At 73.2% G+C, this 56131-nt stretch carries 50 protein-coding genes (1 of these 50 cut by a window edge); 19 read left to right on the top strand and 31 right to left on the bottom strand.

Translation table 11 applies throughout. The annotated features are described in order from the left end of the window. Window positions 1–2210, top strand: partial view of a hypothetical protein gene (locus ACFYZ4_RS26010; protein ID WP_390784935.1) — the 3' portion only. Its footprint begins 1141 nt before the window's first position; the window shows 2210 of its 3351 coding nt (coding positions 1142–3351); its start codon lies off the left edge, out of view; its stop codon occupies window positions 2208–2210. A gap of 1 nt (window position 2211) precedes the next feature. Beyond that, complete coding sequence (locus ACFYZ4_RS26005; protein WP_390784934.1) at window positions 2212–6204, top strand: hypothetical protein; 3993 nt, start codon at window positions 2212–2214, stop codon at window positions 6202–6204. Here ACFYZ4_RS26005 and ACFYZ4_RS26000 read toward each other — a convergent pair. The 3 genes from ACFYZ4_RS26000 to ACFYZ4_RS25990 form a co-directional block, all read right to left on the bottom strand. Continuing rightward, on the bottom strand, window positions 6180–6665 hold the full coding sequence (locus ACFYZ4_RS26000) for an NADAR family protein (RefSeq protein ID WP_390784933.1): 486 nt from the start codon (window positions 6663–6665) through the stop codon (window positions 6180–6182). The genes ACFYZ4_RS26005 and ACFYZ4_RS26000 overlap by 25 nt on opposite strands. A gap of 114 nt (window positions 6666–6779) precedes the next feature. Beyond that, window positions 6780–9446, bottom strand: a complete 2667-nt coding sequence (locus ACFYZ4_RS25995; RefSeq protein WP_390784932.1) for a LuxR C-terminal-related transcriptional regulator — start codon at window positions 9444–9446, stop codon at window positions 6780–6782. A gap of 348 nt (window positions 9447–9794) precedes the next feature. After that, on the bottom strand, window positions 9795–10634 hold the full coding sequence (locus ACFYZ4_RS25990) for a hypothetical protein (RefSeq protein WP_390784931.1): 840 nt from the start codon (window positions 10632–10634) through the stop codon (window positions 9795–9797). 12 nt (window positions 10635–10646) lie between these two features. Here ACFYZ4_RS25990 and ACFYZ4_RS25985 point away from each other — a divergent pair, with 12 nt between their 5' ends. The 4 genes from ACFYZ4_RS25985 (at window position 10647) to ACFYZ4_RS25970 (ending at window position 14471) form a co-directional block, all read left to right on the top strand. Further along, window positions 10647–10952, top strand: a complete 306-nt coding sequence (locus tag ACFYZ4_RS25985) for a hypothetical protein (protein WP_390784930.1) — start codon at window positions 10647–10649, stop codon at window positions 10950–10952. Between the two features lie 112 nt (window positions 10953–11064). Next, window positions 11065–11742, top strand: coding sequence for a hypothetical protein (locus ACFYZ4_RS25980; protein ID WP_390784929.1), 678 nt, complete (start codon window positions 11065–11067; stop codon window positions 11740–11742). A 297-nt stretch (window positions 11743–12039) separates the two neighbouring features. Beyond that, window positions 12040–13824, top strand: coding sequence for a serine/threonine-protein kinase (locus ACFYZ4_RS25975; protein ID WP_390784928.1), 1785 nt, complete (start codon window positions 12040–12042; stop codon window positions 13822–13824). Between the two features lie 164 nt (window positions 13825–13988). Beyond that, a complete protein-coding gene (locus ACFYZ4_RS25970) occupies window positions 13989–14471 on the top strand; it encodes a hypothetical protein (protein WP_390784927.1) in 483 nt (160 codons plus the stop codon). 23 nt (window positions 14472–14494) lie between these two features. On the opposite strand, the gene ACFYZ4_RS25965 is transcribed toward ACFYZ4_RS25970, so the two are convergent. Further along, on the bottom strand, window positions 14495–15391 hold the full coding sequence (locus tag ACFYZ4_RS25965) for a LysR family transcriptional regulator (protein WP_390784926.1): 897 nt from the start codon (window positions 15389–15391) through the stop codon (window positions 14495–14497). On the opposite strand from ACFYZ4_RS25965, the gene ACFYZ4_RS25960 reads away from it, so the two are divergent. Further along, on the top strand, window positions 15390–15899 hold the full coding sequence (locus tag ACFYZ4_RS25960) for a carboxymuconolactone decarboxylase family protein (protein ID WP_390784925.1): 510 nt from the start codon (window positions 15390–15392) through the stop codon (window positions 15897–15899). The genes ACFYZ4_RS25965 and ACFYZ4_RS25960 overlap by 2 nt on opposite strands. On the opposite strand, the gene ACFYZ4_RS25955 is transcribed toward ACFYZ4_RS25960, so the two are convergent. Then, window positions 15896–17179, bottom strand: coding sequence for an amidohydrolase (locus tag ACFYZ4_RS25955; RefSeq protein WP_390784924.1), 1284 nt, complete (start codon window positions 17177–17179; stop codon window positions 15896–15898). The genes ACFYZ4_RS25960 and ACFYZ4_RS25955 overlap by 4 nt on opposite strands. Before the next feature lie 164 nt (window positions 17180–17343). Between ACFYZ4_RS25955 and ACFYZ4_RS25950 the strand changes: the two genes are divergently transcribed. Continuing rightward, a complete protein-coding gene (locus ACFYZ4_RS25950) occupies window positions 17344–17517 on the top strand; it encodes a thiazolylpeptide-type bacteriocin (protein WP_007268044.1) in 174 nt (57 codons plus the stop codon). 102 nt (window positions 17518–17619) lie between these two features. On the opposite strand, the gene ACFYZ4_RS25945 is transcribed toward ACFYZ4_RS25950, so the two are convergent. The 11 genes from ACFYZ4_RS25945 to ACFYZ4_RS25895 form a co-directional block, all read right to left on the bottom strand. After that, on the bottom strand, window positions 17620–19557 hold the full coding sequence (locus tag ACFYZ4_RS25945) for a TOMM precursor leader peptide-binding protein (RefSeq protein WP_390784923.1): 1938 nt from the start codon (window positions 19555–19557) through the stop codon (window positions 17620–17622). Next, window positions 19554–20309: an ABC transporter permease gene (locus tag ACFYZ4_RS25940; RefSeq protein ID WP_351300443.1), complete on the bottom strand. Its 756-nt coding sequence runs from the start codon at window positions 20307–20309 to the stop codon at window positions 19554–19556. Before ACFYZ4_RS25940 ends, ACFYZ4_RS25945 begins: the two co-directional genes overlap by 4 nt. Beyond that, the gene (locus ACFYZ4_RS25935; RefSeq protein WP_351300446.1) at window positions 20306–21289 is read right to left on the bottom strand and encodes an ABC transporter ATP-binding protein; all 984 of its coding nucleotides are present in this window, start codon (window positions 21287–21289) and stop codon (window positions 20306–20308) included. The genes ACFYZ4_RS25940 and ACFYZ4_RS25935 overlap by 4 nt, the downstream gene beginning before the upstream one ends. A 56-nt stretch (window positions 21290–21345) precedes the next feature. After that, window positions 21346–22488: a peptidase M50 gene (locus tag ACFYZ4_RS25930; RefSeq protein WP_390784922.1), complete on the bottom strand. Its 1143-nt coding sequence runs from the start codon at window positions 22486–22488 to the stop codon at window positions 21346–21348. Next, window positions 22485–23591: a lantibiotic dehydratase C-terminal domain-containing protein gene (locus ACFYZ4_RS25925; protein ID WP_390785063.1), complete on the bottom strand. Its 1107-nt coding sequence runs from the start codon at window positions 23589–23591 to the stop codon at window positions 22485–22487. Before ACFYZ4_RS25925 ends, ACFYZ4_RS25930 begins: the two co-directional genes overlap by 4 nt. After that, a complete protein-coding gene (locus ACFYZ4_RS25920) occupies window positions 23588–26368 on the bottom strand; it encodes a lantibiotic dehydratase (RefSeq protein WP_390784921.1) in 2781 nt (926 codons plus the stop codon). Before ACFYZ4_RS25920 ends, ACFYZ4_RS25925 begins: the two co-directional genes overlap by 4 nt. Window positions 26369–26381: 13 nt before the next feature. Then, entirely contained in the window at window positions 26382–27980 is a 1599-nt protein-coding gene (locus tag ACFYZ4_RS25915) for a SagB family peptide dehydrogenase (RefSeq protein ID WP_390784920.1), read from the bottom strand. Window positions 27981–28024: 44 nt separating this feature from the next. Further along, window positions 28025–29971 (bottom strand): TOMM precursor leader peptide-binding protein, encoded by a 1947-nt coding sequence (locus ACFYZ4_RS25910; RefSeq protein WP_390784919.1) that lies wholly within the window; start codon window positions 29969–29971, stop codon window positions 28025–28027. Next, window positions 29961–32180: a TOMM precursor leader peptide-binding protein gene (locus ACFYZ4_RS25905; RefSeq protein WP_390784918.1), complete on the bottom strand. Its 2220-nt coding sequence runs from the start codon at window positions 32178–32180 to the stop codon at window positions 29961–29963. The genes ACFYZ4_RS25910 and ACFYZ4_RS25905 overlap by 11 nt, the downstream gene beginning before the upstream one ends. Window positions 32181–32271: 91 nt before the next feature. Further along, window positions 32272–33951, bottom strand: a complete 1680-nt coding sequence (locus ACFYZ4_RS25900; RefSeq protein WP_390784917.1) for a BTAD domain-containing putative transcriptional regulator — start codon at window positions 33949–33951, stop codon at window positions 32272–32274. A gap of 520 nt (window positions 33952–34471) precedes the next feature. Further along, window positions 34472–36373 carry a hypothetical protein gene (locus ACFYZ4_RS25895; RefSeq protein WP_390784916.1) on the bottom strand — a complete coding sequence of 634 codons (1902 nt, stop codon included), beginning with the start codon at window positions 36371–36373 and terminating at the stop codon, window positions 34472–34474. Between the two features lie 172 nt (window positions 36374–36545). Here ACFYZ4_RS25895 and ACFYZ4_RS25890 point away from each other — a divergent pair, with 172 nt between their 5' ends. After that, on the top strand, window positions 36546–37301 hold the full coding sequence (locus ACFYZ4_RS25890) for a ricin-type beta-trefoil lectin domain protein (RefSeq protein ID WP_390784915.1): 756 nt from the start codon (window positions 36546–36548) through the stop codon (window positions 37299–37301). Window positions 37302–37370: 69 nt separating this feature from the next. On the opposite strand, the gene ACFYZ4_RS25885 is transcribed toward ACFYZ4_RS25890, so the two are convergent. Next, window positions 37371–37775 (bottom strand): hypothetical protein, encoded by a 405-nt coding sequence (locus ACFYZ4_RS25885; protein WP_390784914.1) that lies wholly within the window; start codon window positions 37773–37775, stop codon window positions 37371–37373. A gap of 188 nt (window positions 37776–37963) precedes the next feature. Between ACFYZ4_RS25885 and sigJ the strand changes: the two genes are divergently transcribed. Continuing rightward, complete coding sequence (gene sigJ / locus ACFYZ4_RS25880; protein WP_351300913.1) at window positions 37964–38908, top strand: RNA polymerase sigma factor SigJ; 945 nt, start codon at window positions 37964–37966, stop codon at window positions 38906–38908. 55 nt (window positions 38909–38963) lie between these two features. Here the strand turns inward: sigJ and ACFYZ4_RS25875 are convergent, their stop codons facing one another. Further along, a complete protein-coding gene (locus ACFYZ4_RS25875) occupies window positions 38964–39377 on the bottom strand; it encodes a hypothetical protein (RefSeq protein WP_351300916.1) in 414 nt (137 codons plus the stop codon). 189 nt (window positions 39378–39566) lie between these two features. Here ACFYZ4_RS25875 and ACFYZ4_RS25870 point away from each other — a divergent pair, with 189 nt between their 5' ends. Both ACFYZ4_RS25870 and ACFYZ4_RS25865 read left to right on the top strand, forming a co-directional pair. Beyond that, complete coding sequence (locus tag ACFYZ4_RS25870; RefSeq protein ID WP_351300919.1) at window positions 39567–39791, top strand: three-helix bundle dimerization domain-containing protein; 225 nt, start codon at window positions 39567–39569, stop codon at window positions 39789–39791. 30 nt (window positions 39792–39821) lie between these two features. Then, window positions 39822–40640, top strand: coding sequence for an SUKH-3 domain-containing protein (locus ACFYZ4_RS25865; protein ID WP_390784913.1), 819 nt, complete (start codon window positions 39822–39824; stop codon window positions 40638–40640). A 103-nt stretch (window positions 40641–40743) separates the two neighbouring features. On the opposite strand, the gene ACFYZ4_RS25860 is transcribed toward ACFYZ4_RS25865, so the two are convergent. After that, window positions 40744–41262: a hypothetical protein gene (locus ACFYZ4_RS25860; RefSeq protein WP_390784912.1), complete on the bottom strand. Its 519-nt coding sequence runs from the start codon at window positions 41260–41262 to the stop codon at window positions 40744–40746. A 1-nt stretch (window position 41263) separates the two neighbouring features. Continuing rightward, window positions 41264–41806 (bottom strand): hypothetical protein, encoded by a 543-nt coding sequence (locus ACFYZ4_RS25855; protein WP_351300927.1) that lies wholly within the window; start codon window positions 41804–41806, stop codon window positions 41264–41266. 144 nt (window positions 41807–41950) lie between these two features. Between ACFYZ4_RS25855 and ACFYZ4_RS25850 the strand changes: the two genes are divergently transcribed. Continuing rightward, window positions 41951–42478: a flavin reductase family protein gene (locus tag ACFYZ4_RS25850; protein ID WP_390784911.1), complete on the top strand. Its 528-nt coding sequence runs from the start codon at window positions 41951–41953 to the stop codon at window positions 42476–42478. Between the two features lie 16 nt (window positions 42479–42494). Here the strand turns inward: ACFYZ4_RS25850 and ACFYZ4_RS25845 are convergent, their stop codons facing one another. The 3 genes from ACFYZ4_RS25845 to ACFYZ4_RS25835 are packed head-to-tail and all read right to left on the bottom strand — an operon-like array spanning window position 42495 to window position 44495. Further along, the gene (locus ACFYZ4_RS25845) at window positions 42495–43535 is read right to left on the bottom strand and encodes an iron-containing redox enzyme family protein (protein WP_390785062.1); all 1041 of its coding nucleotides are present in this window, start codon (window positions 43533–43535) and stop codon (window positions 42495–42497) included. Between the two features lie 8 nt (window positions 43536–43543). Continuing rightward, entirely contained in the window at window positions 43544–43825 is a 282-nt protein-coding gene (locus ACFYZ4_RS25840) for a CDGSH iron-sulfur domain-containing protein (protein WP_351300933.1), read from the bottom strand. Next, window positions 43809–44495, bottom strand: a complete 687-nt coding sequence (locus ACFYZ4_RS25835; protein WP_390784910.1) for a HemK2/MTQ2 family protein methyltransferase — start codon at window positions 44493–44495, stop codon at window positions 43809–43811. The genes ACFYZ4_RS25840 and ACFYZ4_RS25835 overlap by 17 nt, the downstream gene beginning before the upstream one ends. A gap of 312 nt (window positions 44496–44807) precedes the next feature. Here ACFYZ4_RS25835 and ACFYZ4_RS25830 point away from each other — a divergent pair, with 312 nt between their 5' ends. Together ACFYZ4_RS25830 and ACFYZ4_RS25825 are read left to right on the top strand one after the other, a co-directional pair. After that, window positions 44808–45545, top strand: a complete 738-nt coding sequence (locus ACFYZ4_RS25830; RefSeq protein ID WP_351300978.1) for a VOC family protein — start codon at window positions 44808–44810, stop codon at window positions 45543–45545. Window positions 45546–45638: 93 nt separating this feature from the next. Continuing rightward, window positions 45639–46163, top strand: coding sequence for a VOC family protein (locus ACFYZ4_RS25825; protein ID WP_390784909.1), 525 nt, complete (start codon window positions 45639–45641; stop codon window positions 46161–46163). A 21-nt stretch (window positions 46164–46184) separates the two neighbouring features. Here the strand turns inward: ACFYZ4_RS25825 and ACFYZ4_RS25820 are convergent, their stop codons facing one another. Beyond that, window positions 46185–46547, bottom strand: a complete 363-nt coding sequence (locus ACFYZ4_RS25820) for a transglycosylase family protein (protein WP_390784908.1) — start codon at window positions 46545–46547, stop codon at window positions 46185–46187. A 426-nt stretch (window positions 46548–46973) separates the two neighbouring features. Here ACFYZ4_RS25820 and ACFYZ4_RS25815 point away from each other — a divergent pair, with 426 nt between their 5' ends. Both ACFYZ4_RS25815 and ACFYZ4_RS25810 read left to right on the top strand, forming a co-directional pair. Beyond that, window positions 46974–47837, top strand: coding sequence for an SAM-dependent methyltransferase (locus ACFYZ4_RS25815; RefSeq protein ID WP_390784907.1), 864 nt, complete (start codon window positions 46974–46976; stop codon window positions 47835–47837). Then, the gene (locus ACFYZ4_RS25810; protein WP_390784906.1) at window positions 47834–48985 is read left to right on the top strand and encodes a hypothetical protein; all 1152 of its coding nucleotides are present in this window, start codon (window positions 47834–47836) and stop codon (window positions 48983–48985) included. Before ACFYZ4_RS25815 ends, ACFYZ4_RS25810 begins: the two co-directional genes overlap by 4 nt. A gap of 54 nt (window positions 48986–49039) precedes the next feature. Here the strand turns inward: ACFYZ4_RS25810 and ACFYZ4_RS25805 are convergent, their stop codons facing one another. The 5 genes from ACFYZ4_RS25805 to ACFYZ4_RS25785 are packed head-to-tail and all read right to left on the bottom strand — an operon-like array spanning window position 49040 to window position 53283. After that, window positions 49040–50437, bottom strand: coding sequence for a cytochrome P450 (locus ACFYZ4_RS25805; RefSeq protein ID WP_351300951.1), 1398 nt, complete (start codon window positions 50435–50437; stop codon window positions 49040–49042). After that, window positions 50434–51054, bottom strand: a complete 621-nt coding sequence (locus ACFYZ4_RS25800; RefSeq protein ID WP_351300954.1) for an ATP/GTP-binding protein — start codon at window positions 51052–51054, stop codon at window positions 50434–50436. The genes ACFYZ4_RS25805 and ACFYZ4_RS25800 overlap by 4 nt, the downstream gene beginning before the upstream one ends. After that, window positions 51035–51397: a DUF742 domain-containing protein gene (locus ACFYZ4_RS25795; RefSeq protein WP_351300957.1), complete on the bottom strand. Its 363-nt coding sequence runs from the start codon at window positions 51395–51397 to the stop codon at window positions 51035–51037. The genes ACFYZ4_RS25800 and ACFYZ4_RS25795 overlap by 20 nt, the downstream gene beginning before the upstream one ends. Continuing rightward, on the bottom strand, window positions 51394–51801 hold the full coding sequence (locus ACFYZ4_RS25790; RefSeq protein ID WP_030713382.1) for a roadblock/LC7 domain-containing protein: 408 nt from the start codon (window positions 51799–51801) through the stop codon (window positions 51394–51396). Before ACFYZ4_RS25790 ends, ACFYZ4_RS25795 begins: the two co-directional genes overlap by 4 nt. A gap of 6 nt (window positions 51802–51807) precedes the next feature. Next, window positions 51808–53283: a sensor histidine kinase gene (locus tag ACFYZ4_RS25785; protein WP_390784905.1), complete on the bottom strand. Its 1476-nt coding sequence runs from the start codon at window positions 53281–53283 to the stop codon at window positions 51808–51810. Between the two features lie 463 nt (window positions 53284–53746). On the opposite strand from ACFYZ4_RS25785, the gene ACFYZ4_RS25780 reads away from it, so the two are divergent. After that, window positions 53747–54082, top strand: coding sequence for a hypothetical protein (locus tag ACFYZ4_RS25780; RefSeq protein ID WP_390784904.1), 336 nt, complete (start codon window positions 53747–53749; stop codon window positions 54080–54082). A 3-nt stretch (window positions 54083–54085) separates the two neighbouring features. Here the strand turns inward: ACFYZ4_RS25780 and ACFYZ4_RS25775 are convergent, their stop codons facing one another. Together ACFYZ4_RS25775 and ACFYZ4_RS25770 are read right to left on the bottom strand one after the other, a co-directional pair. Continuing rightward, a complete protein-coding gene (locus ACFYZ4_RS25775) occupies window positions 54086–54541 on the bottom strand; it encodes an RpiB/LacA/LacB family sugar-phosphate isomerase (protein WP_390784903.1) in 456 nt (151 codons plus the stop codon). Window positions 54542–54588: 47 nt separating this feature from the next. After that, window positions 54589–55431: an aldo/keto reductase gene (locus tag ACFYZ4_RS25770; RefSeq protein ID WP_390784902.1), complete on the bottom strand. Its 843-nt coding sequence runs from the start codon at window positions 55429–55431 to the stop codon at window positions 54589–54591. A 192-nt stretch (window positions 55432–55623) separates the two neighbouring features. Between ACFYZ4_RS25770 and ACFYZ4_RS25765 the strand changes: the two genes are divergently transcribed. Further along, window positions 55624–55965, top strand: a complete 342-nt coding sequence (locus ACFYZ4_RS25765; RefSeq protein WP_351300972.1) for a HopJ type III effector protein — start codon at window positions 55624–55626, stop codon at window positions 55963–55965. Window positions 55966–56131: the final 166 nt, after the last annotated feature.

Genomic DNA, 56131 nt, shown 5'->3' with positions numbered 1-56131 from the left:
TGGACGCCGGATACCTGCGCACGCGCGACTTCCTCGTGGTGCTGGAACCGGAGCGGGACTACGCCTCCCACCCGCACATGCCCGACCAGGGCAAGTCACTCCCCTTCCGGACGATCAGGGCGCTGACCCGCACCACGGCAAGCCTGGACGACCCCGCAACCACCACGTACGGCGCCTCGTCGGCCCCACCGGCCCCCGGCTCCGACACGGCGTACGCCTTCATGGCCAAGGTCGATTCCGCGCCGCTGCCCCTGCACTTCGTGGGAGTGGACTGGGACGGCCGACGCGTCCCGTTCACCGCTCCGGTGGTCTTCGTCAGCGAGAAGGGCGCTGCCAGCCAGCGGCTGCGCAATGACATCACCAGGCTGTACAACACGCAGACGACCCCCGTGGACCCCGGGCGCCTCGGCCGCGTCGACGGCCGGACTCTGGCCCTGGCCCCCGCCGCGAGGCCGGGCGACACCAGCCTGGTGGTGCGCACGCTGACGTTCGCGGTCACGGCCACGAACCCCGCCACCACGGGAACCGCGGGATTCCCCACCGTCGCACGCCTGACCGCCGATCTGCCCACGGCGGTCCGCGCCCTGGTGACCGACCCCGCGGAGGCCGTGCTCGAGTACTACCAGGGTTACCTCCAGGACGGTTTCGACCGTGTGAAGAACGCGGGAGGCGTGTACCTGGCCAAGGCCAGGGACACCACGGCCCAGGCGCTCTCCTATGCCGCCGACAAGAGCGGCGGCTTGGTCACACCCGGCTTGGCCGTTGACGGAATGTCCCGGGTGTTCGGCCCGGTCGCCGGTGACCTGGCCCAGGCCGCGCTCCAGCGCTTCGACCCCGGCCGGATGTTCGGGGAACTCGATACCAGGATCCTCGGCGGCATCCGTCTCCGTGACGTCCTGGCACCACTCACCGGCGGCGCCGCGAACGCCGAACAGGCGATGAAGGTCATATCCGAGGAGTTCCACAGGGTCGAGGACGGCATCCGGAAGCCGGAACGCGTCGAGGCCCGGCTCCACTGGCGTCCGAAGCTCAAGGCGGGACCCGGTTCGCTGCGCATGTTCGTACCCGGGGCGGACGGCAGCCTCCATGTGGAGGCTGTGTCCGTCGCCCGGCTGCTGCCCCCGCTGGAGGCCACCTATTCCGTACGGGGCGAGCTGCGCGACGTGTCCCTCAACATCTGGGGCGACTCGGGGCCCGGCCACTTCGTCACCGTGGGCGTCAGGGTGCTGCGCTTCACCGCCGCCAAGGGCCGGCAGACGGACATCGACTGCGAGTTGGGCGAGGTGTCCTTCCACGGCCCGCTGAAGTACCTGGAGGAGGTCGCTCGGCTGTGCCGCTTGTCCGTACCCGGCGTGCCCGGCGGTGGCGCGGCACCGTCCGCCGCGCGGGCCTCCAGGGCAGCTGCGGCCGCCGGTCCCGCACCCTCCGGCGGCACCGGCTCGCCGCTGTCGGTGGCCGTGGTCGGCCGGCAGATCCAGGCGGAACTCTCCCTCGCGCTGCCGTCGCTGTCCTTCGGGATCTTCGCGCTCAACTCGATGACGCTGTTCGCGGGACTGTACCTGCCCTTCGACGGGTCACCGGTGCGGTTCCGGTTCGCTCTGAACAGCCGGGAGGCGCCGTTCTCACTGACCCTCTCCTTCCTCGGCGGTGGAGGCTTCTTCGCACTGGAGGCGGGGGCCGACGGCGTGGAGAGCCTGGAGGCCGCTCTGGAGGCCGGCGCGGGCACCTCCTTCGACGTGGCCGGTGTGGTCTCCGGCCACGTCGAAGCCAAGATCGGCATCTACTTCGGCGTACGCACCGTGGCCGCTGACGGCGGTGCCACGGCCCAGCAGGTCGAACTATCCGCCTACGTCCGCCTGGGCGGCAGGGTGGAGGTACTCGGCCTGGTCTCCGCCTCGCTGGACTGCTACCTCGCCCTCACCTACTTCTCGCAGCCGGACCGCCTGGTCGGCGAGGCCCACGTGACGATCTCGATCGACCTGGGCCTGTTCGAGACGTCGGTCAGCTTCGGCGTGCGGCGGGAACTCGCCGGCGGCGGTTCGACCAGCTCCGCCGCGCGCGCTTCCCGCTCTGCGGTGCGCGACGCGCGGCGGTCGACGGCCGTCGCTGCCGGTGCCGCCGCGCCGGCCGCCGTTCATTCCTTCTCCGACAGCTACAGCCAGCAGGACTGGTCGTCCTACTGCACCGCCTTCGCACCCGTGGGAGCCTGACATGCCCGAACAGAGCATCATGTGGACCGTGCTGCCCCGCGGCGGCGACTCCCGGCGCGTCAGGTTCACCGTTCACGTCGCGCCCCGGCTGCGCACCGACGGCAAGAACGGCACCCTGCGCGACTTCCCCGACTGGACCGACTGGCCGGCCACCCTCGCGGGCGCGAGCTTCCGCCTGCGCTTCCCGGAGACGGGAGCCACGCCCGCCAGACTCGTGTCCACGCCGGACAGCGCCCGCTGGGCGGCGCTCTTCGCCCCGGCGACCACCGTCCTCGGGCACTCCTTCACCGATCACAGCCGTCGGCTCGTCCGCTCCTACCCCGTCGGTCACGTGCTGTCCTTCCTGACCGACCGCTGGGGACGGTTCGGCGCCACGGCGGTGGACGCCCACCCGTCCTACGACGAGCTCGTGGCCGAGTCCGGGTTCGGGGCCATCGGCTTCGAGGAGGTGACCGTCGGCAGCCCCGGCAAGAGCGGGTACGGGCGTCATCGAGAGATCACGGAGGGGCTGGAGACCAGCCTGCGGTCCGGCCGGGCCATCCGCTTCAACCCGGCGGAGGCGGGCTCCGCCGACGGGCTCGCCAGGGCGTTCCTGCAGATGGACCGCTTCCACCAGCGGAACCGGAAGCCGGGGACGGGTGCACTGGCAGCCCAGCCGCGGCAGCACCTGGACTTCCACCAGGCGGTGGCCGGCACCCGCGAGTACCGGCAGTTGCAGCGACTGCTGGGCCTGGTGCTGGAGTTCGAGGTGACCGACCCCGCCACCGTCGCCCTGCTGACCGGCGCCGGCCGCAGGACGTGGGCGTCGCTGGAGGTCACCTGGTCGCCGAAGCTGCCGCCCGGCAGGTCCCCGGTCGACGTACTGCCCCGCACGCGCTGCCAGATCGGCGGGAACCGCTTCGAGGCGGCGCCGCGGGACGACGGGACGAGCGACACCGCGCACGGCATGCTGCGGGTGGGTCATCAGGGGCGTTTCCTGGTCGTGCCGGTGGACCCGGACGGCGGCGCCCTGCTGTCCCGGCAGTTCGCCGACACCGTCACCCGCTCCCGCATGGTGACGGGCGGCCCGCGGGACAAGCGCAGCTACGCCGGCGCCGACCGGTTCGCCCTGCCCGCCCTGCGGTCCGCGGGACTCTCGGTGGCCCGGCTCGGCCGGGCGGCCGCGCTGTCCGACGCCCTCGGCCGCGCCACCGAGGCCAACTCCGTTGCGTACGACGCTCAGGGCGTGCCGCGGTCCGCGGTCCTCGACCTGTTCGCTGAGGACCTGGTGCGCGGAGAACGCTGGGACGTGCGCGACATGACCGGCACCACGTGGCGATCGTTGACGGCCCGCGAGGGCGAGTACGTCTTCCACCGTGACGGGCGATCCGTCGCCGTCACCGAGGAGGGCCAGGTCTCCATGGCGCCCACCACCTCGGGCGTCGCCGAGGACACCGATCTGTACCTCGGCGAGTCACTGATGCGGTGGAACGGCTGGAGCCTGGCGGTGGGCCGGGTGGGCCGAGCCCTGCAGAGGGACGGCAGCATGGCCGCGAACGGCGCGGCGGAGGACCCCGACTTCCCCGTCACCACGCGCTTCTCGGTACCCGGGGGGAGCCTGGCCCGGCTGCGCTTCGGACACGGCTACCGGTTCCGGGCCCGCGCCGTGGACCTCGGCGGCGACAGTGCCGACTTCACCGAGGGTGAACTCTTCGCCAACGAGGCGGAGTTGCAGACCCCAACCGTGGTGCATCGGCGCTTTGAGCCGGTTCCCGGGCCGGAGGTCCTCGCACGCGCCCCGCACACACCGGGAGAGTCCGCACGACGGGTGGTCATCCGCAGCGAGAACGGCACCGACACGAAGGCTCAGCCGTCCCAACGTCACGTCGTACCGGCACGCGCCGCGCAGGCGCTTGCCGAGCAGCACGGCCTGCTCGACAGCGACGCCGCCGGCCGCCCCCTGCGGCCGGATCTGTACGCCACCCTCGCCGCGCGTGACGCCGCCCGGCTGGAAGACCTGCCGGCCGCCCGGCGGGAAGCCGCACCCCATGAGGACTCCTGGTACTTCGACACCGACAGCCTGCCCGTGCCCTACCTGCCCGATCCGCTGGTCAGGGAATTCCTGGTGCGCGGCCTGCCCGGCACCACCACGACCCTGAGAGCCCCGGCCGTCACCACCTGGCCCGAAGCGCAGTCCTTCCGGCTGAAGGTGGCCCGCACCGCGAACACCTCCGCATGGACGTGGAGCGGCCGCGAGCTCGAGATACGGCTGGCCCCGGGGCACGAGTACGTGCTCCAGCTGTCGTCCCGCTTCGACTCCGACGATCTCGCCGTCCTGGGTGTCTGGCAATGGATCGAGGACTGGGTCACCGCCTGGAACTCCTCCGCTCCCAGCAGCCGGCGCATCTCCCTGAACTCCTTGCGGGAAGCGGCCACCGACGGCCGTCACCCCATGCTGAGTCCCGCCCACCGCGTCACCGCCGTTCATGCGGTCCGGACTCCGTTGCAGCAGCCCAACGTGAAGAATCTGACGGCACCGGACCGTCCGCCGGGCGCGACGGCCGTCCGCCTGGGCGGCGCCGTCCTGCTCGACCGCCGCACCACCGGAAACCTCGACGTCCTGGCTTCCTGGGAGCAGCCCGTGGACAACGGGCCCGGTACCCCCGACCCCGTGACTCCCAGGATCTTCAAGGCGACACCGCTTGCCGCACGCGTCACCCGCAACCCCGATCCCGACCCCGGCCCGGACTCGATCACCGTCGACGCCACGCACGACTTCGACGACACCCGGCACCGCGTCGTCACGTACACCGCCCTCGCCACCAGTCGTTACGTCGAGCACTTCCGGGAGGAGACCGCCGTACGGCTCGCCAAGGGCAAGGCAACCCTTCCGCCCTGTGAGGCCTCGACACTGAAGCTCTGGGAGACCGGCGGCGGCCGGACGCTGTCAGCGGCGCCGCCCGGCAGCACCGACCCCGCGACGGCCACCGGTGACTACGTCTACGACCCCGCCGCCCGGCTGCTCACCCGGACCGCGAACGGCAGCCTGAGGGACGACACCGAACTCACCGTCAGCCTGGTCGCACCCGGCATCCACCAGACGTCCGAGCCGGAGACCCGCAACATCCTCAGCGCGGCGCGTCCTGCCCCACCCGTCATACGGCAGGTCGTCCCGCTCTTCCACTGGGACCGGCCCGCGACGGGCCGGAGCCGGCGGCGCGGCAACGCCGTCCGCGTCTACCTGGAACGGCCCTGGTGGAGCTCCGGCCCCGGTGAACGGCTCGGCGTCGTGGTGGCGGCGGGGAGCAACGAACCCCCCGAGGGCCTGCGCAACTTCGTCACCGCTTTCGGGGCGGACCCGTCGGTGGTCTCCACGGTGGTCACACCCTGGCCTCGGCTGGGCTCCTTCCCGCGGGCGACCGCCGCCGCCCCGGCGGTGACCCTGCCCGAGCACCGGGACGTGGCCGTATCGGTCGCAGGCCACCCGGTGTCTTTCGACCAGAGCCGTGACCTGTGGTTTTGCGATATCGAACTGCGCACGTCCACAGGGCTGCCGCCCGCTTCCTGGTTTCCCTTCCTGCGCCTGGCACTGGTGCGGTACCAGCCGGACTCCTTGGACAACTGTTCGGTGTCCAAGGTCGTCCAGGCCCCCATGGCACAACTTGCCCCGGAGCGGACGGCCGGCGTGACCCGCAGCGGCAACACGCTCACCGTCACCGTCACCGGCCCCGCCTACACCCGTACCTCACGGGACACCTCCCGGCCCACCATCCGTGCGGTGGTCGAACAGGCCGCCCCCACGGTCCCCGACCCCCACCTGCGCTGGATGGACATCAGCCCCTCCGCCGTCACGCTCACCGCCACCGGCCCGGCGGCCGGCACCACCTGGAGCGGCACCGTGCCGGTTCCGACGGGCCGCTTCGGTGACGCCCCGATGCGACTGCGGCTGATGGAGACCGAAACCCACCTTGACGGACACGAGCGGGTCGTCTATCTGGACTTCCTTCCCCTGTAGGGGCGTTCCCCTTCTTCGGCGAGTTCAGCGTGCAGCCGGCTCCGGGTGCGCACCAGGATCCGCCCGAGCATGTTCTTGCCGTTCCCGGTCCTTCCCCGACCCCAGTAGTGATCGGTGGTGGTGTCCTCGACGATCTCCTCGTCATGGGTGGACAGCAGAATGGCACGGATATCGGCATGCGCGCGGAACTTGGTCTCCACCGCACGGCGCATCGCGTCGTCCTTGACCCGCTCCCAGTCCCTGCGCAGAGGCGTGGACGCGTCACGGCCCAGCTCCGCTGCCCGCAGCGGGGTGCGAGCGCGCCGGATGAGATCCGCGTGACGTGTGCCCTTGAACTTCTGCGCCTGGAAGTAGTGCTCCGAGGTCGGCCACCAGACCCCGTCGAGGTCGAAGCCGTGATCGGAGAAGTTCGAGAAGCATCCATAAGGGACTTCGTCGGCGCCGTAGAAGTAAATCGTCATGGCAACCTCACGGGTGTTTCGGAAACCCGCACCGTGTCAGACACGCCCCGGCCCCCACAATCGGTTTTCTTCGTGCCCGGCGCCATGGCAGCCGGGCACGAAGCCTCCGGGGATTCACACACGCACGCCGCCCAGTGCCTCGGCCAGTTCGGCCCGTCCGTTGATGCCCAGTTTGTTGTAGACGCGCAGCAGGTGGTTCTCCACGGTTCGGATCGACAGGTGCAGCTGTGCCGCGATCTCGCGACTGCGCAGTCCCTCCACGGCGATCAGTGCGATTTCGGTCTCGCGGGGGGTGAGGAAGGCCGCGAGGTGGCTTCGGGTGCGCAGTGCCGGGGTGCGGGCTCCGACACAGCGCGCCAGGAGCGGTTCTGCCAGACGCGTGCATGCCTGGGCCTTTCGGCCGCGCCCCTCGTGATGGTGGAGCGAGGCGGCCATGGTCAGTGCCTCCGCGGCGACGAGCCGGGCGCCGACGTCCGCGAGTGCGCAGGCCGCTTCCTCGAGCCCGTCCGCGTCGTGGTCCGCGGCGGCCCGGGCGAACCTCGCCCGGGCCCGGTAGAACGCTCCGGAGCAGGTGGCCGCAAGTTCCGTCAGACGGTCGACGGCCAAGGCAGCGCCGTCCAGCCGGACGACGTCGGTCAGCAGGATCGACTCCGGTTGCAGGCACCCCGCCTTGCGCGAGTCCTCCGCTGCTCCGAGCAGCAGCTCCCTGGCTTCGCCGAGCCGCCCTTCGGCCGCCAGCAGCCACGCCGGCCCCAGCCGGAGTTCCGTCATGGACTCCGGCAGACCCAGCCGGTCGCGTTCGGTCAGGGCCCGCCGGGCCGCGCTCATGTCACCGAGCTGGGCCGCCGTGGCGGCCAGCAGACTCAGTGCCTCCGGCAGCATGTAGGCGACGTGCCGGCGCGAGGCCCTGACGACCTCGGCGAACAACTGCCGTGCCTGTACCAGGTCGCCCGCGAGGAGTGCCGCCCGGCCGCGCGTGATCAGGAGCATCCGGACGTCACCGTGCGCACTGCCGGCATACTCGGCACCCGTCGCGAGCGCGGCGTCCAGGTCCCCGCACTCGGCGAGCATCAGAACCCGCATCGTCCTGCGGGCCAGCTCCAGCGTCTCGCGGGACATCGCCGACACCGTCTCCGGGATCTCGATCGCCTCGACCTCGGCCATCCGCCCCCGAGCGGCCGCGCCGCGCCCGAGGAACACCGAGGACATGACCTCCGCCATCCCCACCAGCAGCTCCGGGTCCACTGCCGCCGGCCCGGAGTCATGTTCCTGCTGTGCATCGCGGAGCGCGGTGAAGGCCGCGCAGGCGTCCACGGCTTCGGTGTAGTTCCACGTCTGGGTGGCGGTGGTGGCGCGCAGTGCCAGGAGCCCGGCCGACAGGGTGCCGTCCGGGGGCATCGGCCAGTCCTCCTCGACCACCGGCCACACCTCGTGGAAGGTGCGGCCCAGCCCCGCTACGAGGTTTTGCGCCCTGGCGGTGATCGCCCATTCGCGCTCGCGCGGGCCGGGAGCCCGTGTCACCAGACCGCCGAGGACCTCTTCGGCCTCGGTGAACTCGCCCGCTTCGTAGAGCGTGCGTCCGTACAGCATCCAGAGGGGGAACGACCGCATGGCGGGTGGCACGGTTCGGATCAGTTCCAGGGCCCGGGCGTGGTCACCGAGCGCTGCCGCCTGTCCGGCCGCCGCCGCGAGCAGCTCGGGCCGGCGTATCTCCCCGGTGGCCTCCAGCCAGTCCGTCTCCACCACGGGCGGGTCCTCCCGGCGGCGTGCACCGCTGCCTTCCACCAGGTCGGCGTGCAGGAGCAGGAGGTCCCGGTGGCGCAGGGCGGTCAACCGGGCCCGCAGCACCTCTCCGTACAGCGGGTGTGCCAGCCGCGCCGAGACCCGGCGGTGATCGCGGACCACGTGGACGAGTCCGCTGTCCTCCAGGGTGTCCAGCCGGCCGTCGGGCACGGTCCGGGTGAGGAGGCGGAGCGGTACGGGCTCGCGAAGCGCCAGCAGCTCCAGGGCCGTCCGGGTGCCGGCGGGTGCCTGGTCGAGCCGGGCGGAGATCAACTCCTCCAGGTGGGGGCAGGTGAGGGTGAACGCCTCCACTAGGTCCCACAGCTCGCCGTCGTGGACCAGCGAGCCCCGGTCCAGTGCACTGCGCACCAGTTCGCGCAGGTACAGCGGGTTGCCGCCGCTGGTGGTGTGCAGATGGTGCACGGTGCGGCCGCTGACCGGGTGGCCGAGCACGGCGACCAGCAGCTCGCGCGTTTCGCGCGGGTCGAGGCACGACAGGTCGGTGCGTGCCACGCGATCGTCGACGAAGCCCGCGGCGGCGGCCGTACCGGGGTGCCCGGTCCGGGCCGTGGCCAGCAGCACGACCGCGTCGGTGTCCATGAGCTGGCGCAGGAGCAGGACGGAGGTGTGGTCGAGGAGGTGCAGGTCGTCGAGGAGCAGGACCAGCCCCGTACGGGAGGCGCGGCTCCGCAGGTGGTCGGCGGTCTGCCGGACCGCGGTGAGCGGATCGTCCGGGAGCAGCGGTGTGGGCACGAGGTGGGAGATGGCGCCCAGGGGTACGGCTGCCGCGGCTGCCGTGGCCTGCGCCCGGGCGACGGCGTAGCCGCGCTCTTCGGCGATGCGCAGGCACTCACGGGCGAGCCGGGACTTGCCCACGCCCGCGGGCCCGAACACGACCAGGCCGTGTCCGGTTCCCCGGGCCAGCACCTCCTCGGCGAGGAGCAGCTGCGGGCGCCGTCCCACCAGTGGCCACGGCCGGTGCGTGATGTCGTCGGTCAAGGCGGTTCCCGTTTCCCTCGTGTTGCGCCCAGCACCTGCCGGAGGCTCCCCAGAACCTCCGGCAGGCCCGTGCCACGGGGGCGGATCCTGCCGGATCGATCCTCTTGCGTTGCCGTTCGACGTCGGATCCATACGGACCGGCGACGGCGGCACCAGCCTGACCGGCCGGCCCGCCCCGCGCATGAGTGGTGGCCACTCAAACCAGGTCATCCGGGCAGGTCACAGGGTGCGTGCCCGGCCTGAGGGCGTCGTCACCCGTACCGCAAGCGCAGCGTGGGGGCAGATCTCCGCGCGAACCGGCTGTGGCGGCGGACCGGCTCGTGCGGAGCCGCAGGCGGACGGGGTGGCTCAGGGGGCGGCAGCCGCGTCGGCTTCGCCCAGGCACGTCAGGTCACGGGCGTCGTAGAGCATCTGCCGGAACTGGAAACCCCCATGGTTCACATCGACCAGGATTCGCTCGTCGTCGAGGTACTTGGCCCAGGCGAACCGTTCGCCGGGTGTGAGGTGACCGTTGCCGGCCCGTTGGGCGAGCACATCGTGGGTGGGGAATGCGCGGATCGCCAGCGTCTCGCCCCCCTCCTGCCCTGATGTGGTGACGACGTCGATGTCGAGTGTCAGGTAGGCCGTTCCGGCAGCGTTGACGTCCATGAGGTGTCCGGGCAGGGGGTCGGCGGCCAGGTGGAGACGGCCGTCGGTGTACCTGCCCCAGAACGTCGCGCACGGTCCGTCGTGAGCGTAGGTCCCCAGACCCATGTGCACGCCGTCGGGATGCCTCACCATGGCTGCGGCGTCCACACAGGTGCCGAATGCACTGGTCGCAAGGACGCGCCCGGTGGCGGCCTCGATGACCCACACCTCGTCACCGCCGAGCAGGGGGCCCGGTGCGCTCTGCTCGGCGTCCGTCCCGCCTTGTTCGCCCTCGGAGGCGAACCCTTCACCCTCGCCGTCATCGTCGGGAGCGCATTCCTGCTCGTCCGCGTCCTCGTCCGTTTGCCACGGGTGGTCGAGGCCGGGCATCGTCGCCCAGAGGAGACTGCCGTCCTCGGAGAACGCGCAGGACGAACCGTCCCACGGGGGGTGCTCGATGGTCCACTCCACCGCACCCTGCTCGTCCAGGAGACTGAGCCGGCCCTCACATGTCACAACCTGCCGTCCGGCGTCAGTAGCCAGCGTCGTGCCGAGTTCCAATGATGACTCCTTGTGCAGCGTCAGCCCGGGCAGGAAGCACCGGAACCCCGGAGATGGGCTCCGGTCCATCCCGAAGCCCTGCACTGCCGTGTGCGTCCCTCCGCCGAGAACGTGATGACCTGCGGGCCACGGCTGATCCATCCTGACCTGTCGCTCTTCCGGGCCGATGAGTGGCGGCCACTCATTTCGACCGGCCTGCTGGCCGACGTGGGCAGCGCGCTGCACCGCACCCCCGACGATGCCGAGGTGGTGTCGGACGGCGGCCGTGCCCCGCTCACGCCTCGCGCCGACCGGCACCGCCTGCCGGACGGAGGATGAGCAACTTCTGCTCAGGCGCACGCGACCGCGAACGCGGAGCATCCGTAGCGCGCCCGTTCGGACGCATCACGCCGCAGCAGCACACCTGGAGGACTGGATGAGAACTCGTGCCTTGACGACCGCAGTAGTTGCGGGCGGGCTCCTCGCCACGGCCGTAGCGGGGGCAACGCCGGCCCTCGCGAGCTCGGAGCCCGCTCCTCAGAGGGTCTCGGCCGCCATCCGGCACGCGGTCGACGGGAACGCGACGGCCGCCGACCTTCAGATCATCAAGTCCGACCCGCAGTTGGCCAGGACGGTCCCCGTTTCCCGGCGGGCGGGTACACCTGTCGTCACCGAGGCCGTCCCGCCCACGACCCGGGCCGCGTTCGGTGCGCCTCGGTACTTCGACCAGAAGTGCCTCACCGTCGACTACCCGCTGACGAACACCAGCTACCTGGGCACCACCATCTACACCTGGCACCACAAGTTCTCCTGGTGCACGGCCAACACCGTCGCGGGTGCCGAGTGGACGCGGGTCATCTCGGTCAGCCCGTACAACCGGCACGACTACTTCACCGACAAGTCCAGCGTGGTCTACCCGCAGGGTCTGGTAACCGACGTGCTGTGGGCTCCGGTGGGGGGTTCGATCCCCTACATCAGCAGCGGACTCGGATCGCCCTACCACTCCCACATGGCGAGGTCCGTGAACCTGTGCATCGTGAACTACAGCTGCTACGCGAGCAACTTGCCGCAGAGCGACTTGACGATCGGAAAGGACAACGTCTACCCCGCTCTCGCACGCCCGCTGTAACCATGCCGTTCCGTACGCGGTCCACGGCGTCATGAGGTCCACCAGACCGAGGCGTCGGTACTACCGCTGAACGGCCGTCAACGGTCCCCTGCCGAGCCACACCCTTGAGGCTCGGCAGGGGAACCCACCGGGGGTGCCTCCGTGGCCGACGGGGGCTTTCCGGGCGGCCTCCCGGAACGGCCGGCGGAGTTGAGCAACGCCTACTCTCGCCCCCGTGCACGGCGGCTCCATAGCCTCCACCCATGTCACCCGGCAAGAGCCGCCGTTGATTCGAACGACCAGTACACGGGGATAGTCGTGCAACCTTCACCCACCAACACGTCGTGGTCGATCCCGGGCTTCCAGCCGTTGGAGAGCCTGGGAGAGGGGGCCTGCGGAACGGTCCTCAAGGCCGTCCACCTGGAGACGGGGCAGCAGGTCGCCATCAAGTACCTGAGTGACCGGGTCCGCAGCGACCCCCACCACCTCGCCTCCTTCCGCGACGAGGCCGTACTCCTCCAGAACCTGCACAGCCCGTACGTGGCACGTATGTTCCAGTACGTCCAGAACCCCTATGGGTCGGCGATCGTGATGGAACTCGTGGCGGGCGCGTCCCTGCGCGAGGTCCTGTCGGGGCAGGGGCGGCTGACAGCGGAATCGGCGTTCCTCATCCTCAAGGGCTCCCTGCTCGGCCTGTCGGCGGCACACCGCACCGGGGTCGTGCACCGGGACTACAAGCCGGGGAACGTGATCGTCACCCCCGAGGGCCGGTCCAAGCTGATCGACTTCGGGATCGCAGTCCCATCCGGTGCGGGAACCGGTGCGGCCGGCACGCCCGCCTACATGGCCCCCGAGCAGTGGACCGGAGAAGGCGTCGGGGCACCCGCGGACGTCTACGCGGCCACCGTCACCTTCTTCGAGTGCCTCACGGGGGAACGCCCCTACAACGCGCCCACGGTCCTGGAGCTCGCGGTACAGCACAAGAGCGCGCCGATCCCGTACGAGAAGACGCCCGGGTTCACCCAGCACCTCATCCGCAACGGCCTCGCGAAGGACCCCTGGGCTCGCCCACGGGACGCCGACCGGTTCCTCGCGACCCTGGAGACCGTCGCCCGCCGGACCCTCGGTCTCGACTGGGAGGAACGGGGCCGCCGGGCCCTCGCGGCGCTCGTGGCGGCGCTCGTCCTGGCCGGCGGCCGTGGTGGGGAGTCCGGGGGCGGACAGTCCGACGCGGCCACCACACGGCTGCCCGGCACGTCCCGGCACCGCCGGTCGCCGCGCGTCCACTTCAGCGCGATGGGACGGGGCCCGCGGATCGCGGCGGCGGTGGCCGCCCTGGCCGGTATGGCTTCGTACGGGGTCTTCGCCACACAGGGCACGAGTGACAGGAAGGTGGGGGCCGGTTCCGCCCTGCCCGACCAGACCCGGCAGGACGATGTGCCGGAGGACGAACCGCGGCCGGTCGCGGAGACCCCGGCACCCTCGTCCTCGTCCCCCGGGCCGGAAACCCGGCCTCCCGTCGCAGAACCGGCGCCGCCCACGGCACTTGCGCGGCCGTCCTGGGGCCCTGACCGGCCGACGGCCGGGGACCGTCCGGCACTGAGGGTTGCTCCGACGCCAGTCCGCTCGACGGGGCTGCCTCCGGCGGTGACGGACCCCCCGGCGCCTCCGGTGGTGGCCCCTCCGGTCTTCGCCGATCCGCTGGTGCCGCCCGTGGTGGTGCCGCCCGTCGTGGAGCCGCCGGTGGAGGAGGCTCCGACGCACGTGCTGCACATGAGCATCGGCCGTATGACGGCGGCGACCGATGGCCGGGTGGTCGCCCCCGTCCGCATCGTGACCGATGGCACGGGACCGGTGACCATATCCGTGATCTGGTCCTCCTCCTACGGTTCCGTGGACGCGGGGAGCCCCACTACACAGCCTGGCCCCGTCCGGACGTTCACGCTGTCGGGACGGACCACCTATGCGTTCGACCTGACGAACACGTTCAAGACCGACTGCAACCACGCGTACTGGAACGTCCAGGTTGTTCCGTCAGCCGACTCGGGGATGCTGCCGATGCGCAGGGACGTCCGTGCCGAGTGCGTCCCGACGCCGCTGTGAGGGGAAACGGTTCCTCATCCGCCCCCGAGCCCTGGGAGCACCAGACCATGCCCACCGTCCTCGACGACGGCTGGGGTCTCGTCGAGCCGGACGCTCAGACACGGGAAGTGCCTGTCGCATCGTCGAGGGAGGTCGCCGGCTCGGAAGCCCTCACGTTCCCCCGCATGCCCGTTCCCCTCACCGAGACCGTACGGTTCGGGCCTGGTGTCTCGCCGCTTCCGCCGGCACCGCCCGCCCCGTCACGACGCCGCCGCCCCGGACCGGGCGCGCTGGTGCTGGGAGCCGTGGCCGCCCTTGTCGTCCTGTACCTGGCGGGCCGACCACTGGGGGAACACACATTGGCGGTCGAAGGAATCACGCTCACTCGCTCCACCGCCGTGCTGCGGTGCGACGAGACGGTGCGCGTCCGGGCGGCCGTCCGGACGAACGGTGAAGCGGGCATCCTCCGCTACCGGTGGCACCGCAGCGACGGCACCTCCTCGGGGGTCCTCGAGGAGCGCCTCGTCGAGGGCCGGCGGACCGCGCTGCTGGAGACCACGTGGAGCATCAGCGGCCCGGGCACGCTCACTCCAGAGGTGCGGCTGGAGGTGTCCGCGCCGGAACCCGACACGGCCGCGGTCTCCTTCTCCTACTCGTGCCCGGCCTGATCGGCAAGACACCCCCTAAGGCGTCACACCCGCCCGGCGGGCTGCCGCGGGCGCAATCGCGCCGCGGCGGCGTGGAGGGCGTCCGCGAGGGCGTCGGCCGACGGGTCGGGGACGGCCGCGCGCCGGGCGGTGACGACACGGCTCGGCGGGTGGCCGTCCACCGGTACGAAGGCGATCCCGGGGCGGGCGTGCCGCAGCGCCGCCCCGGCGGGCAGGAGCCCGACGGCTCCCTCCCACAGGACGGCGTGCAGGCACTCCTCCACGGTGGCCACCACCGGGCCGGCCGCATCGTCCTCCGCGGCGGCGAACCAGTAGGCGCGCCAGCGGGCGTCGGTGCCCGGCGGGAGGCGGAAGCGCGGCCGGCCGGCCAGCTCCGCCACCCGCACCCGTGCGCGGCCCGCCAGCGGATCCGCCGCGGGAACGGCCGCCACCACCGGCTCCTCACCGAGCGGGCGCACCGTCAGCCCCGTGGTGTCGAAGGGCAGCCGGGTCAGCGCCACGTCCACCAGACCTTCGCGCAGCCCGGCCGAGGGGTCGGTGACGGGTGCCTCGCGCAGCCGGACCCGTAGTTCCGGGCGCTCCCGCCGCAGCGCGGCCAGCGCCGGCGGTCCGGCCTCCAGGCCGGCGCCCGCGACCACCCCGAGTACGAGGACCCGTACGGCCTCCGCGGCACGGACCCGCTCGCGGGCGCGTTCGGCGCGCTCCAGCAGGTCCCGCGCCTCCGCGAGCAGCACCTCGCCGGCCGGGGTGAGCCGCGCCCCGGTGGGGATCCGGTCGAACAGCCGGCACCCCAGGTCGGCCTCCAGCTCCCGGATCCGCCTGCTGAGCGGCGGCTGGGCCAGGTACAGGCGTGCGGCGGCCCGCCCGAAGTGGCCCTCCTCGGCCACCGCGACGAAACAGCGCAACGCTCGCAAGTCCATGACCGGCCACGATACCGATTCCGAACCCGTGCAGCCGGATCCGGTCCTGGACGCGGACCCGGCCTCCGCGGTGAGGTGGTGGCAGGCGCCGGGCGACGGGCCCGCCGCCTCCCGAACGTCAGGAGCCACCGTGTACGCACACCCCGACGACCTGCAGCGCGCCCGATCGGTGGGTGCCAACGCCCCGGCGGAGTTCGCCGCCTGGCTCGCCTTCCAGCAGGCCGTGGACCGGGAGGACGGCGCGGTGCCGCGCCGCTACCGCGAGCTGATATCGGTGGCGGTCGCGCTCGTCACCCAGTGCTCCTACTGCCTGGACGTGCACACCGCCGCCGCACGCCGGCACGGGGTCACCGCCGAGGAGATCGCGGAGACGGCGTTCGTGACCGCGTCCGTCCGCGCGGGCGGCACCCTCGCCCACGCCCTGCTCGCGGACCGCCTGTACGAGCAACACGGGCACGGGGGCGGGCACGGCCGGGGGCAAGGCCACGACCACCGCCAGGCCGTCTAGGGCGATCCGAGGCGGGACAGGGCCGCGCTGGTCAGGGCGCGGATGCCGGCCGGCAGGGCGGTGCGGGCGTCGGGGGCGAAGTCCGGTGCGTGGTTGGCCGGCAGGGCGGCCAGCTTCTCGGCCGCCGTCGTGCCGGGGGCTCGGGACCAGGTGGCCGGGCCGACCGTGCCGAGCATCCAGTAGCCGAGCCGGATGCCCCGCTCGCCGTGCACGTCGAGGCCCGCGTCGCCGAACAGGGCGAAGTCCTCGGTCGCGAGCGAGGGCGGCCACATCGCCACCCGCTGCGGCCCGAACTCGGCCGCGTGTGCCTCCCGCAGGGCCGCCGTGGCCTCCGGATCCGGATGGGTGACCGGGGAGGCGGAGGTCCGGACGATCTCCGGCTCCCGGGGACAGGCCGCGGCGGCGCACTCGGCGCGCACGATCCGTTCCACGGCCGCGGCGGCCCGGGCCAGCGAGGCCTCGCCCACCGCCCGGACGGTGAGGGCCAGTTCGGCGCGGTCCGGGATGACGTTGGCGCGGTCTCCGGCCCGGAACGAGCCGACGGTCACCGCCACCTGCTCCGCCGGGGCGGCCTCCCGCGCCACCACCGTCTGGAGCCGGGTCACCACGTGGGCCGCCGCGACCACCGGGTCCACGGCGAGGTGCGGGGCGCCCGCGTGCCCGCCCCGGCCGTGCACGACCACCCGGAAGGTGACGCTGCCGGCCGTCATGGGCCCGTACCCGTGCGCGACCATCCCGGCCGGCAGCGGCGCGGCATGCTGGGCCAGTACGTCGTCCGGGCGCCCGCACCGCCGGTACAGGCCGTCGGCCAGCATCGCCCGGGCCCCTTCGAGGGTTTCCTCGGCCGGCTGCCCGACCACGACGAGGGTGCCGCGCCAGGTCTGCGGCGCCTCGGCCAGGAGGGCGGCGGTGCCCGCCGCCGCGGCCAGGTGCAGATCGTGCCCGCAGGCGTGCGCGGCCTCGCCGTCGGCCGCGTACGGCAGCCCGCTCGTCTCCCGTACGGGCAGGGCGTCGAGTTCGGCCCGCAGCAGGACGGTGGGCCCCTCGCCGTTGCGCAGCACCCCGGCGACGCCGTGTCCGCCGATGCCGCGCGTGGTCGCGTAGCCCGCCGACTCCAGCCGTCCGGCGAAGCGGTCCGCCGTGCGCCGCTCCGCTCCCGACAGCTCGGGATCCCGGTGCAGTTCCAGGTAGAACGCCGTCAGGTCGCGCAGGTGCGCGTCCAGCCGGGCGAGCGGTGCGGGTACGGGAGGGGGTACGGGAGCGGGGGCGTGGCCGGTCATGCCGCCATGGTCGGTCAGGGCGGCGGGAGGCGGAACGGCAGGGCGCTGACACCTGATGTCAGCGGAGTGTCAGCGGCACGACGGCTCCGGTGCAGGCGGCGCCGGTTCTGATGGGGGCAGGCACGGCACAGCCCGGTGCCGGCCCCCACACCGAAGGAGTCATCATGGAGAAGTCGCCGCTCGCCTCGCTCGCGGACGAGATCCTGGAGCTGGAGTCGGAGACCTTCGAGATCTCCGACTACTCGGACGCCAGCGAGGTCGTGCTCGCCGGTTCCACGAGCTGCAGCTCCACCTCGACCTGTTCGTCGACCACCAGCACCACCTCCTGCTCCGCCTGACCCGTCGGGTCGCGGACACCCGGACACCCGGATGCCCCGGTCCTCGCCTGCGCGAGGGCCGGGGCATCCGCCCGTGTCCGGAAGCTAGGGAAGGTACGGACGCTACGGGAAGGGGTGCGGGACCCGGCGGATGTCGGCCTCGGTGAGGTCGGCCGCCCGCAGCCCGGCGCGCCGCGGCGCGCTCCGCAGCCGCGGCAGGTGGGGGGCCCGCTGCCGGGACCAGCCGAAGTCGATGGGCAGCAGCCCGGGCACCACCGCGCAGACCGTGTGCAGCCCGATCCGCCGCTGCTCCGGCGTGGTCTGGTCGACGACGATCACGTCGTGTCCCGCGCGGACCAACTCGTCGACGACGCACAGCAGGTCGTCCCGCAGATCTCCGGTCCGCGGTCGCCCGTGCTCCGTCCAGGTCCGGTACGCGTCGTCCATCGCGCGCACGGCCGCCGGCTCCCGGTAGGGCCGCACGTGCTCCGCCATCGCGGGCAGCCCGTACAGCTGGGCGTGGTCCTTCAGGTGCCGGACCCGGCCGAAGTCCCCTGCCATCGCCTCCAGTTCGTCCCGGCGCTCCTCGACCTGGCGGGGCAGGTGCGGAATGTAGGTGAGCACCTCCGAGAGCGCGGCCTCCACCGCCGTCGCCGGATCGAGCGCGGCTCCGGCGCCGAAGGAGAACAGCCCCGGGCCGCCGTCGCGGCGTACCGCGAGCCCGGTCACCACGGGGACGGCCAGATCGATGCGGTTGTCGAAGGCGTGCACGTCGTACCCCTGGAGCGCCGCGCGGTCGGCCATCGTGCGCACCGCCGTCCCCGGCACCGTCGCCAGGTCGATCTCGGTCAGCGGCAGTCCGGCGTACCAGGCGATCAGGAAGGCGTCCCGTTCGACGAGTTCGAGGAGCGCGCCCAGCAGCGCCTCCTCCGGGCAGCTGCCGATGGCGCAGCCGTTGGAGCACTCGAAGACGAAGTTGTCCGCGGCGAGCCCCGCGCTGTAGTGCACCAGCCGGGCGGGGACCAGCACGGGACGGTCGTCGCGCAGGGAGTGCCCGTACACCCACGGGATCGGCCGCTCCGGGTCGAAGGGGGAGACGAGCGGGTCGTCGCGGTAGGTCTCGGGGGCGTAGAACCCGCATGCGGCCGGGTCGAGCGCCCGCTCGCCCAGCTCCGCGTAGGAGGCGGTGAGCAGGGTGTTCCCGGTGCGGCGGTGGGTTCCGGCGTAGCGTTCCAGCCCCTCCAGGTAGGCGAGGTCGCGGCTCGCGGTGAAGCTGTTGGCCTGCCCGCTCCACGTGACGTCCGTCAGGCCCGCGTACCCGCGCATGAAGACGCTCCCGGCGACGGGGGCGGTCGTCGGCGAGGTGACGTTGAGCCAGGTGCCGCCGCCGAGCACCCCGGTGACCGGATTGGCCAGCGCCGTGTACGGCATCGGGTAGGAGGACGCCGCCCGCAGCCGCTGCGCGCCGGGGCCGGGTGTGGGCCGGGACGCGGGCACGAAGGGCCGCGGTGCGTCCGTGCCCCGGGGGCCGCAGTCCGGGCAGAGCGGGTCGGCGGCCAGCGGGTACGTCCGGATCCGGAGCGTCTCCAGGTCCAGCCGGGACACCTGGGGCAGGGCCCGGTCGGCCGCCGCGCCGGCCGGTGCGCCGACGAGGCCGCCGTGGACGGCCTCGTGCAGGGCGTACACCGCGTCGTGCGCGTACGGGGACAGCCGCGGCCATTCGGGACCGGCGGGCGTGCCCGGTCCGCTGCCCGTCTCCAGTGCGTCGCGCTCGCTGCGGCTGCGCAGCCGCTGGCGGCGCATGGCCAGGCACTGGCCGCACGCCGGTGCGGTGCCGTCACCGCCCCACGGGCCGACCAGCACCTCCCGCGCGCTGAGGTGCACGCGCGCGCCGGGCCGGACCGCCGCGAAGGGGTCGGCAGCGCGCGGCCCCAGGGCGTCGTGGACGCCCAGGGTCACCACGACGGCGCCGAGCGGTTCCAGGGCGCGGGCGAGGTCCCGTCTCGCCGCCTCCAGCGGGGCGCCGTCGGGGGCGAGCGGGCGGGGCGGGGGCTTCGTCATGTCCGGTTGCTCCAGCGGAAGGTCTTCAGCCCGATCGCGCCGAAGAGGAGGGCGAAGCCGAGCAGGGCCGCCCACCCCGTCCAGATGGCGGTGAGGGAGCCGGTGCCGGTGAGCGCGCCCGTCGCGGCGTCGTTGAGGTAGCGCAGCGGCAGCACGCGCGAGACCGACTGGAGCCAGGACGGCATCATGTCGAGCGGCAGGAACGAGCCGGACAGGAACGCCATCGGCACCATCAGGCAGTTGGCGATGGCGGCGACGGCCTCCGGGGTGTTCGCGTACGTCCCGACGATCACCCCGATCGCGAGGAACGCCGTGATGCCGAGCACCAGGCCGGGCAGCACCAGCGGCCAGCGGCCGTCGAGGACCAGCCCGAAGCCGGGGAGCATAGCGACCGCGACGAACACCGCCGCCTGCACCACGCCCACGCCCAGCGCCAGGACGTAGCGGGAGGCGAGGACGGTCGTCAGCGGGGTCGGCGTCAGCCGGATCAGCCGCAGCAGGTCGTCGCGCCGCCACTGCATCAGCGTGAACGCGATGCCGAAGACGGCCGCGTTGGCGACGCCCCACGACATCACGCCGGGGGCGATGTACGAGATGTAGGGGCGGCCGGTCTCCTCGACGTCCTGCCCGCTGAAGATCAGGCCGAAGACGACCAGGAAGAGCAGCGGGAAGGCGAAGGTGAAGAAGAGGGTCGCCTTGTCCCGGACCTGCGCCCGGTAGCCGGCGGCGGTCAGGGCCGTGTATGCGCTCATGCCTGGTGCTCCGTCTGCGTGTGGGGTCCTGCCTGGGGGCCGACGCGGGGGCCGGTGTGGGCCGCGGCGCCGGTGAGTTGGAGGTAGACGTCCTCCAGGGTCGCCGTACGGGTCATCACCCCGTCCAGCCCGGTGAGCGCGTCCACGGCCTGGAGGACCTTGCCGGGCGCCGTCGTCTCCAGGACGAGGGAGCCGCCCTGGAGGACGGCCCGGTCCACGCCGGGCAGCGCGGCGGCCTCCTCGACGCCGATCCGGCCCACGGGCAGCAGCAGCCGCGACGGGGCACCGGCCGCGGCGACCAGCCGGTGCGGCGAGTCGAGGGCGGCGATCCGCCCGTCGACGAGGATCGCGACGCGGTCGCACAACGCCTCGGCCTCGTCGAGGTGGTGGGTGGTGTAGACGATCGTGCGGCCCTCGCTCTTGAGGGCGCGCAGCACCTCCCACAGATCGCGGCGGGCCTGCGGGTCGAGGGCGGCCGTCGGCTCGTCGAGGAAGATCAGTTCCGGGCCGTGGACGAGGGCGGAGGCGATGGCCAGGCGCTGGCGCTGGCCGCCGGAGAGGTTCTCCACCATGACGTCGCGCTGCTCGGTGAGCCCGACGGTCGCCAGCGTGCGGTCCGCGGCCGCCGGGTCGCAGCGGTAGAGGCCGGCGACCGTGACGAGGTGCTCGCGCGCGCTCTGCCGTACGAAGAACGCCGAGGCCTGGGTCTGTACGCCCATTCGGGGCAGCAGGGCGGTGTTGCGGGGCCAGGGGCTCCGGCCGAGCACGCGGACCGTGCCGTCGTCGGCCTGCCGCAGTCCCTCCATGATCTCGATGAGGGTGGTCTTGCCCGCCCCGTTGGGGCCGAGCAGTCCGAAGAACTCGCCGCGGTGCACGTCGAGGGACACCCCGTCCACCGCCCGGCGGTCGCCGTAGCGTTTGTGTACGTCCTGGACGGCGATGGCCGGGGAGTCGGGCGGCTGGGTGCTGTCTGTCGTCATGGGTGGTGCGTCCCTCTGTGTCTGTCGGGTCTGTCGGGTCTGTCGGGGTCTTGGGGTCAGGTGGTGGCGGCGTACCAGACGGCTCCCGTGAGGCCGGCCGCCAGCAGCAGGACGAGCACGGCGGAGCCGATGCCGTATCCGAGGTAGAGCCGGCGGGCCCGCGGCGGGTACGCGGCCGCGGCCGCCCGGTCGCGCATCCGCAGACGCAGGTACCCCGAACTGGCGGGCGCCAGCCGTGTCACGCGCAGCCCGTGGCCGAGCATCGTGTAACCGTCCAGCGGGGGCAGCGGGATCAGGTTGACGAGCGCCTGCACGCTGCCGACGAGCAGGAGCGCGGCGAGCACCCGGCGGGTGGGGTCGCCCTCGGGCAGCGCCGCCCACCAGACGGAGAACGGCAGCAGGAACAGCAGGTTGGCGAAGGCGCCCGCGGCGGCGACCGCCGCCTGGTGCCGACGCCGTTCCAGGAAGCGGTAGTTGTCCACGGTGCAGTACATGATGGCGACGGGCAGCCGCCAGCGGAGCCCGATCTCGCTGACGGTTCCGCCGACGTGCCGGGCCGCGACGCCGTGCGCGAACTCGTGCAGGGCCGTACTCAGCCACATCAGGGTGGCCACCGCCGCCAGGGGCACCGGATGGAGCAGCAACCAGCCGAAGGCGTCGGCGAGTTCGCCGAACGAGGCGGCGAGCACGGCCTCCATGGCCAGGCAGCCCAGCAGCAGGACGCCGAGTACCACCGGGTGCAGCAGCGGGCGCAGGGCGCGGTGCAGCCGGGCCGTGGTGGCATCGGCGTCCGCGACCAGGCGCAGCGTGCCGCGGAGCAGGGTGCCCCGCAGCGGTCTGCCGGGCGGCTCGGGTGCCGGCGGCGGGGGGCCGCCGGCGAGCAGCCGGCGGGTGCCGAGCAGGGCCAGCAGCTGCTGCCAGTTGCCCTCGCCGAGCCGCCGCCCGAAGGCGCGTCCGTACGCGGCGCCGATCTCCGCCAGGCTGCGGGAGCCGTCCATCCGGGAGACGAGGAAGAACTCCTTGGGCCCGATCTCGAACGAGGCCCCGGAGACCGGGTCCTTGACCAGGTGGACGGTCGCCGGTCCGTCGAGCAGCGGCGCGGAGAGCAGGATCTCCGGCCGCAGGGCGGGCCGGTGCTCCAGCAGCCCGGCCGGGCCGGTGCCGGGGCCCGGGGCGGGGGTCGGTGCGGGGCCGGTCACGGGGCGACCGCCGCGCCCTCGGTCCGGTCCCCGCTCCGGCCCTCGCCTTCGCGGGCGCTCTCGCTCTCGCGCAGTACGCGGCCCAGCAGGTGCGCCAGGTACGCCTCGTCGCGGATGGTGACGTGCAGCCGGTTGTTGGTCATGTGCATGTACGGGGAGAGCAGCAGCGGCAGGGCCGCGGCGGGATCCGTCACCTGCTCGTCGCGCGTGCCGTCCCAGGAGCGGAAGACCAGGTCCCCGGCGACGGCGAGCGCCTCGGCGCGCTCGCGCAGCTCCCGGCAGTGCTCCGCCCACCCGGCGAGGAAGGCCGGCAGCCGGCCGGTCTCCCCGGAGGCGAGCGCCTCGCGCACGGCGGCGAAGCGGCGGCCGAGCCCGGGCGCCGTCTGCCCGTAGGTCCGGTCGTACTCCTCGGATCCGATGAACCCGGTGCCCGGAAAGGCCTGGTGCCAGAACTCGTAGTAGCGGTCGAGATATCCGGTGAGTTCCTCTCGCTCCGGCAGGAAGACACCCGCCATGACCATCATCAGCTGGGCGGAGGTGCCCAGCAGGACGGTCCGCAGGTGGAGGTTCATGCGGTGCAGGGCGTCGATGACCAGATCGCTGGAGCGGGCGAAATGCCATTCGGCGAGTTCGACGCCGGCGGGGCCGCCGTACTTCCCGAATTCGGGCTCGTACGGTTCCCGGGAGAACGAATTGTTCGGCCGCAGGTTCATCCGGCCGTCCGGGCCCATGAACGCGGCCCGGTCCCCCTCCGGGAACTCGATGTCGAACAGCGTGTTGTAGAACTCGTTGAGGAATCCTGAGTCGACCTCGTACAGGGCCGGGCGGGCCTTGAGGAACGCGGCGACGGCCTCCTCGGTGCGCCGCCGCACCTCGGGCCCGGCCTCGGGGGTGACCGGCCGCAGCCGCAGCCGTACGTGCGGCCCCTCCAGCCAGTAGTTGATGAAGAAGTGCCCGGCGAGCAGTCCGTCGGCGGTGAGCCCGGCGATCAGCGGGCGGACGCACTGCACCAGCAGGGGCTGCGGGTTGGCGGCGTAGAAGATGTGCAGGGCCTGCCAGGCGCCGCGGGTCTCGGCGCCTGCGCCGGGGGTGGACGGGGTCATCTCGGACATCGCGTGCGGCCTTCCTGGTCTCTGATGGTCAAGGTGTGGGTTTCGACGGCCAGTTCGGCCACGTGGGCGCCGCGTGCCGAGTGCGCGTGCGGGCCGTCGGGGTCGGGGAGCATCTCGCGGAAGACGACCCGGTGCCCCGGTGCGCGCAGCAGCGACTCGAAGGCCGCGAGTGAGAGGAGGCTCGCGAAGTCGACGTACTGCGGCTTGGCCCCGACGGCCGAGGGGCCGGCCGAGACGGTCGCGAACACCTGCTCCGGCAGGCCGTGGGCGCGGCGCCAGCGCTGCCAGTCGAGGAAGTGCCGGGCCTCCTGCGCCCCTTGGACCGGCAGATCGCCCGCCGTGGTGGTCCAGCTGCACCGGCTGAGCACGACGTCGCCGTGCACCACGCGGGGTCGGGTGGTCACGTTGTCGGGCGTCGCCGGGCCTTCCGGCACGCCGGCCCAGACGTCGAGCGGTGACATCGACGACGGGGACAGCAGCAGGAGGGTGCGCGGGATCGCGGGCAGCGCGAGCGGCACCAGGTAGCCGAGGTAGACGGGGATCACCTCGCGGCCCAGGCGCCGCGAGCGCAGCACCACGCGCCCGGTGTGCGGCACGTGCTCGGCGTACAGGTCGTCGAGGTGGAGCCGGCGCTCCGGCGGGAGCGTGCCGCTCTCCCCGGGGCAGACGATCTCGTAGTCGGTCAGCTGCCCGTGCAGGTTCAGATTGGTGGTGACCGGCCCGCCGGTGACCTCGGCCAGGACCGCGCCCGGCGGGGTGACCCGGCGTGCCGTGGCCCGCAGTTCCGCCGAGAAGCCGCCGTCCGTCCCGCCCGGCCCGTCGTAGACGTGCGTGAACCGGCTGAAGGGGAAGGACAGTCCGCCGTACGAGCGGTTGAGCACGGTCAGCGGGGTCCCGTCGGCGGGATCTCGGGCGAGCTGGAGGTGGTGGCAGCGCGGCGCGAAGTCCGGTGTCACCGGGTCGAGTTCGTCAGCGACCGCCGCCAGGTCCGCCTCGTCGAGGCGGAGCACGGCCGGGCCCGCTCCCCCGGTCCCTTCCGTGCCCTCGTACGCCGCCCAGGCCTCCCGCATCCGGCCGATGAACGCCCGCCGGGCCGCGTCCAGGGCCCGGATGCCCGGCAGGCCGAGCCAGTTCTCCTCCGGCACGTAGGCGCCGCGCTCGTCGAAGGGCTTGCGCCGCGCGGTGAAGGACAGGTATTGGTCGAAGAAGTCCTCGTGGAAGTCGTGCACCAGCCCCAGGAGGTCCTCGCAGCGGCCGCCGGCGCCGTACCGGGCGGTGAAGAACCCCTCGAAGGTGATCCGCTGGGCCAGGGTGAGGTCGAAGGCGGGCAGGATCCGTTCGACCGAGCGCAGCGCCGTCCAGTCCCGGGGCGGGCAGGGCAGTTCGCGGCCCGCGCTCACGTCCTCGTACAGCAGGGTCTGCGGCAGGGCCGCGTCCGGTGCGCCGAGTTCCTCCTGCGCCCGGTGCAGCCCGCTGCGCAGCACCCGCAGCAGTCCGGCCCGCTCCGTGTGCCCAGCGGCGGGGTAGGCGGCGAGGGCCTCGGCGGGCGCTTCGAGCAGGGCGGCGAGCCGGTCCGCCCAGGGCCGCTCCAGCGAGGCCAGCGACTGCCGGAAGGACCGCAGCGGGTCCCCGCTGTGGACCTCGGTGTCCAGGCAGGGCACGCGCACCATGCCGAGCTGGAGGAGGGCGGAGACGTACGCCTCGCAGTCCGCGGGGTCGGCGGCGTGCTCGGCGGCCAGCCAGTCGGCCAGCTCCCGGTGGCGCAGCTCGGGCCGCTCGGCGAACAGGCCGAGGAGGCGGTCGAGGGTGCCGCTGCGGCGCAGGAAGAACAGCCGGTCCTTGACCGCGTCGAAGGTGACGGCGGCCGCGTCGTCGCCGGCGGTGACCGAGCGCCGCACGTAGCGGATCCGGTCCTCCTCGTGGCCCCAGCCCGAGGCCAGGCGCAGGGGGAGGTCCCGGCGGCGCACGGGATCGGCCAGGATCAGCTCCGCGAGCCGGGCGAGGACGACGACGTTGAGGCGGACGTGGCTGGTCCATTCATCGGCCACCCGCACGCCGCCGCGAACGTCACCACCGTCGGCCCCGGCATCGGCCGCTCCGGGAGCGTCCGTGAAGCGGCCGGTGGCCACCCCGGTGAAGGTGCTGAAGGGGCTCGTCTTGCAGGCCGTGCGGTACACGTACGACAGGACCGACCGCTCGGCCTTGCGGGCCCGTCCCGTCGGCACGCCCTCCGTGCGCGCGTAGCCGTCCAGCTGTCCTTCGAGCACCGGGGAGGCCAGCAGCAGACCGAGCCGCAGCCGTTCGTCGGCCACCAGCTCCCGCAGCGCGGTCCGGTTGCGGGCCAGGTCCGCCGTGAGCAGCGGCGGGCCCTCGGCCAGCAGTTTGTCGAGCAGCCGGCGCCGGTGCAGCCAGCCGGCCAACTGCTCGGCGGCGGCCTCGTCCACGGCCGCGACGGCCTCCACGGCCGTCTCAGTCGACGCGTCCGGCCTGGCCGGCAGCCGGTCGTTGTGGATCTGGCGGCGCAGCCGCAGCAGGGCGCGGCGCCGGGCCGCGCCCGGGCCGTCCGGCGCCGGGTCGGTGGCTCCGACGGCCCCGTGGAGCACGTCGCCGAGCCGCGCGGCGCCCTCGCGCAGTGCCGCCTCGGCGGTGAGCACGTCCTCGGCCCAGCGGCGGGTGTCTGCGACGCGCAGGGCGTCGACGGCGGACAGCGGCAGCCCCGCGACCCGCAGCATGAAGCGGTCGCCCGCATGCCACTCGGTGGTGTTCATCGTCCCGCTCCCTTCAGGCGATTTCGTGACGGAAGTCGGCCGGCCGCGGGCGCTCGTGGCCCAGCAGCATGATCAGCAAGGGTGCCTCGTCGGTGCCGGTCAGCCCGAGCTCCTCGATGTACGCGATGTTGTCGAAGCCGAGTGCCACGCCGGCGCCCAGTCCGAAGGCCGCGGCGGTGGTGTAGAAGGTCTGCGCGACGGCGCCGATGGTGCCGCCGACGAGCCGGTAGCCGCGGTCGCCCACGGAGTCCAGGACGGCGGTGGTGCGGACCGTCGGGACGAGCACCGCACCGGCCTGTTCCAGGTTGTAGTTGGAGAGGAAGTAGGTGCGCTGGAGGAAGGGACCGGGCGGGCCCGGCTTGACCGGGCGCAGGGTGTGCGCGGCCGGGTCGTAGGCGTACGCACCGGGGGCGACGCCCTCGACGTGGTTGACGAACGCGTACAGCGAGGTGAGCGGCGGCCCGTCGGGGCGTTCGGCCTCCGTGCCGTACCGGGTGGCCGCGCAGTCGGCCAGCGTGGCCGCGAACTCCTCGGCCGCGACCGGCCGGTAGGCCTCGAACCGGCCGAAGCTGCTGCGGCGTTCGCGCAGGGCCCGCCCGGTGGCGGCCGGCGGCGTGGGGGGCGGCGGCAGCGGCAGCGGCTCGGCGCCCCGCGGCGGGAGGGCGGCGGCCGCGTCCAGTGCGCCCGGCTCCGGGCGGTCGGCGGCCCGTCCGGCGGTGGCCTCGTGGACGCGCAGCAGCGTCTCGAACACGAGGACCCGGCGGGAGCGTTCCACGTCCCGGTGGCGGACGGCGACGTCGGCCGCGAGACCACTTCCGCCGGCCGGCGGGGCGCCACCCTCCCAGGTCAGCGGGACGACCGCGAAGACACCCTCCTCCTCGGGCGCCACGCCCAGCAGCCGGGCCAGGCGCTCCTCGTCGAACCACAGCACCGGGTCGATCCGCAGCCCGTACTGCGCCGCCCACAGGCGCCAGGTCTGCACGAGCGCGCCCACGTCCATGCTCACGGCGTGGAAGGAGAAGCTGTTGTACTTGAAGGCGTTCTGCCAGTACTTGACGCTGAGGACGAGGTACTGCGTCGCCTCCGCGGCGGCGCCGGCTCCGGGTCCGAGGGCGTCGCGGACCTGCCCGGTGACGTCGCCCGTCAGCAGGCGTCGCAGTCCGTGCTGGTGGGGCGCGTAGTGGTAGAGCCCCGGTGTCAGCGGCCCGCCCGGCCCGGCCGCCCAGTGGATACCCAGCGGGTAGAGCCCGCCGCCCGACGCCGTGCCCCGCGACCAGTTCGCCTGCGTGTAGTGCGGCAGCGCGGCCAGGTCGGTGTTCGCCTGGACCGCGAGACGGCGCCCGGTCAGCCCGTACGAATCCCTGAGCATTCCGGACAGCAGCGGCAGGGTGAACCCCGCCGCGGGCCGCCGCGCCACCGCGTCCGCCTCCGCGCCGGCCTCCGCGTCCGCGTCCGCGTCCGGCAGGGCTGTCGGCAACGGGAGCGTCTCGGCTTCCGGGTGGAACTTGGCCTTGCGGGGCCGGTCGGCCCAGTCGGGCACGAAGTCGACGGGCTCCATCGGGACCCGGCCGCGGTGCATGATCTCGTGGGCGTAGACATGGGCGTAGCCCATGGGTCCTCCTACGTTCGGGTGGGACGCCGGTGGCGGCGGCCGGGTCAGGGGAAGGGGTGGGGGGCCGGGTTCAGGTCGCCGGGCTCCAGCGCGCGCTCGCGCAGCCCCGCGGTGAACAGGGCCGTCCGCATCCGCGGCATGCCGAGGGCCCGCTGCCGGGACCACCCGAAGTCGATGGGGAGCAGCCCGGGGACGAGGACGCTCACGGTGTGCAGACCGAGGGCGCGCTGTTCGGGCATCGTCTGGTCGACGACGACCACGTCGAAGCCCTCCGCCGTCACCGCCGAGACGCACCGCTCCAGGTCGGTGCGTACGTCGTCGGACGCGTCCGCGCCCCACCGGTCGGGCCGGCGCAGCTCGGCCACGGTCCGCGGCCGCCCGTCGCCCCGCGGGCGCAGCAGGAAGTCCGCGTACCGGCCCATCTCCGGGATCCCGTACACGAGCGGATGGTCGTGCAGTGCCGTGACCAGGTCGAAGTCCGCTGCCATGGCGCGCAGTCGGGCCTCGTCGCGCTCGGTGCGCCCGGGCAGGTTGACGGCGTCCGTGGCGATCTCGCAGAGCGCCGAGTCCAGGGCGGACTCCGGGTCGAGGCCGGCTCCCGCGCCGAAGCACATCCGGCCGGGGCCGCCGTCGAACCGCTCGGCCACCGCCGTCACGACGGGGATCGGGAAGGTGATGCGGGTGTCGAAGAACCGGGCCCGGTAGCCGTACATCGCCAGCCGGTCGACCATCGCGCGGGTCGACGGCCGGGTGCTGCTCGCCGGGTCGATCTCGGGGAGCGGCTGCTGCCCGTACCAGGTGAGCAGGAAGGCGTCGCGCTCGACGACCTCCATCAGCCCGAAGTACACGGCCTCGGCCTGACTGCCGCCGGAGGCACAGCCGTTGGAGCTCTCCTGTACGAACCGGTTCTCCAGGCCGGGCGCGTGATAGTACGTCAGGATCTCCGGTACCAGGCGGGGCACGCGGTCGCGCAGCGACCAGCCCCACACCCAGGCGATCTCCCGGTCCGGGTCGAAGGGGCGTACGCGCGGGTTCTCCCGGTGGAAGGCCTCGCTGTACAGGCCCACTTCCCTCGGGTCGACCGCGTCGGCGCCGAACTGCTTCAGCGAGCCGGTGACGCTCGTGGTCCGGGCCCGCGCCCGCATCCCCGCGTAGCGCTCCAGCCCTTCCAGCACGCCCACGTGCGCGCTGCGCGCGAAGGAGTCGGTGTGGCCGCCCCAGAACGTCTCGCGCAGGTACGCGCCCGAGCGCATCGAGAAGCAGCCGATGGTCGCGGAGGTGGAGGTGGAGGAGACGTCCTGGACGAGGGTGGGTCCCAGCGCCCCGCACAGGGGGTTCGCGAAGGCCGCCACCTCGATCCCGTACGACTCGACGGGGCGGGTGCGGAAGACCCCGGGCCGGTACTTCGGCGCGGGCGGCAGCGCGGGCACGGCCCCTTCCGCGGTGTCCTCCTCCGGTGTGGCGCACACCGGGCACTCGGGGTCGGGGACCAGCGGGTACCGGCGTACGGAGCCGGTCCGCAGGTCCAGCAGCCGGACCTCGGGGAAGACTCCCGGGGGTGGGGTTCCGGGCCGTGGCTCGGCCGCCGCGGCGATGAGGGCGGCCAGCGCGTCGGCGGCGAAGGCGTGCGCGTACGGCCAGTCGCCGGCGGCCCGCGTGCCGCCGCCGAGCTCCAGGGCGTCGCGGAGCGCGACGGACCGTACCGCCTGCCAGCGGCGTTCCAGGCACCGGGCGCAGCCGCCGGGCGCACCGACGACGGCCTGGTGCCCGTACAGGTGCACGGGCACGGGAGCGGGAACGGGCGCGGGGTCGGGCTTGGGCTTGGGCGCGGGCCGGGTGAAGGCGTCCCCGAGGCCGAGGGCCGACAGCGTCACCCGGGGACCCCCGAGCGCCTCCAGGGCGTGGCCCAGCAGTGCGGTGAAGCGGGCCGCCGTGCCCGGACCGAGCGCGGCGGCGACCTCGGGACCGGCCGTCAGCGGGTCAGTGGTCATCGCCCGGCTCCTGGGCGGCGGTGAGCAGCACTCTGGCCGTGTGCAGCCCGGCCGAGGCCAGGTCCGCGCCCCCGGTGGGGACGGCGTAGGCGTCACGGCCCGCCGCCCGCAGCCGGTCCAGTACCTCGGACCAGCCGGCGGCCTCGTTCCCGGCGGCGGGCCGGGCGTCGGCGGACACCGTCAGTGTGCGGGCGTCGAGGTCGGACAGCAGCGGATCGCCGGTGTCGGCCGGTCCGCCGGACGCGGCGGCGTCCCGTTCGTACTGCACGGCGCCGAGCAGGTCCCGCAGGGCGGCCACCGTGGCCGTCCGGCCGTCCAGGCCGGCGCCCACGGCCCAGCGCTCCCCCGCCCGGGCGAGCAGCACCCGCACCCCGGTACGGCCGCCCTCGCCGAGGTCCAGGAGCTCGACGTCCAGCCCGAGGCGGTCCGCCGACCGTACGAGGAAGGCGAGTTCGGCGTCCGGTGTCTCGTCGGACAGCGGTACGGGCGCCGCCGCGGCCCCGCGCACCGCCCGCAGCAGGGCGTCGTGGGCCAAGGCGGACAGCAGGCCCGCGGCGGCCGCGTCGGCGGGCGAGGGTCCGGCGCCGGCTCCGGCGCGGGTGCGCTCGAAGAGCCGGTCGGCGTTGTGCGGCCCGAAGGGGCGCACCGCCCCCGCGGGCACCAGCGCGGGCTCCTTCGTGACGAGCGACACGGCCTGCTGCCAGGCGGCGGCCGTGCCCGGCAGACCGGAGGCGATGGTCAGCGAGCCTTCCGCGACCGCCCCGTCGGCGCGGTCCGTGACTCCGTACGCGGGGACGACGTGCTCGGCGTAGACCACGGCCGCGGCGTCGAGGGCCCGCATCCGCGCCCCGGCGACGTGGTGGACGTCGAAGGCCGCGACGGTTCGGGGGCCGGTGTGGCCGACGCCCAGTTCCACCACTCCGAGCTTGAGGGGGATCTGGGTGAGCGGCTCGTCCGCGTAGCGCGTGAAGACGCCGGTGTACGGGCGGACGAGCGCGGAGCGCCGGTTCAACTCCTCCACCAGGGCGTCCGCTTCGCGCGCGGTCTCCAGGGTGGGCAGGGCGGGCGCCCCGGAGGTGCCGGCCGCGGAGAGGTCCACGGGGGCCACGGCCTCCCGCGCCGCCTCCGCGTCCGGGGCGCAGAACGGGCACCGGGGGTGGGCCAGGAGCGGCTCGGCCGTGACGTCCAGCGAGGCCATGTCCTGCACGATCACCTGGCCCGCGGTCTCGGCGGGCAGGGCCCCCGACGTGGTGCGGAAGACCTCGTAGCCGAGGAGGTTGCCGATCATCGCGGCCAGCGGCCGCCCGGGTTCCGGGCCGGCGGGCGCGGGGCTGCCGGGCAGGGCCAGCGCGCTCCACAGCTCGGCCGCCGCAGCGGTGTCCCGGCCGGCGGCCGCACCGAGCCGGAGCGCGGCGCAGGCCCAGCAGCCGGGGGTGCCGTGCGCCATGAGGGGGCCGATCACGGCATCGGATCCGTACGACCAGGCCGGGAGCAGGGTGCGGCCGGCCGGGATCCCGGCGCGCAGCAGCGGCAGCAGCCGGGCGGGCGCGGTCCGGCCGCCGGTGACGACCACGAGGTCGTAGTCGGCCAGTTCGGACCAGGTGAGGTCCTGGCGGGCGGCCGGGGGCAGCGTGCGGAGCTCGACCGGGCAGCCTTCGGCGACGGCTTCCGCGGCCTCCGCGTCGAGCGCCGGGGTGCCGAGGCCCGGCAGCACGCCCACGGCCGCGCAGCCGTTGCGTATCAGGCTCGTCGCGCACCAGCGGGCCACGTCGTCCTCGCCGAGGACGGCGACCCGGGTCTCGCGGAAGCGCAGGAACCGTGCCTCGGCGTCGTCGGCGTAGTGGTCGGCGTAGGCGATCTGCGGGGCGTACCGGCGGGCCACGTCCGGAGCGAGCGCGGTCTGCCCGGCGGGCGGCTCGGCGGGGGCGGTGACGGGCCGGGCGAAGTCCCGTTCGTACAGGGTCCGCACGAGGTCGCCGACCATCTTCTGCTGCGCCTCGCCCAGGCCCCGGCACAGGTCGGCGACCGAGTGCTCGCCGGTGAGGTGGGGGACGATCAGCGTCGCGAAGCGGTACGCGGACTTGGCCGTGAGGCGGAAGCCGCCGTCCGCGTTGTGGAACAGCACGCCGTCGGGCGTCTCGGTGAACAGCACGTCCCGGCGGATCCGGGGACGGGTCGCGGCAACGGCTTGATAGCTGGCGTGGGCCATGGGGACACCCCTGAGTGCGGTCTGGGCGGGATCGGCGAGGGAGGTGAGGGCGAGGGAGGGAGGGAGGAGGGGGGAGGTGTGGACGGGCGGGTCAGTGCGGTGCGGAGACGACTGCGGTTGCGGCAGCGGCAGCGGCTGCCGAGGGGGCTGCGGTCGTCGTCTTGCGCGTGCGGACGTGCCAACGCGCGTAGATGCGGAGGAAGTCGTGGAGGCGGTACGGACCGGGCGGTCCGTCCTCCAACAGCCCTGCCTCCACGAGCTGTTCGAGTACGGCTTCGCTCTCCCGGACCGACAGGTCCTCGTCCGCGTCACGGGCTCCCAGCCGGAGGAACGCCTCCCGCAGCTCCGGGGCGAGTGCGTCGAGCGCCTGCCCCAGCACCTCGGGTACCGAGAGGCGGGCGTCCTCCGCGAGGGCCAGCCGTACGGGGGGATCCTCCGCGAGCCAGGCCGCGCAGTCCGCGACCGACAGGCCGGGCCGGGTCAGCAGCCGTCCGGCGGCGATCCGCAGCGCGAGCGGGAAGTGCCCGCACACGGAGGCGAGTTGTCCGGCCGCTGCGGGCTCGGCCGCGATCCGCTCGGCGCCCACGAGCCCGGCGAGCAGCCCGTGCGCCTCGGCGGGCCGCAGCACGTCGAGCCGGTGCACGGCGCCGCCGTGCGTGGCGACGACCGCCGCCAGCCCGCGCCTGCTGGTCACGAGAACGGACGCGTCCCCCGTCGCAGGCAGCAGCGGCAGCACCTGCCAGGCGCCGGCCGCGCCGTCCAGGACGATCAGCCGCCGGCCGGCGCCGGGGTCGGCGTCAGCGTCGGGGAGCAACCGGGCCGCGTCCTCGACGGCTACCGCCGTTCCGTCCGGCCTGGCCAGCGGGATGGTGGACACCCCGCCGGGGAAGGCCTCCTGCACCTCGTGGGCGGTCTGGTAGGCCAGCGCCGACTTTCCGATGCCGGGCGCCCCCGAGACGACGACCAGGCGTGGTCCGTCGGCGGCGGTGAGCCGTGCGGCCATGGCCCGGCGGTCGCTCTCGCGCCCGGCGAAGGCCGGGACGGGCAGCACCGTCCGGCCCGGCCGGAATGTGGTGGCGGCCGGGCCTGCGGGCAGTGCGGGGGCGTCGGCCGTCGTCACCGCCCGCGCGGGCTCCGGCGGGGCGGGGGCCAGGTCCTCGGCGCGCAGGATGGCGAGCTCCAGTCGCCGCAGTCCCGGGCCCGGGTCGATGCCCAGCTCATCGCGCAGCCGGTCGCGCACCGTGCGGTATTCGGCGAGCGCCTCGGCCTGCCGTCCGGTGCGGTAGAGCGCCTCGATGAGCTGCTCGGTGAAGCGTTCGCGCACGGGGTGCCGGCGGGCGCTCTCGTACAGGTCGACCAGGACCTGATGGCAGTTCCCGGCGGCCAGTTCGAGGTCGCAGACCCGTTCCAGTACGCGCAGCCGCTCCTGTTCGAGCGCGGGTACCGCGTCCTGTTGGAGCAGGCGGGAGGCCACGTTGGCGAGCGGCTGGCCGTGCCAGAGCGACAGCGCCTCCCGGAGCCGGTAGAGCTCCTCCCCCGGGCCGGCCGCCGACCCGGCCCGGGACGTGAGCGTGCGGAACAGCACGAGATCGAGGGTCTCGGTGTCGTTGTGCATCCGGTAACCGCCCGGAACGGCCTCGATGGTGGTCGCGGATATGCCGTACTTGGCGAATAGCCGGCGCAGCCGGAGGACGCACGTCTGCAGTGCGGCGCGGGCCGTGGCGGGCGGTTCTTCGTCCCATACCGCGCGCAGCAGGTAGGAAGTCGACACGACGGCGCCGGGATGCAGCAGAAGTGCGGCGAGAAGACTGGTCGGCTTGGACGGTTTGAGAACGACGGTTTCGGGGCCGTGCGCAATGCTCAAAGGCCCCAAAAGCTGGAACCGGATGATTGATCCCCCGTGTCGGGACACGCATTCCCCCTATAGGGAGCGCGGCGGGGGCGATGGTCTGCCGGTTCTGCGGGCCCGTCACACGCCGGAAATAGTCCGGACCAAGCCTGCAGTTGCCGTCCGCCCCCGTTGGGCGGTGAATAACTGGAACACTACATAACGGATCTTGCGGAAGTCGAGCCACGGGATGTCCCATTCCGTACCCGTCGGCTTTTTCTCCCTTCTCCGTAACCTGGGCGCTTCGATCTGTTACCGACGGTTCGCCAAATCCGTTCATCCGTAAACGAATTACGGTGGCGGCGCCATCCAAGCACGATGTCGTGATCCAATTAAGGTACATATTCCGCCACTGATATGGCCGATCCTCATCCCCGTCCCAGGGACCGGCCCACGCGTCTCGTCATCCGGTACGGACCGGCAGCCGGGCCGCCAGGAGAGCGAGCCCGCGCCGCAGTCGGCGGAAATAGGTGGCCCGGCTCAGGTGCAGCCGCCGGGCCACCTGATGGTGCGTACGGGACCGGCCGAGGTAGTACTCGCGGAGGATCGCCCCCGCCTCCGCATCGGCCGGTGCGTCCGCGGCCGCCAGCTCCGCGACCGCGTCCCGCAGCCAGGTCCGCAGCCCGGCGGGCGACCCGATCCCGGGACGGGCGAGCAGCGGACTGCGGGCGAGCTCCGCGGGGTCGCCGAGCCGGGCCAGCGCCCGCGCCACCAGCACCGGTACGTCGGGCACGGGTACGGGCACTTGCGCGGGTATGCCCGGTCCGCCGGCCGGGGACCCCGCCCCGTCCGGCGTCAGCGCGCCCATCCACCCCGGCAGTCCGGCCGCGCCGAAGTCGTGGCTGTAGACCTCGGGCCGGCGCCCGCACCGGTAGACGTCGTCGCGGATGCCGCCGTGCGGCCGGAAGCTCAGGGTGTGCAGCAACGCCTGGTAGTCCGGGCTGGCGGTGGACACCACCAGGTGCCCGGCCCGTACGGCCTGCCCGAGGATGTCCCGCAGCACCTGCGCGTGCACCACCGGATCCGCACCGTACGCGGCGCCGAGGAACAGCCCGCCGGAGCCGGGGCCGCCGAGCAGGCCCGTCGCGTGCTGCTGGAGCAGCGGCTCGATCCCGGCCTCCGTGTCCGCGCCGACGGGCAGCAGCGCGGCGAGCCCCACCGGCCGGCCCTCCCGGTCCCGGGCCAGCCGGAAGGCGGTGGGGCCGTCGTCGAGCCAGCGCTCCACGATCCGTTCGGAGCGCCGCACGTCGAAGCCTCCGCGCACGGCCCACCGGTGCATCAGCCGGCCGATGTCGTCGGCCTCGCCGGGCCGGGCGGGCCCGATCCGCGAGAACTCCTCGGCCGGCGGGAAGAGGGCGGTCCGCACCAGCGGATCCCCCGTCAGGAACAGCCCTTCCTCGACCAGTCCGGCCCGCTCCCGCGGCTCCGGCGTCCGCTCGGAGAGCAGCGCCCGCCGGTAGCCCGCGGCCCGGCTGCGCACCTCCTCGTGGGCCTGGGGTCGGCGCCACCGGTACGCCGTCTCGAACAGGCTGCGGTACGGCTCCCGGACCGTCAGCCCGAGCCGCTCACGGCGTACGAGACTCAGCCCCGCCAGGGCTTCGAACAGCGCGGGGCCGCCCGCGAGCAGCCGCTCGTCCCCGGTCCGTACGGTCGCGAGGAGGCGCAGTGCGTGGCGCCAGCGCTGCCCGGACCGTTCCCGCCCGAGCCGCTCCAGCACCTCGCCGGCCATCCGGTCGGCGGCCGCGCCGGGCACGTCCGGTGCGATCCCGGCGTGCAGGGCACGGCAGGCGAGGTCGGCGAGCAGGGGCACCCCGCCGGCCAGCCGGACCACGAGGGCCACGGCCTCCGGGTCGGTGATGCCCGCCTCCCGTGCCTGTGCCTCGACGGCGGCCGCCGACCGGGGGCCGAGCGCGACGGTCACCGGGGCCCGCCCGCCCCAGTCGGCGGTCGCCCGCAGGGGCAGCCTGCTGACCAGCAGCACGGGCCTGGGCCCGGGCCGGCCGGGCGAGGCGGGCCCGGGGACCTCCCCGGCCTGGGCCAGCGCCGCCGCGACCGCCTCGGCCCGGCCGGGCCCGTCCACGCTGTCGACGAGCAGCAGACCACCCGGCTGCGCGGCGAGCCTCCGCACCGCGGCGAGGCCGCCGTGCCCGGCGAGGCTGTCGTCCCCGGCGAGGTCCACGGCCGCCGCGACCGCGAGCCGCCGGGCCAGCCGGCTCTTGCCGCTGCCCAGCCCGCCGGTCAGGTTGACCAGGGCATGCGCGTCCAGGGCGGCCTGAAGCCGGGCGAGATCGTCGGTGGTCTCCACGGTCCCGGAACGATACCCAGGGTGATCACTTCGCGTCACGGCCGGAACAGGACGTTCGGCGGCCGGAGTTGATACCTCGGTGAGACTTCGCGGCGGCGTCCCGTGACTAGGGTCGTGACCACCGCGGGCCCGGCGGTTCCCCTGTTCCGTCCCCCTTGTGAAAGGACCCCTCGTGAAGTTGGCTCGATGGCTGTCGACCACGGCCGCGACCTTCCTGGCCGCCGCGACGCTCGTCGCCGGACCGGCGGCGGCCTCGGCGACGGCAGTCCCCTCCGCGACCGCCGCGACCACCGCGACCTCCGCCGCGGCCCTGGCCCCCACCGCCCCCAAGTACTTCCTGGGCGCCGGCTACGGCCCGCTCAACATCGCCACCGACGCCGCCTGGGACAGCGCGTACGCCCAGGCCACACAGGAGGGCTACCCGGCGGCCAACTGCGCCCGCTCGGCCGGCCCCGTGGCCGCCCCGGTCGGCAACGGCGGCTACTACCAGGTGAGCCTGGAGATCTACTGCGTCCCGCCGCCGCCCCCGGGCTCCGGGCAGATCGTCGGCGTGCACTCCGGCAAGTGCATGGACGTGAAGGGCGCCAAGACCGCCGACGGCACCCCGATCCAGCTCTACGACTGCAACGGCACCTCGGCGCAGCTCTGGAAGCTGGAGGCCGACGGCACGGTCCGCGCGCTCGGCAAGTGTCTCGACGTGCAGCACGCGAAGACCGAGAACGGCTCCCTCCTCGGCCTCAACGGCTGCCACCAGGGCACCAACCAGAAGTGGGAGCAGCTGCCCGGCGGCCTCCTGCGCAGCGTCCACTCCGGGAAGTGCCTCGACGCCCTGGGCTGGGCCACCGGCAACGGCTCCCGCCTCGGCATCTGGGACTGCGCCCCGGGCCACACCAACCAGCAGTGGCGCGGCTCCGCCCTGGGTACCTGACCCGCCAGGACCCGTACCCCGGTGCCCTGCCCATCCCCCGAGGGCAGGGCACCGGTGCGTCCGCGGTGCCTACGCCCGTCTGCCGGAACGTTCCGGCAGGCGGGTGGACAGCACCCGGCCCAGGTCCAGCACGCTCAGGCCGAACATCAGGACGCCCAGCGGGACATGGACCGACGGCACGCGTGCGATGCCCAGCACCACCTGCACCGAGGCGAGTACGAGGAAGCCGGACGCGTACAGGATCGGGCGGGGCGAACCGCCGCCCGGCCGCCACGCCAGGACCGCGGCGAGCACGTACAGCATGGACGCGCCGTACATCACGCGCGCTCCGACGCCGTGCAGCAGCTCGCCGTGGGACGAGGACAGCAGCAGTCCGGCGGTGGCCGCCTGGAAGAAGAGTGACGCCGTCTGCAGGGCGATCGCGACCTGTTGGAACGTGATCCTGCCCGGTGCTGCCGTCATCTGTGTGGCCATGGCGCGGTCCCCTCGTCTGCCTCGCGGCGGTGGATCGGTAGTGTCTCGTCCGTCCGACGACGCAGGCCCCCGAAGTGTGAGGCGGAGGGTCCAACCTCACACTCCCGTGCGGTGTTTCGTCGAGGCGTCGAGGCGTGGAGGCGTAGAGAGCCGAAACGGACCGGAACACACAGGAGCGGATCGCGACCATGGACAAGCCCGTGAGCACCCCGTCCGAGCCGGAGCTGAGCGTGGTCGTCGGCGAGCGGCGCCAGCTCATCAACCTCGCCTACCGGCTGCTGGGTTCACTGGCCGAGGCCGAGGACGCCGTGCAGGAGACGTACACCCGCTGGTACGCGATGTCGCGGCAGCAGCGGGAGGCCATCGAGTCACCCGGCGCCTGGCTGACGACGGTGGCCGGCCGCATCTGCCTCGACGTGCTCGGCTCGGCGCGGGCCCGGCGCGAGCGCTACGTCGGCGCGTGGATACCCGAGCCGCTGCCCGACCGTACGGAGTGGTTCAGCGGGCGGGCGGGCGACGGCGACGGTGATCCGGCCGACCCCGCCGACCGGATCACCCTGGACGAGTCGGTGAACATGGCCTTCCTCGTCGTACTGGAGTCGATGACACCGGCCGAACGCGTGGCGTTCATCCTCCACGACGTCTTCCGCTACCCCTTCCCCGAGGTCGCCGGGATCGTCGGCCGGACCCCCGCGGCCTGCCGCCAGCTGGCGTCCTCCGCCCGCCGCCGGATGCGCGCCGCGCAGGCCCCGGCGGCCGCGACGGCCGGACAGGCCGGCCTGGTACGGGACTTCAAGGAGGCCTGGGAGGCCAAGGACATCAAGGCACTTGTCGGCCTGCTCGACCCCGACGCGAAGATGACCGCCGACGGCGGCGGCCTGGTCGGCACCGTCCTGCGCCCGGTCGAGGGCAGCGAGCAGATCGCCGCGTACCTGATCCACATCGCCGACAAGGCCCCTGGACTGACCCTCCTGGAACGCACGGTCAACGGCCGGCCCGGCCTGGTCGCCCAGCACTCCGGCGTCACCGTGACCGTGGCGGCGTTCAGCCTCACCGACCACCGCATCACCCACATCTGGGCCGTCCGCAACCCGGAAAAACTCCGCACGTGGACCGAGATCACCCAGAACTGACCGTCACCCCACCGCGGTTCGGCTCCGCCGATCCCTCAGCGTGGCAGTCGTCCCGTCAGGGCATCTCGTCGGGGTCGCAGCTGGCCCGGCGGAGCCCGATCGTGCGCAGGGCCCGCATCAGGGCTTCGGCGTCGCCCTCGCGCACGACGTGGACGGCCCCCTCGACCGCCAGGCCGGACACGGCCCGGGGCATGCGGGCGGCTGCCGTGCGCAGCACCACTCCGCTCGGCGGGTCCAGGGCGCGCACCCCGCGGAAGACGCGCAGGACGCCCGGGTCCGCGTCGAGGCTGTCGAGCCCGGCCGGCAGGGACAGGACCGTGATGTCGGGCAGGAGGACGCGGGCGTGCGCGAGCGCGACGGCGGGATCGTGGGCGTGCGACACGACCCGGAAGTGCGGGTTGCGCTGGATCCCCGAGCGCAGCAGCTCCAGCTGCTCGCCGTCGGGCACCCCGACCACCAACACCGTCATCACCTGTTCCATCCTGCGCCCCGGCACGCCACGAGGCGACCCGGGCGCGGAACGGGACCCGGGTGGGGCGGGTTCCGGCCGGTGGGGGCCGCCGCCGGCCCGCAGAGCGGCGGAAGATCGACTTCCCGGCTGCGGGCCGCTCCACGAAACTGGAGACAGGCGGTCCCCGACGGAAGGCTGAGGTGCGAGATGCCGGATTCGGAGGATGCCCTTGCCATCCGCAATGTCGCCGAGCGGCTGATGCAGGCGCACCCCCAACTGGACGCCGGCCTCGTCCGGGCCTCCGTCCAGACGGCGTACGACGAGCTCAGGTACGCCCGGGTCCGCACCTACCTCCCGGTCCTGATGGAACGCCGAGCCAGGGACCTGCTCCCCTCCGACGAATATCTGGGCGCATCGATCCCGCCCGAGTAGGGCTCAGGCGGGATCCACTACCTTCGGGTCATGGGATCCGAAGGCGCGAAGCGCAGTCATGCCGAGGCCTGGGCGGCGCTCTTGGAGGGCTACCGTCCGCAGCCGTCCCAGGATGATTGGTCCACGTCCATGTGGTTGTTGCTGCAGGCAGCAGTGCGCGAGCCGTTGCTGAGCGGTATGTATCCGTGGATCTCGATGCAGCAGCTCAGCGTGTCGGCATCAGACAGCTGGGAGGACTGGGGCCGTGAACCGCTCCCGGCGATGTATGCCCAGCCGGATCGCTTTGCGGTGGTGGACCGCTTGGACCGGGGCGACCGTACCGCCTTCGAGACGGCCGATCCCGCCGAGGCGGTCGCGTACGCGGCGCGTCTGGTGCGCGACCGGCAGACGGCCGGGCCGAAGGAGCGGCACGTCTGGTCGGCCGAGGTGGAGGCGGTGCTGCGGGGGGCCGGTTGGCATCCGGGGCGTTGCGTCGACACGACCGAGTGGCGGGAGCGACTGGAAGCGGACGGCTTCCGCATCCACCCCGCCGCCGGGGACTTCCTGGGAGAGTTCGGCGGGCTGACGGTCGACAGCCGCGGATCCGGGATCACCAGCGCACGGGAGGCGTTCGAAATCGACCCACTGCTCGCGCTGGGCGAAGACGACCGCTTCGCGGCACGGGGCGAGGAGATCGGCCGTCACCTCTTTCCGGTGGGGGAATGCGACCACGGCCGTTCCTTCCTCGGCTTGGACGAGCGCGGCGGGCTGTATCTCGTCGACGGACGGCTGGCACGCTTCGGCCGTATGCCCGAGGCTCTGGAGAACCTCGTCCTCGGAGTGATGCCGGTCCGCGCCGCTCGGCCCTGACCCGCCGCCTGCGCCCGCCACCGGAGGCCAGGCCTGCCCGGTGGCGGCCGCGTTGCGTCGCCCGAACGGCCCAATGGGCCTTCCTCAGGCAGCGCTGGGATCTTCAGGTGTTCAGGAGCCGGTTGAAGAACGAACGGTAGTGCTGAAGCGCCAGCCGCAGTTCCTCGGTCGCGACCTGCTCGCCCTGGCCCCACTGCCCCTCCAGGCCCTGCTTGTGGGTGGAGAAGGTACGGGCGAGCGTCTGCATCACTTCGGCGACGAGGGCGTCCGCCGACCTGACCGCCTCCTGCGGGTCGTCGACGAACCGGCCCTGGATCTCGTTCCATGCCTTGCGGTAGTCCGCGGTGTCCTCGGCGCCGAGCAGCGGCTCGTCAGCGGTACCGGCGGCCGCCGGGTCCCTCAGGCGCTCGTCGGCGTTCTCACGGGTCGCGGGCGCGGGCTCGTCGGCGGGCGCGTCCATGGTGGCCTCCCCCGGGTACACGGGCGGCGTCCGCCCGTCGGCCCTGCCCGCATCCGGTGCCGGCGTCGGCGTCGACGTCGACGCCGGCACCGAATGGGCGATGTCCTCCGTCGTGATGCCGGCCTCACCGGCGCGTTCCTCGTTGCTTGCGTGGTTGCGCATCTCACCGGCTCCTCTGGTCGGTCAGGAGGTCGTCGAACAGGGCGCGGTAGTGCACCATCGCCCCGCGGAGTTCCTCGGTCGTCGTCCGCTCGTCGGTACTGCGCACCTTGACGTCATGGGCGGCCCGGTAGTGCTCCAGGGTGCGGCCGTGTTCGACCGAGAGGTCACGCAGTCGGCCGCGGTAGTCGTCCGTCGGATACCCGCGCTCGCGCATCAGTCGCGACACCAGTTCGTCGGCCTCCTCCACGGAGCCTTCCGGCCGGTCCACGAAGTGCTCCTGGACGGTGCTCCATTCGGCCGCGTACAGGTCCCGCCGTTCGACGGGCAGTTCCTTGAGCTCCAGCTGGTCGTGGCGTTCCTCGCGGGCCCGAAGCTCGCGCTCGGCGGCCATGCGGCCGCCCTCCGCCTCGACCGTACGGTCGTATTCGGGTCCGAACCTGTTCTGCAGATGCCGTCGTCGCGCCATCATCCACAGGGCGACGGTGAGCGCGATCACGACGATCGCGGCGACCACGATGACGGCGATGAGTGTGCTGGTTGACATGTTCGGCCTCCATTCCGGGGCCTCGTCGGATTCATTCACTCGGCTGCCCCTGTCCCTGCGGTGCAAACCCGCGCGGTGCGGCGCGGAGCCGTGTGGTTCGAAGGCGACGGGCGGGGTAGCCGCTCAGCGGTGAGAGGAGTGACCATGCCCGAGACCGGGCTCGATGCCTTCACCGGCGTACTCGACGGCCCGATGTACGTCGTCACGGTCGCGGCCGGCGGCGAGCGGGCGGGATGCCTGGTGGGGTTCGCCTCCCAGTGTTCGATCCGCCCGCCGCGCTTCGTCGTGTGGCTGTCCACGGCCAATCGCACCTACCGCGTGGCGCGCGGAGCCGCGCACCTCACCGTGCACGTGCTGCGCCGGGACCAGCACGCGCTGGCGGAGCTGTTCGGCGGCGAGAGCGGCGACCGGGTGGACAAGCTCGCGCAGGTCGCCTGGTGGCCCAGCGGAGACGGCAGTCCGGTGCTGGCGGAGGTCCGCACCTGGTTCGTCGGCAGGATCGAGGGACAGATCGAGGGCGGCGACCACGTGGGGTTCCTGCTGGCACCGGTCGAGGAGAGCCCCCCGGGAGACGGAAGCGGGGATGGCGACGGGGACGGGGGCGACGGGTTCGCCGCCGGGCTGCTGCGCTACAGCGACGCCGACGACATCCCGCCGGGCCACCCCGCATGACGGCAGCCGCACAGGCTCAAGCCGGAACCGCTCGTACCGGCAGGGGCGAGCGCAATGCGCTGTGCCCCTGGTCCCAGGCCTCCCGGATGTGGGTCGCGAGGCGGTCCTCCAGCAGGACGGTCGCCGCGCACCCGAAGGCGACGTCCGCCTCGAGGCCGGGCTCGTCGGCCAGCAGCCCCGCGATGACCTCGTGGCGTACGACCTGTTCGTGGACGGCATCGGCCTCCACGTGTTCGGCGTAGAAGTGTTCGGCTGCGGGTCCCGCCCCGCAGCGCCGCATGGCCTTGGCCAGGCGCCTGGACCCGGGCGACGAGGTGACCTCGACGCACGCGAAGTGGCCCACCAGCGCGCCGCGCGACGCCCGGTGGAGACCGAGGAGGGACATCAGGTTCACGGTCGCGAGCAGGGGCGCCGGTGCGTGGTCCAGGTAGCGGCCGTACGCGGTTTCCAGCCCGAGATCGGCCATCAGGGCCGCGAAGAGCTCCGCGTGGATGCGGTCGGCGCGGCCGGCGCCGAACTCGTCGTACTCGATGGCGACCATGGCGGCCTTGGCCCGGCCGGTGAGCCGGGGGATGACCCAGGCGTGCGGGTCGGCCTCCTTGAGGTGGTAGAGGGAGCGCAGGGCCGCGTACTCGCGCAACTGCCAGAGTTCTCCCTCCGTTTCGAGCCGGTGGCTGAGGCTGCCGGAGAGGTCGACCGGCTCGACGAGCAGCGGGGCGAAGGCCTCCTCGACCGATCGGGGGGCGTCGGCGAGCTCGGTGCGCAGGGCATGGAGGAAGCGGGTTTCGAGGGCTCCGCGCAGGCGCAGCAGGTCCGGATCCCATTCGCGTTCGTCGTCCACGCCGGCGAAGCCTCGGTAGTGCAGTTCGTAGAGGAGGTAGAGCGCGAGCTGGAGGTCCTCACCCCACGGGTCGGCCTTCAGTACGGACCCGGTGGCGTACGCGGGCGCGCTGCCGGACCGCAGGGCCTCGGCCACGGCCGCGGACAGCGGGCCCCGCGCCTCGGCCAGGCGGGGGCCGGCGGCGGGGGCCGTCGTGCCGGGGCCGGGAGGGGTCATCGGGGGCATCACGGGGTCCTGTCCTCGGGCGGCGGCGGGTCGGCCCGCTCGCGTCGGCGGTGGCTGGTGTCGCACCAGGGGTACGTACGGCTGCGGCGGCAGGTGCAGACCGCGACCATGAAGCGGTCGGAGCGGGCGACCGTCCCGTCGTCCAGGACGATCTCGACCGGCCCCTCGACGAGGACCGGGCCCTCGGGATCCACGGACACCCGGCGGGGGTCTTGGCGGGGCTCCCGGCAGGGGACTCGGCGGGGGGCCGGGTCCGCGGCGGTCTCAGAGGTTCCGGGCACGGATGACCACCAGCTCTTCCCATTCCTCGGCCTCGTCGGCGAGTCCCTGCGCGTGCAGCCAGGCCCGTCGCGAACGCAGGACCGGCCCCCACGGCACGGAAGCCCTCGCCATGACCCCCGCCGCCAGTCCCGCCCCGGCCAGCCGGTCCACGGTCGTCTCGGCTCCGCACAGGCCCGAGTGCACCAGGAGCAGCACACCACCGGGTCTCAGGAGGTCAGGGGCGCTCGCGCAGATCCGGTCGATGACCTGGCGCCCGTCCGGGCCGGCGTCCCAGGCCCGCTCCGGCCCGTGCGACGGGAGCCGGGTCCCCGGCGCGGGGACGTACGGCGGATTCGCGACGACCAGGTCGAAGCGGCGGCCGGCGGTCCGTACTGCGAAGTCGCCGTGCAGGACGCGCAAGGGCAGTCGCCGGCGCAACGCGTTCAGCCGCGCCGTGAGCACCGCGGGCCAGGAGACGTCGACCGCCGTGACCCGGGCTCCCCTGCCCGCGGCGTGCAGGGCCAGTGCCCCGGTGCCGGTGCCGATCTCCAGGGCGTCGGTGCGCGGCCCGAGCTCCTCGTGGGCGAGCGCCTCCGCGAGGAGGCGGGTGTCCGCCTGCGGCCGGTAGACACCCGGCAGCGCGAACAGGCCGACCGGCAGGGGGCCCGGGGTCAGGGTCGTACTGGACACCGCGTGCCTCCGGGGATCGAACGCGGGCCCGGCAGTGGCGGACCGCGCAACGGATGGGACTGTGCGGCTGCCCCGTCAGACGGTCCCCATCCGGATTCGCGTCGATCTTCGGAGGATCACACGGAATCGGCCGAGCCAGGCCGGTGACCGTGCGGCGCGCCCGCCGGCCCGGTTCCGACCGTGGCTCACGGCCCGGCGCTGCGGCCGGGTCTACCGTGGAGGGGTCCCGTCCCACCCGAGCGGCAGATGAGGCTGACAGCTGTGTCGACGTCGAGCCACGAGATCTTCGGTGCCCCGTGCTGGGTCAGCCTGCTGGCCCGGGATCTCGGCTCCGCCCAGCGGTTCTACGGTGCCGTGCTCGGCTGGGAATTCCGTCCCACGCACCTGGGGCACGGGATGATGGTCGCCTTCCGTGACGGGGCTCCCGTCGCGGGTGTCGGCGCGCTGGGCGGGAGTGCCGACGCGCCGGTGGTGTGGACGCCGTACTTCGCCGTCGACGACGCCGATGTGACCGCCGCACGGATCCGCGAACGCGGCGCCACCATGGCGGTCGGCCCCCTGGCCTTCGGCACCGGGCGAGCCGCCCTGGCGGCGGACCCCGCCGGAGCCGTCTTCGGCTTCTGGCAGGGCGAGGTCGTCCCCGACTGGTCCGTCGGCCGGGGAAGCGCCCCGGCCTGGCTGGAGCTGCGGACCCGCGACGCGTTCGCCGCGGCCATCTTCTACGGGGAGGTCCTCGACTGGGGCAGCGAGCGGTCGTCCTGCTGCACGGTGTCCTACGAGCACGCCCACGTGGTCCTGCGCCACGGCCGCGACACCGTCGCCCGCATCAGCGGCGGCGCGCTCGAAGCGGCGCCCGACCCCGAGGTGCGCCCCCGGTGGCACGTCCACTTCCGCGTACCGGACCTCGAAGCCGCGGTCGACGCCGCCGCCGGCCAGGGCGGCCGGACCGCTTCGCCCGTACAGACGTCCAGCATGAGCCGTTGGATCGTCCTCGCCGATCCCGAGGGGGCGCTCTTCACCGTGGTGGCGCCCCAGGACACCCCTGCCTGACCGTCTAGGACGGAACCTGACCTGGTCCGGTCCTACTGTCGTCACGTCGGCACACGACACACGACAGCAGGAACCGGCAGAGAGGACATTCCGATGAAGCACACCGCCCCCGAGGGGTACACCAGCGTCGCGCCGTGGGTCGTCACCGACGACACGGGCGCGCTGCTCGACTTCATCACCGCCGCCTTCGACGGCGAGGAGATCTCCCGCGTGCCCCTCGAGGACGGCACCATCGGCCACGGCGAGATCCGCGTCGGCGACACGGTCGTACTGGCCTTCGACCGCAGGCCCGACTGGCCGGTGATGCCCGCGCTGCTGCGCGTCTACGTCCCCGATGCCGACGCCGCCATGGCCGCCGCGGTGGCACACGGGGCCACGGTGGTCACCCGGGCCGTCGACAGCGCGTGGGGGGACCGCGGCGGGCGGGTGCGCGACCCGTTCGGCAACATCTGGTGGGTGACGAGCCGGGTCGAGGACGTCGCACCGGACCTGGCCTGGCAGCGGATGTCCGAGCCGAAGTACGCCGAGTCGATGCGCATCGCCCAGGAGACCCTGGACGCCGAACTCGGCGGGCGGGAATCCGGGGTGGCCAGCGCCCCCCGACACCCTGCTCCCTGATCGGCCCCGTTCCGCGGGTCTTCAGTGGCGGCGTGCGCAGGTCCAGGCCCCCATGCCCTGGATCCTGGCGAGTCTCCTCGCCGTCGCGATCTGCTCCGCCTTCGTGGCGAGGTCGGCGCGCGGCGCGTACTTGCGGCCTCCTGCCGCCTTCCAGCTCGACTGGGTGAACTGCAGTCCTCCGTAATGGCCGTTGCCGGTGTTCGCCCGCCAGTTGCCGCCGGATTCACATCGGGCGATGGCATCCCAGTCGGCTTTCGGTCTGGAGTGGACCGTAGCGGCGTGAGCTCCGGACACGTCCAGCAAGGCCACGGTCAACAAGACCGCTGAGGCGAGCAGTTGGCCGAGCATGCGCCGGCTGGGCCGGTCCTTCCGGTGGCACGACATCAGTCCTCCTTCGCTGTTGGGGCGGACCTGCCGCGAACAGCGGGCGGGCCCGCGTACGACCGCCTTCGGGTCGTGGCCACAGCAGAGCACGAGCCGACGCGCTTCCCGCGGCACTTGAGGTCGGTGAGGGGAAGACGCCACCCGAACGGACGCTCTACGACCCCTCGCGAAGGCGCTCCGAGGCCCCGGGGCGGCGCTCCACCCGGCCGATCGCCCGCGCCGCCGATGCGGCTTCGTGTTGCTCCAGTGGGCTGACGTGGCGCTCCTGAAGTGCCACGATGATCCGTGCTTCAACAGTGTGCCGTTCGGGACGCGGTGAGAGCGGTGACAGCGCGTCCCGGTGGCAGCCCTACCCCACGAAAGGGCGGACACCCCATGCGCGTCACACCCCTCGTATCGTCCTTAGGCAGCGAGCAGGGCACAGCCGTGGACGACATACGGCTCTACTACAGCCACAAGACACAGGAGATCCTCCAGAAGTACGGCCCGGGTCCCCGCGTCCACTTCCACGTGGGGCTGTACCCGGACGGCCCGCCGGACACCACCGTCTCGCAGAACATGCTCAAACAGCGCATGCTCGACGCCCAGGAACGGATCGTCGAGCACGCGGCCCGGTCCTGGGGCGCGTACGAGGCACCTCCCCGGCGGCTGCTGGACATCGGCTGCGGGCTGGGCGGTACGTCGCTGTACTGGGCGCAGGAACACGGGGCATCGGTCACCAGCCTCACCCTCGCCGAGGAACACATCCCGATCGTCCGGCACTTCGCCCGGCACGCCGGGGTCGACGGGCGGGTGCATCCCGTACTGGCGGACGTGCACGACCTGGACGAGACCCGGGCGTACGACGCCGTCTACGCCAACGAGAGCAGCGGCTACACCGACCGGACGCGGCTCTTCGACGTCGTGGCCAAGGCGCTGGAGCCCGGCGGATGGTTCGGGATCCAGGAGCACTTCGCGGGCCGCTCCGAGTGGCGCGAGTTCATCGACGACTACTACAGAACGCGGCTGGGGCTGCGCGGGGAATACCTGGCCGCGGCCGAGGCGGCCGGCTTTGAACTCGCGCACGAGGAGGACGTGACGGACTCGGTGGCGGAGTTCTGGGTGCAGTCCATGGCGTGGAACACCGCCGAACTCGACCGCCTCCGGGCGGACGCCCACGTCAAGCCCGGTGCGTGGACCCGCGAACGGCTCGAACAGTCGACGCTCGCACACAGCAGGTTCTTCCGCCTCTGGCGTGACCACGCGGTGCATACGCGGCTGCTGCACTTCCGGTTGGGAGGTGGCCGATGACGGTGTCGTCCTCACCCTCACCGGCGCCGCGCCCCTCGCGCCTCGGTGCGCGCCTGCCGTCGTTCTACTGCCCCCTGGAGCGCGACCTCCTCCATCCCGAGGCGAAGCAGGTGGAGGCCCGGGCGGTCGCGTGGCTGGACGCCTTCGGCCTGTACCCCGATCCGGTCGAGCGCGCGTGGGGGCTCGCCACCCACAGCGCCGACTTCTCCTGTCGCATCATCCCCGCCGGGAACGTGGAGGCGCTGCTGCTGTTCACCGAGTGGAACTACTGGGCCAACGCCGTGGACGACTGGCAGGATTCGGGTTCCGACGAGGTGGGGACGAGCGCCGTCGTCGAACACGGGGCCCGGCTGCTGCGGACCATCGAGGACCCCGGGGCGTCGGTGCTGCCCGAGGGAACCATGACCCGCGCGCTCCTGGACCTGGTGCACCGCACCCATGACCTGCTCACCCCCTACGAGTTGCGCCGGTTCGTCGAGGGGACGCGCGACTGGCTGCTCGGGGCTGCCTGGCGCGCCGCCCAGGCCGAGGCGGGGACCATGCCGGGGCTGAACGACTTCGTCGCCATGGGTCCGTTGGCGAACGGTACGCGTTTCTCGCTGACCTGGTCCGACGTCGCACGCGGGGACCGCCTGCCGGCGGACGCGCTCTGCTCCCCCGCCCTGACGGCATTGACGGACGCGGCGGGGTTCGTCGTCAGCGCGGACAACGACCTGTTCTCCTACGACAAGGACGACCACCTGGAGCCGCGCGAGGTGAACCTCGTCAACGTACTGGCCCACCAGGAGAATTGCTCTCCCGCCGAGGCGGTTCCGCTCGCGGTGGCCCTGCGCGACCGGGTGATGGTCCTCTTCACCAGGCTGCGGGCGCAGCTGGAGGACGACGCGGACGCAGCGGGCTCAGCGGACGGCGCGGACGGCCCGGACGGCGAACTGCGGCGCCATCTGGCCGCGTTGGGTCACTACGTGGCCGGCTCCATCGCGTGGCAGAGCCGTGCCCCCCGGTACGCGAGCCCCCGCAACCGGCACGAACTGCCGCTCGCGGAGGCCCGGTTCACGCTCCGGTACGCCGATGCCCCCAGCGTCGGCGGAACCGAGCCGCCGGAAGTGCCGGCCCTCGCCTCCTGGTGGCGGCGGGTACGCGACTGAGCAAGGTCGGGCCCCGGCCGAATTCGGCCGGGGTCCTGGCGCGGGCGGCCGCCCTCAGCGGCGGCCGAAGAGCCGGCGCCACCAGCTGACGCCACGGCGACGGCGGCCGCCGACCGCGGGCGCCGCCGTCGGCTGCGGCGGGATGAGCGCGTGTACGGGGTGCCCGGCCGGCTGCTCCTCCTGGGGCTGCGGGAGCGGCACGGAGCGCGGGGCGAACCGTACCGGCAGCGACAGCAGGTGGCGTGACATGAGGGTGCCCCGCCATTGGAGCTCGCTCGCGTCAACGGCCAGCTGGAGGTCGGGCAGCCGGTCCAGCAGGACCTCGATGCCGGTGTCGGCGATGGCCCGCCCGATGTCCTGGCCCGGGCACTCGTGCGGTCCGCTGCTGAAGGCCAGGTGGGAGCGGTTGCCGTGGACGGAGACCAGGGGATCCGGGCGGATCTGCGGGTCGGCGTTGCCCGCCGCCAGGCCGAGCAGGATCATGTCGCCGGCCTTCACCTGCTGGCCGCCGAGCAGGGTGTCACCGGTGGCCCAGCGCCCGATGATCGTGTTGATCGGTGGGTCGTCCCACAGGACCTGCTCCAGGGCGTCGGGCAGGGTCATGTGGCCTCCGGAGAGGCTGGCCCGGAAGCGGGGGTCGGTCAGTACGGTCCGCAGCGTGTTCGCGATGAGGTTGGCGGTGGTCTCGTAGGCCGCGATCAGCACGACGCGCAGGTGCATCAGCACCTCGGTGTCGCTCAGGTTCGCGGGGTGCTCGATCAGCCAGGACGCCAGGTCGCGGGCGGGCCGGGCCTTGCGCTCCACGACCAGGTGTTCCAGCGTGGCGGTGACGTAGCGGTCGCTCTGGAGGGCCGTCTCGGTGCCCTGGAGCATGTCGCGTGCCGCGTTGACCAGCAGGGGTCCGTGTTCGTCGGGTGCCCCGATGAGCTGCGTCATGACCAGCATGGGGAGCTGGTCGGAGAAGGCCGACACCAGGTCGGCGTACCCCTCGGCCGCGATCTGGTCGACGAGCTGGTTGGCGAAGCGGGTCACGTAGCGGCGGATGCCGCGCTTGTCGAAGCGCTCCAGGGACTCCACCACGGCCGAGCGCAGCCGCTCGTGAACGGGCCCGTCGGTGAAGTTGCAGACCGGTACCCAGGAGACCATGGGGCCGAGCGGGGTGTCGGCCGGTACCCGGCCCTCTCTCATGTCGCGCCAGCCCCGGGGGTCGCGGGCGAAGCGCGAGGACGTGCGTGCCACGTCCAGGTTCTCCCGGTGGCCGAGGACCAGCCAGGCCGGAAGGTCCCCGCTCACCAGTACGGGGGCCACCGCGCCGTGTTCGGCCCTCAGCTTCTCGTACAGCGCGAGGGGGTCGGCCTGGGCCTCCGCTCCGTGGAGCCGGTACAGGCCGCCCGCCGTCGCCGCCGCGGCGTGGGCGGGGCACTCGGGCGGTGGGGTGGGGGTGGTGCTCACATTGCCTCCTGGGTGGCTGCCTGGGAGTGCAGGTAGCGCATGAGGGTCAGCAGGACATCGCGGGACGAGTCCCGCCGTCTGGCGTCGCAGACGAGGATCGGGACGGCGGGGGGCAGATCGAGGGCCTGGCGCAGTTCCTCCACCGGATGCTCGGGCGCGCCGGGGAAGGAGTTGACGGCCACGACGAAGGGGACGCCCCGCTCCTCCAGTCGTCCGATGACGTCGAAGCTGATCTCCAGCCGTCGGGTGTCGAGGAGTACGACCGCTCCGAGCGCGCCCTCGAAGAGTCCGCGCCACAGGAACCAGAAGCGCTCCTGCCCTGGTGTTCCGAACAGGTACAGGACGAGTTCGTCGTTGATGCTGATGCGGCCGAAGTCCATGGCCACGGTGGTGGTGATCTTGCGGGCCACGCCCCAGGTGTCGTCGACACCGACGCCGGCCCTGGTCATGGTCTCCTCGGTCGTCAGCGGCTTGATCTCGCTGACCGCACCGACCATCGTCGTCTTGCCCACGCCGAAGCCGCCGACGATGACGACTTTCACGGCGGCCGCGGCCGTCTGCGGGAGTATGTCCGCCTCGCGCGGCCCGGCGGGCGGCTCAGAGTTTCTGAAGTCCATCGATCACTGCCTCGATCAGAGCAAGGTCGGGTAGCTGCGCGGCGGGAACGGGCGGGCGGACGTACACCCGCTGAGCGGCCATCAGGTCTCCGACCAGCACGGTGACGGCGCTCACGGGCAGGCCGGCGTACGCGGCGATCTCGGCCACCGACAGCGGTGACTGGCACATCCGGAGGATGGCCGCCTGCTCGGGCTGCATCTCGGGCCGGGCGTGCCCTTTGGCCACGACTAAGGTCACGAGGTCCAGATGGACGGCGGTGGAGGGTCCACTGCGTCCGCCGGTGATGACGTAGAGCCGTTCGGGGCTGCCGTCCTCCCAGCTGGTGGTGGGCGGCTCATTCACGCGGGCTGCCCGTCATGTCGGGGCGGGCTGCTCAGGTGGTCCCCCATTCGGGTCACCAGGTTGCGCATCTGCGCGCCCATCAGGCCCGCGTCCACGCCCTCGTCGGCGAGGACCGCGAGGTAGGAGCCGTCGCCGGCGGCCATCAGGTAGAAGAACCCGCCGTCCATCTCGATCACGACCAGGCGCATCCTGCCCTCGGAGCGGGGCAGTTCCGCGGCCACCGCCCCGGCGAGGCTCTGCAGGCCCGCGCAGGCCGCCGCCAGGCGGTCGGCCGTGTCGGTCTCGGCCCCGTACTGCGCCACGCAGAGCCCGTCCGCGGACAGGACGATCACGTGCCGCGTTTGCGGCACTCCGGCGGCCAGGTCCTTGAGCATCCAGTCCATGCTGCTGATTCGCTGAGTCATCACTGCTTACGCCCCCTTGGTCGCTGAACCCGACGCGCCCTCGGCGCCCGGCGCGTCGTGGCCGGGCGCGCCGGACAGTCCGCTGTGGAAGGCCTCCAGCCACATTCCGGGGCCCTGGTCGTCCGCCGGCTGCGGCTCCGCGGCCGGCCGGACGTCGAAGGTGGTGGCACGGTCCTTCCGGCGTCGCTGCGGCAGGCCCGTCGCGGTGCGTCCGGTGTCCGGCTGCCCGCCGCCGGCGGGAGCCGGCCTGGGGACCGGAGCCGGTGCGTGGCGGGGCGCGGAGACTCCGCCCGGCGAGCGGTCGAAGGGGTGCTCGCGCGGTGTGGCGGCCACGGCCCTGGGCCCCGAGGAGGAGCCGATGCCGTGGGCGAGACCCGTCGCCGAGGACGCCGTGGTGATGAGGTGCTGCGGCACGATGACGACGGCGCGTACGCCGCCGTACGCCGACGAGCGCAGGGAGACCTGGAACCCGTACGCCTGTGCCAGCCGGCCGACCACCGCGAGGCCCAGCCTCGGCGTCTCGCCCAGGTCGTTGAGGTCGATCCCGGACTGCGCCTGCGCGAGCATCTTCTCGGCGCGGCCGCGGGCCTCCTCGCTCATGCTGAGGCCACCGTCCTCGATCTCCACGGCGATGCCCGACTGCACCTCGACGGCGGTGAGGTGGACCCGGGTGTGCGGCGGCGAGTACCGGGTGGCGTTGTCCAGCAGCTCCGCCAGGGTGTGGATCAGCGGTTCCACGATCGGGCCGACGACGGCGACCTCGGTGACGGAGTGGAGCTCCACCCGCTGGTAGTCGATGATCCTCGACATCGCGCCGCGCATCACGCTGTACAGCGTGACGGCCCTGCTCCACTGGCGGCCGGGGCGCGCACCGCCGAGGACCGAGATGGAGTCGGCGAGCCGGCCGATGAGGGCGGTGCCGTGGTCCAGTCGCAGGAGGTCGCCGAACACGTCGGGGTTGCTGCCGTGCCGGTCCTCCATCTCGCGCATCTCGTGGGCCTGCTGGTGGACGATCGCCTGCATGCGGCGGGCGACGTTCACGAAGGCCCGCTGCGCCGAGTCGCGCAGGCTCTCCTCGTTGTCGACGGCGTCGATGACGTGGGACAGCACGGCCTGCAGGGCGGCGCGGAAGCGCGGGGTCAGGGCCTTGTCGTTGCCCCAGCGGTCGCCCTGTCCGCCGCGCCCGCCCAGGGCGGTCAGCACCTCCTCGGCCAGCTCGCCCCTGCGCAGTCGCTCGATGGCCTCGGGCAGCACCACCTGGGACAGGCGGGCCGCCTCGGTCTCCTGCCGGGACAGGGCGTGCCGGAGGGCGGCGACCTGGGCGCGCTCGGCGGCGAGCGCGCGGCCACGCCGTAACGCCTCGACGAACACCGCTGCCGCGCAGACGGCGGCCACGGCGATCAGTGCGGTGCCGAACGGTGCCGCGGAGGAGGCGAGAGCGCCGACCAGGCAGGCGGCGGCCACGAGGGCGATCGTGGGCATCAGCCGGCCTACTCTCCCCTCCACGTGGGCGGTTTCGGGGGGAATGTCTCTTTGCTCCATCGGCGTCCTCGAACTATCGAAAAGGGGGGACCTTCTGACCGGTGGGCGGGAGCATAACTACGCCCAACTTCCCGCACGTGTGGTTTCGTTGGAGTTCATCGGACCGGAGGAACCGATATGCGCCAAGGTCAGCGCCCGATTCCGGCGCAGGCGGGGGCCCCGCCGCGGCGCGTGGCGGCGTAGTGGGAGGTCGAGGGGGTGCCGGCGCCGTGCACGGCGGGTAAACCGGCGCTCACCCTCCGATCGGTTCCGGCCGCACCTCTTGGTCGGGCAGTGGCGTCCCGGGCGGAAATGCGCTAGGTCATGTCCGGGGCGCGCGGTGCGGGATCGGCTGCCCCACACTGGTAGCCAGGCACCCCATACCGCTGGTGCCGTCCGGATCCCGGTGGGCGGGAGGCGCCGCATGGTCATCAGTCACCGCATCGCCGAGGACACCCTGCACGTGCGGATCCTGCAGGAGCTGGACGTCACGAACCGGTCCGCGGCCGCCCTGCAGATCGAATCCCTCGTCCACGCGCACCGCCCCTCCCGGGTGACGGTCGAACTGCCGACCGACTCTCCCTCCCCCATGACCTTCAGCGCGCTGGCCCGCGCACAGCGGATGTGCCAGAGCCTCGGCATCCCCCTCACCGCGACCGGGCCCGGCGAACACGCGACCCCGCTGCACCTCGGCCCCGATACCGGCGCGGGCGCGAGCCGGCCCCGGTCACTGGAGCACGGGGCACGCCACGACCACTGACCCTCAGGGTGTGGTTCTGCTGTGGTCGAGCCGTTCGACGCGCGCCACGTTCTCCCGGTCCTCGGCGTCCGCGCTCGCCTCGGCGGCGAACCAGGCGTCGAGGATCTCCGTGAGGAGCGGTTCCGAGGTCAGGCGCAGGCTGAGCGCGAGCACGTTGGCGTCGTTCCAGCGGCGCGCACCGTCCGCCGTGTAGGCGTCCGTGCACAGGGCCGCGCGTACGCCGGGAACCTTGTTCGCGGCGATCGACGCGCCCGTACCGGTCCAGCAGCACACGACGGCCTGGTCGGCGTTCCCGGCGGCGACCTCGCGGGCCGCCGCCTCCGAGCAGGCTGCCCACTGCGGATCGTCGCCTGGGCTCAGCGCCCCGTACGTCACCACGTCGTGTCCGCGGTCGCGCAGTTGCCCGAGGAGTGCGCGAGCCACGGGTTCGTCCATGTCCGAGGAAACGGAGATCCGCATGCCCCGACACTAACCGACCACAACAGGTGGACCGGAGCCGGAACGGCTCACTCGGCCAACCGATCGAGGCGGTCGAGGCGGTCGAGGCCGGCCGGGTCCGGGTGGAGATGCGCCGCGGCGAGGTTCTCCTCCAGGTGGCCGATTCGAGAGGTGCCCGGAATCGGGAGAATGACCGGAGAGCGGTGAAGGAGCCATGCGAGCGAGACCTGTGCCGGGGTGGCGTTGAGTTCGGCGGCCACGGCGGCGATCTCGGCCGACGTGTCCGACGCCGCCGTGGCGACCGGCCGCCACGGCAGGAACGCGATCCCCGCCGCTTCGCACGCGGCGAGCACCGGCTCGTGCTCGCGGTCGAGCAGGCTGTAGCGGTTCTGCACGCTCGCGACGTCGACGATCTCGCGCGCCCGGTCCAGTTCCGTGACGGTGACCTCGGACAGTCCGATCCGTCCGACCTTGCCCTCGGTCCGGAGTTCCCGCAGGGCACCGAGCTGATCCGCCAGGGGCACCGCCGGATCGATGCGGTGCAGCTGGAGCAGCTCGATCCGCTCGACGCGCAGCCTGCGGAGGGCGTGTTCGACCTGCCCGCGCAGCACATCCGGCCGGGCGTCGAGCTTCCATCCGGCTGGGGAGGCCGAGCGTGCGACTCCGACCTTGGTGGCGATGGTCAGCCCGTCCACGTAGGGGTACAGGGCCTCGGCGAGGAGTTCCTCATTGGCTCCCCAGCCGTACATGTGGGCGGTATCGATCAGCGTGACGCCCAGCTCGACGGCCCGCCGGGCGACCGCCAGAGAGCCCTCACGGGCGGGACCCGGCTCACTCGGCAGCCGCATGGCTCCGAACCCGAGCCGCCGTACACCCAGATCCCCGCCGATACGAAACATGTCCACTGTCATGCCGCCTCCGCCCCCTCGATCAAGGACCAACGCTAACAGCGCGGTTGACCTTGGGTCGGGTCACCACCGTGACCTGCGGAGATGCCGCCGTTCCGACATGTGGCCCGATTCCTGGCGAGTGGCCATGAGGGAGGTAGTGTCCTCCGGTCACGGACGGCAACCGGGTCGTCCGTTCAACCCAGGGGTACCACCATGACTGATCTGAACTCACTGCGGGCAAGCCTTGCGTCGGGTGCGCACGAGTTCGCCGACACCCTGGCCTTCGTCGCCGCGCATTACTCGTATCAGCCGCAGGCGTTCCGCAACGGGGAGCTGGAAAATGCCGCGGGTGAGAACGAGGGTTCCTGCAAGACGCTGGGACTGGCCCTGCTGGAAGGGCTGAGCGACCAGGAGGCCCTGCAGGCATTCGGTGAGCACTATCGCAGCGTGCTGACGACGCCGGACAGCACCGATCACGCCAACATCCGCAACCTCATGGTCCACGGCCTGACAGGGGTGCGCTTCGCCGGGCAGCCCTTGGCCCGCAAGAGCTGAAAGCGCTTCCGCGGGAAGGCCCGGTCGGGGGGGGGGTGGCGGGGCGCGCCGGCCCCCCCCCCCCCCCCCCCCCCCCGGGCCCCCCCCCCCCCCCCCCTTTTTTTTTTTGCGCCAGCGGGGTGGGGGGGGGGGCCCACCGCACGGGGGGGGCCCCCGCCGCGGCGGG

This window comes from Streptomyces sp. NPDC001513 (genome assembly GCF_042894695.1).
GTDB lineage: Bacteria > Actinomycetota > Actinomycetes > Streptomycetales > Streptomycetaceae > Streptomyces.
Note: the sequence above shows the minus strand (reverse complement) of the source record. Positions and strands in the feature narration are given on the sequence as shown.

What these genes read in the sequence shown, in the direction of transcription:
- ACFYZ4_RS26005 (WP_390784934.1), top strand. Translation starts at nt 2,212, where the DNA reads ATGCCCGAACAGAGCATCATGTGGACCGTGCTGCCCCGCGGCGGCGAC.
- ACFYZ4_RS26000 (WP_390784933.1), bottom strand. Translation starts at nt 6,665, where the DNA reads ATGACGATTTACTTCTACGGCGCCGACGAAGTCCCTTATGGATGCTTC.
- ACFYZ4_RS25970 (WP_390784927.1), top strand. Translation starts at nt 13,989, where the DNA reads ATGCCCGTTCCCCTCACCGAGACCGTACGGTTCGGGCCTGGTGTCTCG.
- ACFYZ4_RS25960 (WP_390784925.1), top strand. Translation starts at nt 15,390, where the DNA reads ATGACCGGCCACGATACCGATTCCGAACCCGTGCAGCCGGATCCGGTC.
- ACFYZ4_RS25965 (WP_390784926.1), bottom strand. Translation starts at nt 15,391, where the DNA reads ATGGACTTGCGAGCGTTGCGCTGTTTCGTCGCGGTGGCCGAGGAGGGC.
- ACFYZ4_RS25955 (WP_390784924.1), bottom strand. Translation starts at nt 17,179, where the DNA reads ATGACCGGCCACGCCCCCGCTCCCGTACCCCCTCCCGTACCCGCACCG.
- ACFYZ4_RS25950 (WP_007268044.1), top strand. Translation starts at nt 17,344, where the DNA reads ATGGAGAAGTCGCCGCTCGCCTCGCTCGCGGACGAGATCCTGGAGCTG.
- ACFYZ4_RS25945 (WP_390784923.1), bottom strand. Translation starts at nt 19,557, where the DNA reads ATGACGAAGCCCCCGCCCCGCCCGCTCGCCCCCGACGGCGCCCCGCTG.
- ACFYZ4_RS25940 (WP_351300443.1), bottom strand. Translation starts at nt 20,309, where the DNA reads ATGAGCGCATACACGGCCCTGACCGCCGCCGGCTACCGGGCGCAGGTC.
- ACFYZ4_RS25935 (WP_351300446.1), bottom strand. Translation starts at nt 21,289, where the DNA reads ATGACGACAGACAGCACCCAGCCGCCCGACTCCCCGGCCATCGCCGTC.
- ACFYZ4_RS25925 (WP_390785063.1), bottom strand. Translation starts at nt 23,591, where the DNA reads ATGACCCCGTCCACCCCCGGCGCAGGCGCCGAGACCCGCGGCGCCTGG.
- ACFYZ4_RS25920 (WP_390784921.1), bottom strand. Translation starts at nt 26,368, where the DNA reads ATGAACACCACCGAGTGGCATGCGGGCGACCGCTTCATGCTGCGGGTC.
- ACFYZ4_RS25915 (WP_390784920.1), bottom strand. Translation starts at nt 27,980, where the DNA reads ATGGGCTACGCCCATGTCTACGCCCACGAGATCATGCACCGCGGCCGG.
- ACFYZ4_RS25910 (WP_390784919.1), bottom strand. Translation starts at nt 29,971, where the DNA reads ATGACCACTGACCCGCTGACGGCCGGTCCCGAGGTCGCCGCCGCGCTC.
- ACFYZ4_RS25905 (WP_390784918.1), bottom strand. Translation starts at nt 32,180, where the DNA reads ATGGCCCACGCCAGCTATCAAGCCGTTGCCGCGACCCGTCCCCGGATC.
- ACFYZ4_RS25885 (WP_390784914.1), bottom strand. Translation starts at nt 37,775, where the DNA reads ATGGCCACACAGATGACGGCAGCACCGGGCAGGATCACGTTCCAACAG.
- sigJ (WP_351300913.1), top strand. Translation starts at nt 37,964, where the DNA reads ATGGACAAGCCCGTGAGCACCCCGTCCGAGCCGGAGCTGAGCGTGGTC.
- ACFYZ4_RS25875 (WP_351300916.1), bottom strand. Translation starts at nt 39,377, where the DNA reads ATGACGGTGTTGGTGGTCGGGGTGCCCGACGGCGAGCAGCTGGAGCTG.
- ACFYZ4_RS25870 (WP_351300919.1), top strand. Translation starts at nt 39,567, where the DNA reads ATGCCGGATTCGGAGGATGCCCTTGCCATCCGCAATGTCGCCGAGCGG.
- ACFYZ4_RS25865 (WP_390784913.1), top strand. Translation starts at nt 39,822, where the DNA reads ATGGGATCCGAAGGCGCGAAGCGCAGTCATGCCGAGGCCTGGGCGGCG.
- ACFYZ4_RS25860 (WP_390784912.1), bottom strand. Translation starts at nt 41,262, where the DNA reads ATGCGCAACCACGCAAGCAACGAGGAACGCGCCGGTGAGGCCGGCATC.
- ACFYZ4_RS25855 (WP_351300927.1), bottom strand. Translation starts at nt 41,806, where the DNA reads ATGTCAACCAGCACACTCATCGCCGTCATCGTGGTCGCCGCGATCGTC.
- ACFYZ4_RS25850 (WP_390784911.1), top strand. Translation starts at nt 41,951, where the DNA reads ATGCCCGAGACCGGGCTCGATGCCTTCACCGGCGTACTCGACGGCCCG.
- ACFYZ4_RS25845 (WP_390785062.1), bottom strand. Translation starts at nt 43,535, where the DNA reads ATGACCCCTCCCGGCCCCGGCACGACGGCCCCCGCCGCCGGCCCCCGC.
- ACFYZ4_RS25825 (WP_390784909.1), top strand. Translation starts at nt 45,639, where the DNA reads ATGAAGCACACCGCCCCCGAGGGGTACACCAGCGTCGCGCCGTGGGTC.
- ACFYZ4_RS25820 (WP_390784908.1), bottom strand. Translation starts at nt 46,547, where the DNA reads ATGTCGTGCCACCGGAAGGACCGGCCCAGCCGGCGCATGCTCGGCCAA.
- ACFYZ4_RS25810 (WP_390784906.1), top strand. Translation starts at nt 47,834, where the DNA reads ATGACGGTGTCGTCCTCACCCTCACCGGCGCCGCGCCCCTCGCGCCTC.
- ACFYZ4_RS25800 (WP_351300954.1), bottom strand. Translation starts at nt 51,054, where the DNA reads ATGGACTTCAGAAACTCTGAGCCGCCCGCCGGGCCGCGCGAGGCGGAC.
- ACFYZ4_RS25790 (WP_030713382.1), bottom strand. Translation starts at nt 51,801, where the DNA reads ATGACTCAGCGAATCAGCAGCATGGACTGGATGCTCAAGGACCTGGCC.
- ACFYZ4_RS25785 (WP_390784905.1), bottom strand. Translation starts at nt 53,283, where the DNA reads ATGCCCACGATCGCCCTCGTGGCCGCCGCCTGCCTGGTCGGCGCTCTC.
- ACFYZ4_RS25780 (WP_390784904.1), top strand. Translation starts at nt 53,747, where the DNA reads ATGGTCATCAGTCACCGCATCGCCGAGGACACCCTGCACGTGCGGATC.
- ACFYZ4_RS25775 (WP_390784903.1), bottom strand. Translation starts at nt 54,541, where the DNA reads ATGCGGATCTCCGTTTCCTCGGACATGGACGAACCCGTGGCTCGCGCA.
- ACFYZ4_RS25770 (WP_390784902.1), bottom strand. Translation starts at nt 55,431, where the DNA reads ATGACAGTGGACATGTTTCGTATCGGCGGGGATCTGGGTGTACGGCGG.
- ACFYZ4_RS25765 (WP_351300972.1), top strand. Translation starts at nt 55,624, where the DNA reads ATGACTGATCTGAACTCACTGCGGGCAAGCCTTGCGTCGGGTGCGCAC.